51 protein-coding genes and 1 tRNA gene (1 of these 52 only partly in view) are annotated in these 57671 nt (G+C 45.8%); 23 read left to right on the forward strand and 29 right to left on the reverse strand.

Going from position 1 to position 57671, the window contains the following annotated elements; translation table 11 throughout:
- The 8 genes from leuC to ICN46_RS06955 form a co-directional block, all read right to left on the reverse strand.
- Positions 1-507 carry the start of a 3-isopropylmalate dehydratase large subunit gene (leuC, locus tag ICN46_RS06920; protein ID WP_216206420.1) on the reverse strand. Its footprint begins 903 nt before the window's first position, so 507 of the gene's 1410 nt are visible here — the first part of the coding sequence; the start codon lies at positions 505-507; its stop codon lies off the left edge, out of view.
- Positions 508-524: 17 nt separating this feature from the next.
- Positions 525-1838 (reverse strand): citrate synthase, encoded by a 1314-nt coding sequence (gene gltA / locus ICN46_RS06925; protein WP_216206424.1) that lies wholly within the window; start codon positions 1836-1838, stop codon positions 525-527.
- An 83-nt stretch (positions 1839-1921) separates the two neighbouring features.
- A complete protein-coding gene (locus ICN46_RS06930) occupies positions 1922-2191 on the reverse strand; it encodes an FAD assembly factor SdhE (protein WP_216206428.1) in 270 nt (89 codons plus the stop codon).
- A complete protein-coding gene (locus tag ICN46_RS06935) occupies positions 2188-2892 on the reverse strand; it encodes a succinate dehydrogenase iron-sulfur subunit (protein ID WP_216166358.1) in 705 nt (234 codons plus the stop codon). The genes ICN46_RS06930 and ICN46_RS06935 overlap by 4 nt, the downstream gene beginning before the upstream one ends.
- A gap of 17 nt (positions 2893-2909) precedes the next feature.
- On the reverse strand, positions 2910-4688 hold the full coding sequence (sdhA, locus tag ICN46_RS06940; protein WP_216206432.1) for a succinate dehydrogenase flavoprotein subunit: 1779 nt from the start codon (positions 4686-4688) through the stop codon (positions 2910-2912).
- Positions 4689-4692: 4 nt separating this feature from the next.
- Complete coding sequence (gene sdhD, locus ICN46_RS06945) at positions 4693-5058, reverse strand: succinate dehydrogenase, hydrophobic membrane anchor protein (protein ID WP_216206434.1); 366 nt, start codon at positions 5056-5058, stop codon at positions 4693-4695.
- A 23-nt stretch (positions 5059-5081) separates the two neighbouring features.
- Positions 5082-5501 (reverse strand): succinate dehydrogenase, cytochrome b556 subunit, encoded by a 420-nt coding sequence (gene sdhC, locus ICN46_RS06950; protein ID WP_216206437.1) that lies wholly within the window; start codon positions 5499-5501, stop codon positions 5082-5084.
- Positions 5502-5634: 133 nt separating this feature from the next.
- The gene (locus ICN46_RS06955; RefSeq protein ID WP_216206440.1) at positions 5635-6372 is read right to left on the reverse strand and encodes a GntR family transcriptional regulator; all 738 of its coding nucleotides are present in this window, start codon (positions 6370-6372) and stop codon (positions 5635-5637) included.
- A gap of 151 nt (positions 6373-6523) precedes the next feature.
- Between ICN46_RS06955 and ICN46_RS06960 the strand changes: the two genes are divergently transcribed.
- Together ICN46_RS06960 and ICN46_RS06965 are read left to right on the forward strand one after the other, a co-directional pair.
- Positions 6524-7513 (forward strand): malate dehydrogenase, encoded by a 990-nt coding sequence (locus ICN46_RS06960; RefSeq protein ID WP_216206443.1) that lies wholly within the window; start codon positions 6524-6526, stop codon positions 7511-7513.
- Between the two features lie 16 nt (positions 7514-7529).
- Positions 7530-7895 carry a hypothetical protein gene (locus ICN46_RS06965; RefSeq protein WP_216206446.1) on the forward strand — a complete coding sequence of 122 codons (366 nt, stop codon included), beginning with the start codon at positions 7530-7532 and terminating at the stop codon, positions 7893-7895.
- Positions 7896-7972: 77 nt separating this feature from the next.
- Here ICN46_RS06965 and ICN46_RS06970 read toward each other — a convergent pair whose 3' ends face one another.
- Together ICN46_RS06970 and yaaA are read right to left on the reverse strand one after the other, a co-directional pair.
- Positions 7973-9184, reverse strand: coding sequence for a DUF2863 family protein (locus ICN46_RS06970; RefSeq protein WP_216206449.1), 1212 nt, complete (start codon positions 9182-9184; stop codon positions 7973-7975).
- A 2-nt stretch (positions 9185-9186) separates the two neighbouring features.
- Positions 9187-9963, reverse strand: coding sequence for a peroxide stress protein YaaA (gene yaaA / locus ICN46_RS06975; RefSeq protein ID WP_216206453.1), 777 nt, complete (start codon positions 9961-9963; stop codon positions 9187-9189).
- Between the two features lie 68 nt (positions 9964-10031).
- Here yaaA and ICN46_RS06980 point away from each other — a divergent pair, with 68 nt between their 5' ends.
- From ICN46_RS06980 to ICN46_RS07035, 12 genes are all read left to right on the forward strand, one after another.
- Positions 10032-11234 carry a pyridoxal phosphate-dependent aminotransferase gene (locus tag ICN46_RS06980; RefSeq protein WP_216206456.1) on the forward strand — a complete coding sequence of 401 codons (1203 nt, stop codon included), beginning with the start codon at positions 10032-10034 and terminating at the stop codon, positions 11232-11234.
- Between the two features lie 12 nt (positions 11235-11246).
- The gene (locus ICN46_RS06985) at positions 11247-11981 is read left to right on the forward strand and encodes a glutathione binding-like protein (RefSeq protein WP_216206459.1); all 735 of its coding nucleotides are present in this window, start codon (positions 11247-11249) and stop codon (positions 11979-11981) included.
- A gap of 1 nt (position 11982) precedes the next feature.
- A complete protein-coding gene (locus ICN46_RS06990; protein WP_216206462.1) occupies positions 11983-12837 on the forward strand; it encodes a 3-hydroxybutyryl-CoA dehydrogenase in 855 nt (284 codons plus the stop codon).
- Positions 12838-12876: 39 nt separating this feature from the next.
- Positions 12877-13356 carry a DUF3429 domain-containing protein gene (locus ICN46_RS06995; protein WP_370625492.1) on the forward strand — a complete coding sequence of 160 codons (480 nt, stop codon included), beginning with the start codon at positions 12877-12879 and terminating at the stop codon, positions 13354-13356.
- Positions 13357-13369: 13 nt separating this feature from the next.
- Complete coding sequence (locus ICN46_RS07000) at positions 13370-14683, forward strand: replication-associated recombination protein A (protein ID WP_216206465.1); 1314 nt, start codon at positions 13370-13372, stop codon at positions 14681-14683.
- Between the two features lie 56 nt (positions 14684-14739).
- Complete coding sequence (locus ICN46_RS07005) at positions 14740-15315, forward strand: peptidylprolyl isomerase (RefSeq protein ID WP_216206468.1); 576 nt, start codon at positions 14740-14742, stop codon at positions 15313-15315.
- A 30-nt stretch (positions 15316-15345) separates the two neighbouring features.
- Positions 15346-17166 carry a bifunctional chorismate-binding protein/class IV aminotransferase gene (locus ICN46_RS07010; RefSeq protein ID WP_216206471.1) on the forward strand — a complete coding sequence of 607 codons (1821 nt, stop codon included), beginning with the start codon at positions 15346-15348 and terminating at the stop codon, positions 17164-17166.
- Positions 17167-17175: 9 nt separating this feature from the next.
- Positions 17176-17736, forward strand: coding sequence for an NUDIX hydrolase (locus ICN46_RS07015; protein WP_216206473.1), 561 nt, complete (start codon positions 17176-17178; stop codon positions 17734-17736).
- Positions 17737-17748: 12 nt separating this feature from the next.
- Entirely contained in the window at positions 17749-18486 is a 738-nt protein-coding gene (gene aat, locus ICN46_RS07020; protein WP_216206475.1) for a leucyl/phenylalanyl-tRNA--protein transferase, read from the forward strand.
- Positions 18483-19229 (forward strand): arginyltransferase, encoded by a 747-nt coding sequence (locus ICN46_RS07025; protein ID WP_216206479.1) that lies wholly within the window; start codon positions 18483-18485, stop codon positions 19227-19229. Before aat ends, ICN46_RS07025 begins: the two co-directional genes overlap by 4 nt.
- A 9-nt stretch (positions 19230-19238) precedes the next feature.
- The gene (locus ICN46_RS07030; RefSeq protein WP_216206482.1) at positions 19239-20270 is read left to right on the forward strand and encodes a quinone-dependent dihydroorotate dehydrogenase; all 1032 of its coding nucleotides are present in this window, start codon (positions 19239-19241) and stop codon (positions 20268-20270) included.
- An 85-nt stretch (positions 20271-20355) separates the two neighbouring features.
- The gene (locus ICN46_RS07035) at positions 20356-21183 is read left to right on the forward strand and encodes an IclR family transcriptional regulator (RefSeq protein WP_216206485.1); all 828 of its coding nucleotides are present in this window, start codon (positions 20356-20358) and stop codon (positions 21181-21183) included.
- 28 nt (positions 21184-21211) lie between these two features.
- Here ICN46_RS07035 and ICN46_RS07040 read toward each other — a convergent pair whose 3' ends face one another.
- Both ICN46_RS07040 and ICN46_RS07045 read right to left on the reverse strand, forming a co-directional pair.
- Positions 21212-22219, reverse strand: a complete 1008-nt coding sequence (locus tag ICN46_RS07040) for a serine hydrolase (protein WP_216206488.1) — start codon at positions 22217-22219, stop codon at positions 21212-21214.
- 106 nt (positions 22220-22325) lie between these two features.
- Positions 22326-23213, reverse strand: a complete 888-nt coding sequence (locus ICN46_RS07045) for a DMT family transporter (RefSeq protein WP_216206490.1) — start codon at positions 23211-23213, stop codon at positions 22326-22328.
- A 195-nt stretch (positions 23214-23408) separates the two neighbouring features.
- Between ICN46_RS07045 and phaP the strand changes: the two genes are divergently transcribed.
- Positions 23409-23963 (forward strand): phasin family protein, encoded by a 555-nt coding sequence (phaP, locus tag ICN46_RS07050; RefSeq protein ID WP_216206493.1) that lies wholly within the window; start codon positions 23409-23411, stop codon positions 23961-23963.
- Between the two features lie 74 nt (positions 23964-24037).
- Here phaP and lpdA read toward each other — a convergent pair whose 3' ends face one another.
- From lpdA to aceE, 3 genes are read right to left on the reverse strand one after another with little or no spacing between them, the layout of a single operon-like run.
- Positions 24038-25819, reverse strand: coding sequence for a dihydrolipoyl dehydrogenase (lpdA, locus tag ICN46_RS07055; RefSeq protein WP_216206496.1), 1782 nt, complete (start codon positions 25817-25819; stop codon positions 24038-24040).
- Between the two features lie 9 nt (positions 25820-25828).
- Positions 25829-27124: a dihydrolipoyllysine-residue acetyltransferase gene (gene aceF / locus ICN46_RS07060; protein WP_216206499.1), complete on the reverse strand. Its 1296-nt coding sequence runs from the start codon at positions 27122-27124 to the stop codon at positions 25829-25831.
- Between the two features lie 14 nt (positions 27125-27138).
- The gene (gene aceE, locus ICN46_RS07065; RefSeq protein ID WP_216206502.1) at positions 27139-29835 is read right to left on the reverse strand and encodes a pyruvate dehydrogenase (acetyl-transferring), homodimeric type; all 2697 of its coding nucleotides are present in this window, start codon (positions 29833-29835) and stop codon (positions 27139-27141) included.
- 194 nt (positions 29836-30029) lie between these two features.
- Here aceE and ICN46_RS07070 point away from each other — a divergent pair, with 194 nt between their 5' ends.
- The 4 genes from ICN46_RS07070 to ICN46_RS07085 are packed head-to-tail and all read left to right on the forward strand — an operon-like array spanning position 30030 to position 36280.
- Complete coding sequence (locus ICN46_RS07070; RefSeq protein ID WP_216206505.1) at positions 30030-32552, forward strand: PAS domain-containing sensor histidine kinase; 2523 nt, start codon at positions 30030-30032, stop codon at positions 32550-32552.
- Between the two features lie 33 nt (positions 32553-32585).
- A complete protein-coding gene (locus ICN46_RS07075; protein ID WP_216206507.1) occupies positions 32586-33233 on the forward strand; it encodes a response regulator transcription factor in 648 nt (215 codons plus the stop codon).
- Positions 33234-33247: 14 nt separating this feature from the next.
- On the forward strand, positions 33248-34102 hold the full coding sequence (gene folD, locus ICN46_RS07080) for a bifunctional methylenetetrahydrofolate dehydrogenase/methenyltetrahydrofolate cyclohydrolase FolD (RefSeq protein ID WP_216206510.1): 855 nt from the start codon (positions 33248-33250) through the stop codon (positions 34100-34102).
- A gap of 54 nt (positions 34103-34156) precedes the next feature.
- Positions 34157-36280: a M3 family metallopeptidase gene (locus ICN46_RS07085; RefSeq protein WP_216206513.1), complete on the forward strand. Its 2124-nt coding sequence runs from the start codon at positions 34157-34159 to the stop codon at positions 36278-36280.
- Positions 36281-36286: 6 nt separating this feature from the next.
- On the opposite strand, the gene xth is transcribed toward ICN46_RS07085, so the two are convergent.
- The 10 genes from xth to hrpA all read right to left on the reverse strand — a co-directional run bounded on the left by xth (position 36287) and on the right by hrpA (position 50007).
- Entirely contained in the window at positions 36287-37132 is an 846-nt protein-coding gene (gene xth / locus ICN46_RS07090) for an exodeoxyribonuclease III (RefSeq protein ID WP_216206515.1), read from the reverse strand.
- The gene (gene ntrC / locus ICN46_RS07095) at positions 37125-38576 is read right to left on the reverse strand and encodes a nitrogen regulation protein NR(I) (protein WP_216206518.1); all 1452 of its coding nucleotides are present in this window, start codon (positions 38574-38576) and stop codon (positions 37125-37127) included. Before ntrC ends, xth begins: the two co-directional genes overlap by 8 nt.
- Positions 38573-39694 carry a nitrogen regulation protein NR(II) gene (gene glnL, locus ICN46_RS07100; RefSeq protein ID WP_370625494.1) on the reverse strand — a complete coding sequence of 374 codons (1122 nt, stop codon included), beginning with the start codon at positions 39692-39694 and terminating at the stop codon, positions 38573-38575. The genes ntrC and glnL overlap by 4 nt, the downstream gene beginning before the upstream one ends.
- Before the next feature lie 26 nt (positions 39695-39720).
- Positions 39721-41139 carry a type I glutamate--ammonia ligase gene (gene glnA, locus ICN46_RS07105; protein ID WP_216206521.1) on the reverse strand — a complete coding sequence of 473 codons (1419 nt, stop codon included), beginning with the start codon at positions 41137-41139 and terminating at the stop codon, positions 39721-39723.
- Between the two features lie 201 nt (positions 41140-41340).
- Entirely contained in the window at positions 41341-42201 is an 861-nt protein-coding gene (locus ICN46_RS07110; RefSeq protein WP_216206524.1) for a competence/damage-inducible protein A, read from the reverse strand.
- Positions 42194-43063, reverse strand: coding sequence for an EI24 domain-containing protein (locus ICN46_RS07115; protein ID WP_216206526.1), 870 nt, complete (start codon positions 43061-43063; stop codon positions 42194-42196). The genes ICN46_RS07110 and ICN46_RS07115 overlap by 8 nt, the downstream gene beginning before the upstream one ends.
- 31 nt (positions 43064-43094) lie before the next feature.
- Entirely contained in the window at positions 43095-44075 is a 981-nt protein-coding gene (locus tag ICN46_RS07120; RefSeq protein ID WP_216206529.1) for a sterol desaturase family protein, read from the reverse strand.
- Between the two features lie 22 nt (positions 44076-44097).
- Positions 44098-44868 (reverse strand): polysaccharide deacetylase family protein, encoded by a 771-nt coding sequence (locus ICN46_RS07125; protein ID WP_216206532.1) that lies wholly within the window; start codon positions 44866-44868, stop codon positions 44098-44100.
- Positions 44869-45894 (reverse strand): YVTN family beta-propeller repeat protein, encoded by a 1026-nt coding sequence (locus ICN46_RS07130; RefSeq protein ID WP_216206535.1) that lies wholly within the window; start codon positions 45892-45894, stop codon positions 44869-44871.
- A 57-nt stretch (positions 45895-45951) separates the two neighbouring features.
- Entirely contained in the window at positions 45952-50007 is a 4056-nt protein-coding gene (hrpA, locus tag ICN46_RS07135; RefSeq protein WP_370625493.1) for an ATP-dependent RNA helicase HrpA, read from the reverse strand.
- Positions 50008-50024: 17 nt separating this feature from the next.
- Here hrpA and argA point away from each other — a divergent pair, with 17 nt between their 5' ends.
- Positions 50025-51392: an amino-acid N-acetyltransferase gene (gene argA / locus ICN46_RS07140; protein WP_216206538.1), complete on the forward strand. Its 1368-nt coding sequence runs from the start codon at positions 50025-50027 to the stop codon at positions 51390-51392.
- Positions 51393-51454: 62 nt separating this feature from the next.
- Positions 51455-51727 carry an oxidative damage protection protein gene (locus ICN46_RS07145; protein WP_216206541.1) on the forward strand — a complete coding sequence of 91 codons (273 nt, stop codon included), beginning with the start codon at positions 51455-51457 and terminating at the stop codon, positions 51725-51727.
- A gap of 272 nt (positions 51728-51999) precedes the next feature.
- Here ICN46_RS07145 and rpiA read toward each other — a convergent pair whose 3' ends face one another.
- The gene (gene rpiA, locus ICN46_RS07150; protein ID WP_216206649.1) at positions 52000-52686 is read right to left on the reverse strand and encodes a ribose-5-phosphate isomerase RpiA; all 687 of its coding nucleotides are present in this window, start codon (positions 52684-52686) and stop codon (positions 52000-52002) included.
- 97 nt (positions 52687-52783) lie between these two features.
- On the opposite strand from rpiA, the gene tal reads away from it, so the two are divergent.
- Positions 52784-53749, forward strand: coding sequence for a transaldolase (tal, locus tag ICN46_RS07155; protein WP_216206545.1), 966 nt, complete (start codon positions 52784-52786; stop codon positions 53747-53749).
- A gap of 148 nt (positions 53750-53897) precedes the next feature.
- On the opposite strand, the gene ICN46_RS07160 is transcribed toward tal, so the two are convergent.
- Genes ICN46_RS07160 through rnr form a run of 3 tightly spaced genes read right to left on the reverse strand, consistent with a single transcriptional unit; the run spans position 53898 to position 57273 of the window.
- Positions 53898-54083, reverse strand: a complete 186-nt coding sequence (locus tag ICN46_RS07160; RefSeq protein WP_216206547.1) for a YgaP family membrane protein — start codon at positions 54081-54083, stop codon at positions 53898-53900.
- Between the two features lie 33 nt (positions 54084-54116).
- The gene (gene rlmB, locus ICN46_RS07165; protein WP_216206550.1) at positions 54117-54872 is read right to left on the reverse strand and encodes a 23S rRNA (guanosine(2251)-2'-O)-methyltransferase RlmB; all 756 of its coding nucleotides are present in this window, start codon (positions 54870-54872) and stop codon (positions 54117-54119) included.
- A 10-nt stretch (positions 54873-54882) separates the two neighbouring features.
- Positions 54883-57273 carry a ribonuclease R gene (gene rnr, locus ICN46_RS07170; protein WP_216206553.1) on the reverse strand — a complete coding sequence of 797 codons (2391 nt, stop codon included), beginning with the start codon at positions 57271-57273 and terminating at the stop codon, positions 54883-54885.
- A gap of 141 nt (positions 57274-57414) precedes the next feature.
- Between rnr and ICN46_RS07175 the strand changes: the two genes are divergently transcribed.
- Positions 57415-57501, forward strand: a tRNA-Leu gene (locus ICN46_RS07175).
- The last annotated feature ends 170 nt before the right edge of the window (positions 57502-57671 follow it).

A 57671-nucleotide genomic window follows, 5' to 3' on the forward strand; every position in this document is an offset into this window, starting at 1 on the left:
ACGTACCAGCATGTTTTTGCTCTTTTTCATCAGTAAGGTTTGAGTTGCTAATACATGCTCAACCTCGGAAGTGCCGATGCCAAAGGCAAGCGCACCAAATGCGCCATGGGTACTGGTGTGCGAATCACCACAAACTACGGTCATACCAGGCAGTGTTGCGCCCTGCTCTGGTCCAATGACGTGAACAATACCTTGACGGACATCATTCATTTTGTATTGGGTGATCCCAAAAGCATCACAGTTCTGATCCAGGGTATCTACTTGTAACTTAGAAATAGGATCAGTAATACCTTCTGAACGATCCGTTGTCGGCACATTATGATCGGATACCGCTAAATTCGCAGAAATACGCCAGACAGGACGGCCAGCAAGATTAAGGCCTTCAAAAGCTTGGGGGCTGGTTACTTCGTGTAACAGCTGCCGATCGATATAGATCGTCGCCGTGCCATCTTCTTCCGAATAAACAACGTGATCATCCCACAATTTGTCGTAAAGAGTACGGGACATAGAGTTCCTCGTTTGCCTTATTTACGCACAGAAATGTTAGGAACCTTGCGAGTAGTCTCCCCAACAAACAATTGACGTGGGCGACCAATCTTATATTCAGGATCGGTAATCATTTCTTCCCACTGAGCAATCCAACCTACAGTTCTTGCGAGAGCGAAAACACAGGTAAACATCTCTGTTGGAATACCTAAAGCACGTTGCACAATCCCTGAGTAGAAGTCAACGTTTGGATAGAGCTTACGGCTCACGAAGTAATCATCCTCTAGAGCAATTTTTTCCAAGGTCATTGCCAGCTTGAACAATGGGTCGTCTTGAAGACCCAACTCCTCCAAGACTTCATAGCAAGTCTCGCGCATGAGTTTTGCACGGGGGTCAAAATTCTTATATACACGATGGCCAAAGCCCATCAGACGTACGCTAGAGTTTTTATCTTTAACTTGGGCAATGAATTCATGAATCTTATCAACACCACCATTAGCTTGAATCTCATTTAACATCTGCAAGCAAGCTTCGTTAGCACCACCATGAGCTGGGCCCCACAAGCAAGCAATACCTGCCGATATAGCAGCAAAAGGATTGGTACCAGATGAGCCGCATAAGCGCACTGTTGACGTTGATGCATTTTGTTCGTGATCTGCATGTAGAGTAAAAATACGATCCAAGGCACGAACCAGCACTGGATTCACTTTGTACTCTTCACACGGTGTAGCAAACATCATGCGCATAAAGTTTGCCGTGTATGACAATGAGTTATCAGGATAAACAAAAGGCTGACCTACTGAGTATTTATAAGCCATAGCTACCAATGTAGGCATCTTGGCAATCAAGCGAATCTGTGCAACTTCACGCGCTTTTTCATCGCTGTAGTCGATTTCGTCATGATAGAAAGCAGCCATTGCACCAACTAACCCAGTCAGAACAGCCATTGGATGAGCGTCACGGCGGAAGCCACGTAAAAAGAACTGCATTTGCTCATGGATCATTGTGTGATGCATGACCAGGTCTTCAAAATCTTTTTTCTCGGTGGCATTGGGTAACTCACCGTTTAGCAACAAATAACAAACCTCCAAGAAGTCGCAATTGTTTGCTAAGTCCTCAATTGGGTAACCACGGTAGAGGAGCTCACCCTTGTCGCCATCAATATAAGTAATTTTGCTATTGCATGAGGCTGTAGACAAAAAGCCTGAATCGTAGGTGAACTTGCCAGTTTGTCCATAGAGTTTGCGAATGTCGATGACATCTGGGCCGACCGTACCCTTAAAAATAGGCAGGTCAATATCTGGAGTCCCGTCTGAGAACGATAATTTAGCCTTGATATCCGATTCAATCATTTCCGATCCTCTAATCTTTCAAAAATATAAGTAAAACACCAATTCGTCAGGCAACTTTGATTAAGATGCACCAAAATGCTGATTTATTTTTCCCGCAACTGCAACAGCAGACGTTTAAAAGCATCCGTCCTTGCAAAATCTTTCAAACTATCAACACTATCCTTACGACCAATTAATAAGTCCATCAAGTCGTTATCTTCAAGAGATAAAAGTTGACCCAAAACCTTGCCATCTTCTGCGCTTAATTGATTGCCATACCGATCAAAAAAACGCCGCAGAATTAAATCGTTCTCAAGCAAGCCCCTGCGGGCATCGCACTTTAAGCGATATAACTCAGCGTTACCAAGCGTCATACCGCTCTGCGAACCATTAATTCCTTAATCTTACCGATTGCCTTGGTAGGATTTAAATGCTTAGGACAAACGTCAACGCAATTCATAATCGTATGACAGCGGAATAGCCGATAAGGGTCCTCTAAATTATCTAAACGCTGAGCCGTTTCCTCATCGCGACTATCGGCAATAAAGCGATAGGCTTGCAGCAAACCCGCTGGTCCAACAAACTTGTCAGGATTCCACCAGAATGATGGGCATGAGGTGGAGCATGATGCGCACAAAATGCACTCATATAAACCATTTAGCTCCTCACGCTCTTCAGGGCTTTGGAGTCGTTCTTTCTCTGGAGGTGGATTGTCGTTGACCAAGTATGGCTTGATCGACAAATATTGTTTAAAGAATAAAGTCATATCAACAATTAAATCGCGCACGACTGGCAAGCCAGGCAATGGGCGTAATGTGATGACCTTAGGCAATGTCAACATGTTGGTCAAACAAGCCAAACCATTTTTGCCGTTGATGTTCATTGCGTCAGAACCGCAGACACCTTCACGACATGAGCGGCGATAAGTTATGGACTCATCTTGTTTTTTCAGAGAAATCAAGGCATCCAACAACATGCGCTCGCCCGTGAGCTCTAACTCATAGCGTTCCATGCGTGGCGCTGCATCTACATCTGGGTCGTAACGATAAATTTCAAATATACGGATATCACTCATTTTTAATTTCTCTTCGCTTAAAAAGTGCGGTCTTTAGGTGGGAAGGACTCAACCGTCAATGGCTTCAACTGAACTGGCTTGTAATCCAAGCGATTCCCTTCGCTGTACCAAAGGGTGTGCTTCATCCAATTGTCATCATCACGATGCTGGTGGTCATCGTGCGAGTGGGCTCCACGACTTTCTTTACGAGCCGCCGCAGAAACCATCGTTGCATTAGCGGTTTCAACGAGGTTGGCAACCTCCAAAGCTTCGATACGTGCTGTATTGAAAATCTGAGATTTATCCTTAACCCATAAATGCTTTGCGCGCTCCGTTAACTTGGCCATCTGACGTACGCCTTCATCCATCAACTCCTGGTTACGGAATACACCAGCATATTTCTGCATCGTCTTACGAATATCGTTTGCAACATCTTGTGCGTATTCACCTGAAGTAGAGTTATCCAGTTGAGAGACGCGCTCAAGAGTCTGCTCACCAGCATTTGCAGGCAATGGCTTGAATTCTTTATCTTTCAAATTCATGCCAACAATATGATTTCCAGCCGCACGACCGAATACCAAAAGATCAAGTAATGAATTAGTACCTAGACGGTTAGCACCGTGAACAGATACACATGAGCACTCACCAATCGCATACAAGCCATTGATGACCTCGTTATGAACCCCATTGGCTGGAACAACAACTTGACCATTAATGTTGGTAGGAATACCGCCCATTTGATAGTGAATCGTTGGTACGACTGGAATTGGCTCTTTAGTCACGTCAACGTTAGCGAAATTGATACCGATCTCGTATACAGATGGCAAACGCTTCATAATGGTCTCAGCGCCAATATGGGTCAAATCAAGCACAACGTAATCACCATTAGGACCGCAACCGCGACCTTCTTTAATTTCTTGATCCATACAGCGGGATACGAAATCGCGTGGGGCTAAGTCTTTATAAGTTGGCGCATAGCGTTCCATGAAACGCTCGCCATCTTTATTGCGCAAAATACCGCCCTCACCACGACAGCCTTCTGTCAACAATACACCTGCACCAGCTACACCAGTTGGATGGAATTGCCAGAACTCCATATCTTCCAAAGGAATGCCAGCACGTGCTGCTAGACCCATGCCGTCTCCGGTATTAATAAAGGCGTTTGTTGACGCATCCCAAATACGGCCGGCGCCGCCGGTAGCCAGCATCACTACTTTGGCCTCCAGGATATAAATCTCTCCAGTCTCCATTTCTAAAGCAGTCACGCCGACTACATCGCCAGCATCATCACGAATAATGTCTAAAGCCAACCACTCAACAAAGAAATTGGTTTTGGCGCGTACGTTGCGTTGGTACAAGGTATGCAACATCGCATGGCCCGTACGGTCTGCAGCCGCACAGGCACGCTGCACCGCCTTCTCACCATAGTTCGCTGTATGACCACCAAATGGGCGCTGATAAATAGTGCCATCTGGGTTGCGGTCAAATGGCATGCCAAAGTGCTCTAACTCATAAACAACTTTTGGAGCTTCGCGACACATAAACTCAATCACATCCTGGTCGCCTAACCAGTCAGAACCTTTGATAGTGTCATAGAAGTGATAGTGCCAATTGTCTTCGCTCATGTTGCCTAGAGAAGCGCCAATGCCACCCTGCGCCGCCACTGTATGTGAACGCGTTGGAAACACTTTTGTTAACACCGCAACATTCAACCCGGCCTCAGCCAGTTGCAAAGAAGCGCGCATACCTGAACCACCTGCACCAATAATCACCGCATCAAAACGGCGGCGTGGTAATGCTTTTTTAATCGCGGTCATCTAATTACACTTTCCACAAAATTTGTACGGCATATGCCGCACAGGCTACAAGATACAAAACAGTTAAAACTTGGAGCGTTAGGCGAATACTGACTGGCTTGATGTAATCCATCCAGATGTCACGAATACCAATCCATGCGTGATAAAACAAGCTGATGAATGCCAAGAGTGTTAATAATTTCATGAACTGGTTGCTGAATAAACCAGCCCAACCATCATAGGTAGAGCTACCAGTAATGCAATAGTCAACTAGCAACACTATTGTGAAGACCACCATCACAATCGCAGTAACGCGCTGAATGATCCACTCTTTAAGGCCGTAATGAGCGCCAACCACTAAACGCTTTGGTCCGATCTGATAAATAGGCATGAAATTCCTTAATGAATGAGTGCTTAGTACAAGCCGAATAATTTGAGGCCGACCACTGCAGTCAGCGCCACGCCAATACAAAAAACAATAATTGCAGAACGATTTGCTTCAGACTTCTCCACGCCGATTTCTAAATCGAGCAAGAGATAGCGGATGCCAGCACAGAAATGATGCAAGAAACACCAAATCAAGCCCAGACAAATGAGTTTGACTAAAACATTGCCGGTGATCGCTTGAAAATTCTGATAACTCAATTCTGAAGCAAGACTCTGGTCGAATATGTAGAGAATGAATGGCAATAACAAAAATAAAACTGCGCCACTAATGCGATGAAGGATGGAAACTTTTCCAGCCCAAGGCAGACGATATTTAATAAGCTGGGCTAGACCAATGTTTCGGTAAACCGGCTTGCTACTCTTTAATTCCTGATTTTCATCAACCATTTGTAATCTCTATCGTTAGGTGGAGGTTCTTTGGTGCATTGTTGTATCGCAACATATTCTATTGGAAACCGTAGGGGTAGTGTGGATTTTTTGTACTTATAAGGGTCAAAATACTGGTTTTTCCCAATATAGATCAATTCAATTTATTGACGTAACTCTGCTCTGAAGTGTTGTATCTGGCGCACCGAATTTCGACTGGTTTATTGCCATAAGTGAAGGCAACTCGATCAACCAGTAAAAGCGCATGGCCAACCGGAAGCCCCAAGTGATTTGCCAAGTGTTGATCGGCATTAATGGCTTTTATCTGCTCTTCTGCCCTGACCATATGGGTTGAATATTGGCTCTCATAAAATGCATACATTGGACCTGACCAGGCGTTCAGCTTATCAAGTGTTAGGTCATTAAATCTGGCCGCCGAAAGCCAAATCTCTTCAAAAACAATGGGTTTACTCTGAAAGCTCTGAATTCTCTCAATACGAATGACGGGGTCACCTGCCTTTAATTTAAGCATTTGAGCCAAGACGGGGGTTGATTTAAGCGTCTCACAAGCCAAAAAGTGACTGATCAAATGAAGTTTCTGGCTGGCATCGAGCTCAAGCCTCAAAAAGCGGTATTGCCAACCCTCTTCTTGGTATGTAGCCACAAAAGTGCCCTTGCCTTGCCTGCGTACCAACAGATTTTCAGCCGCCAACTCATCAATGGCCTTTCGAACAGTACCCTGACTCACAAGATAACGGGCTGCCAACTCCATTTCACTGGGGATTGGCATGCCAGGCAACCACTCTGAGGCTTGTAAACTAGCCAAAATCATTGCTTTAATTTGTTGGTATAGAGGGCTAAAAGAGGCTACTGGCAACGAAGGAATCGTCAAATTAACTCCAAAGCTAGTTTCAATTGGATAAAATCAAGTTCATCACATGTCTTATAGAAGACATAATTCACAGTGTAAATGGAAAAGCCATCCACTTGAATGGATAATAGAAAAGTTTTCATTAATCAACCTCACTCTGGAGTTATTAGTAATGGCAAAAGCCCCAATGCGTGTCGCCGTCACAGGCGCAGCCGGTCAAATCGGATATTCCCTCTTGTTCCGCATCGCCAATGGCGATCTCTTGGGCAAAGATCAGCCCGTGATTCTTCAATTGCTAGAAATTCCCGATGAGAAGGCCCAAAAAGCATTAGCTGGCGTAATGATGGAGCTAGAAGATTGCGCTTTCCCACTTTTGGCCGGCATGAGTGCGCACTCTGATCCGATGACCGCGTTTAAAGACATTGATGTTGCCCTATTGGTAGGCGCACGTCCAAGAGGACCAGGCATGGAGCGCAAAGATTTACTCTCTGCCAATGCCCAGATCTTTACTGCCCAAGGTAAAGCCTTGAATGCTGTAGCTAAACGGACTGTAAAAGTATTGGTGGTTGGTAATCCTGCGAATACCAATGCTTACATCGCTATGAAATCAGCACCAGATTTACCGGCAAAGAATTTCACAGCTATGTTGCGCCTCGATCACAATCGCGCGCTTTCACAATTAGCTAACAAGCTAAATAAACCGGTTGCTGATATTGAGAAGCTAGTTGTTTGGGGTAACCATAGCCCAACCATGTACCCTGACTATCGCTTTGCAACTATCGAAGGCAAGTCAGTAAAGGACAGCATCAATGACGCCGCTTGGAATAAAGATACATTTATTCCAACCGTTGGCAAGCGTGGTGCAGCCATCATCGAAGCGCGTGGCCTATCTTCAGCTGCCTCTGCAGCGAACGCGGCGATCGACCACATTCGCGACTGGGTTCTAGGCACTAACGGCAAATGGGTAACCATGGGAATACCTTCTAAAGGTGAGTATGGCATTCCAGCTGAGGTGATTTATGGCTATCCAGTGGTTTGCGAAAATGGCGAATACAAAATGATTGAGGGCTTGGAAATTGATGAGTTCTCGCGCGAGCGCATGAATCACACCCTAAATGAGTTACTTGAAGAGCAAGCCGGGGTTAAACATCTACTCTCCTAATAAAGGGCTTTTAATCATGAAGCGCGTACTCATTTCTATCGGTCTATTATTTTCATGCCTAGGCAATCTCTATGCCGCCGAGGAAGTCTCTAGTTGGAGCTGTCAAGATAATCGGCAGTTCAAGACTTCTGGTACAGCAGAAAAAATTCAGCTTGTCTGGGAATCTAAAACTTACGAAATGAAGCGCGAAAATTCATTGCCTGGAAGCTTGCGCTACAAGAATCAATCAACTGGGCATGATCTTGTAGTCTTGCAAAATAAAGCAATGCTCTTCAACATTAGGACCGGCACACGTCTGGCAGACTTCTGTCAAACCGCAGAAATGAAGACAGGCAAAATTCCGCATTTGTTCGCAGAAGCGGAGCCTTTTGTGCAGCAGTGAGTGCAGTATCTGCATAAAAAAGCCGAGAATTCTCGGCTTTTTTATTTTTTAAGATTTCCCAAGTGGGCGAAGAGTCATTAATGAAATAAAGGTTGCTGAGTTGGCGCATCGTCAGGCAACTCCGCATGGACTGCCTCGCCAGAGCGATCTGGGAATAAAGGCGCGCCGCAGTCATCACAGAGCTCAGGATCAAACAACATTGCATGCCGGAAAACATCTTCAACCCCGGCCTCATGTAAAGCATCGCAAATTCTTTTGATGGGACTCTCATCATCCGATACGTCGTTGAGCGCATCATTTGCAACACTCTCGCGATCGTACAGAGGCCAAATGACACCATAAATAATTTCGGATGAACCTTTTACGCTAAAAGAAATCCGATATTCATCGGCCTGTTCTTCGCCAAAGGCACCAACTACGCAAGATAGTCCAGCAGGCATGATGCCCAATGTACTTTCTAAATAATTGACTCCAGCACGAATACTCAATGGTCGAACATGTTTATCGGCTAGACGGCAATTTGTGAAATAAGCCTCAGGCAATAGCAATTCAAACTCACATCCGGGCAGCAAGGATCCTACGGGTTCCTTCATAGAGTTTTGCCAACCAATGAGACTGACGCCACGCTCCTGCCTTATAGGGGGCTCCGCTTGCCAACGAAATAACGGTGAGCCAGTCGGGGCGGCAATCGCCGCAATAATAAAACGCGGGTCAGCCAATACCGCAATCGTCTCAGTCATATCACGCAACTCCAACTTAACTTCACCGCCAGCAACTGCAGCATTAGCCAAAGTCTCAGTCAATACGCGGGTTTGGGTGTGTGAATGGGGCATTTGATCGATGCTGTAAAGCCAAGGAATAATTGCCAAACGGCTATCTGTAGAAGCTATCGAAGTCTGCAATGCAAGCGCTGTTGACTCAATTAATTGTACCGGTAATGGACCCGATGGAATTTGATAGCGAGTATGGGCAACAATAGGCATGGCGAGCAACAAGACATCCCATTGCCGCCCGTCAATCTCGACCGTTAGCGATTCAGCCAAGGTTTCTGCGATGTCAGCAAGAACCTCGAATGCCACTGTATTAATACGAAAGGTCTGGTCAAGCGCAGCATCAATCACATTTTGGTTTTGACTCTTTAGCAATCGCAATAATCTTGCGCTTAAACGCCCTTCCCAGAAACGATCTTCGATCTGACTCCCGGAGGCAGCAAGGGAAATGGCATCAGCTACTAAACGCTCGACTTCCGGGGAGCTTCTTTGCGAAGACTTTGTACGATGAATAGCCATAACTATTTCTTCTCCGCTCGACGAAAAACGGGTTTACCAGGTTTTGAATCTGCAGCGAAGTATTTATAGCCGTCCAGATTAAATCCCTTTAAATCAGCAGGATCGCTTATGCGATTATCAACAACATAACGAGCCATCAGACCACGTGCACGCTTGGCATAAAAAGAAATAATTTTGTATTTACCGTCCTTGGCATCCTGAAACACAGGAGAAATCACATCACAATCCAAATTTTTAGGCTGCAGAACTTTAAAATACTCCTCTGAAGCAAGATTGAGCAATACAGGGTGCTTTTGCCCATCTAGAATCTTCTGCAGGGACTTGGTCACCAAATCCCCCCAAAATGCATACAAATCTTTACCATTCGTATTTTTAAAGGATGTACCCATTTCCAGGCGATATGGCTGCATTAAGTCTAGGGGTCGCAAAGCACCATAGAGACCTGACAATATTCGAATATGGTCCTGGGCAAACTCAAGAGCCTTTGGAGTGAGCGTTTTTACATCGAAGCCATCGTAGACATCACCGTCAAAGGCAAAAATCGCGGGTTTACTGTTCTCCGGGGTGAATTTTTTAGACCAGTCCCGATAACGCCCAACATTTAAGGCTGCAAGCTGGTCCGAAAGGCCCATTAGATTAGCCACTTCCTGAGGTGACAACTTCTTCAGTTCGGCAATCAACTTAGCGGATTCTGAGACAAAATCCGGCATGGTACTGGACTTTACCTTGACAGGCGTTTTGTAGTCGAGAGATTTAGCGGGAGAAAGTACGATCAGCATGGCACAATTTAGAAATGTATTGCTCCCATTCTAGCGATTCCTTAACCTAATTGCCGCAAACCCGCTTAATGACTCAAATACCTTCAGTAAGCCCCACTTTTCCAAGCCGATTGCCCAAGGTAGGTACCACTATATTCACGGTAATGTCCGCATTAGCATCCGAACATAAGGCAATTAACTTGGGGCAAGGATTTCCAGATTTCCCATGTGATCGCGCTTTGATTGAGCATGTAAACCAAGCAATGTTGAATGGCCGTAATCAGTACCCCCAGATGATTGGCATTCCAGAATTACGGCACGGGATTCAGGAGAAGATAAAAAGCTTATATGGTCATAAATACGAACTTGACTCAGAGATCACTATTACAGCAGGTGGTACGCAAGGTATTTTGACCGCTGTACTTTGCTGCGTCTCGCCCGGAGATGAAGTGGTCATCATTGAACCTGCTTACGATTCTTACAGACCAGCTATTGATCTGGCAGGCGGAAAAGCCATAGCAGTTTCCTTAGCAACGATCCGTGACGAACATAACCAAGTGAGCTCCTATGAAATTCCATGGGATCAATTAGAAAAAGTGATCAACCCAAAAACACGTTTGATCATGATCAATACACCACACAACCCCACCGGAATGGTTTGGCAAAGATCGGATTTGGATAAGTTGGCTAGCTTGGTCAAAAACACGAATGCGTTAATTCTCAGCGATGAAGTTTATGAGCACATGGTCTATGACGGCGCCCAACACGAAAGCATAGCTAGACATCCGGAGCTTGTTAATAGAAGCTTTCTGGTTTCTAGTTTTGGTAAAACTTATCACGTCACAGGCTGGAAAGTCGGTTACGTTGCCGCGCCAGCAGCCTTAACGAGAGAATTTCGTAAGGTGCATCAGTTCAATGTATTTACAGTGAATACGCCCATGCAGTTTGGTCTGGCAAAGTATTTGGAAGAAGCAGAACACTACCTCAGCCTCCCCCAGTTTTATCAATCCAAGAGAGATTTTTTTAGGGCTGGCCTAAAAGAGACTGGTTTCAAGCTTCTCCCAGTACCAGGAACATATTTTCAATGTGTTGATTACAGCAAGATTCAATCGCCCCAAAGTAAATTAAACGAAGCTGATTTTTGCGCATGGCTGACAACAGAAATTGGTGTTGCAGCCATTCCTGTCTCTGCTTTTTACGAAACCCCCATTGAGTCAGGAGTGGTTCGCTTTTGCTTTGCCAAACAGGAACATACCTTGACCGACGCTTTACACCGACTAAAGAACCTTTAGAAAGATATCAGCATGACTACCAACAAACCCAAAAAAGATCTTATTGATGTATATAGCTGGCCCACACCAAATGGCCACAAGGTTCACATCATGATGGAAGAATGTGGTTATCGTCTCGGTCGTGACTGGATTGCTCATGCAGTCAATATCGGCGCTGGCGACCAGTTCAAGCCTGATTTTCTAAAGATGAGTCCAAATAATAAAATTCCAGCAATCATGGACCCCAATGGTCCGGATGGTAAACCTATCAGCATATTTGAGTCTGGTGCCATCTTGCTGTACTTAGCAGGCAAAACAGGAAAATTTCTGCCACAAACAACTCGTGCAAAATATGAAGTGCTGCAATGGCTAATGTTCCAAATGGGAGGATTAGGCCCCATGCTTGGGCAAAACCATCATTTCAGAACTTATGCACCTGAGAAAATTGAATACGCAGTAAATCGCTATACCAATGAAGCAAAGCGTTTATATGGGGTACTTGATACGCAATTAAAAGATAATCCCTACATAGCGGGTAAACAATATTCCATCGCTGATATTGCGATCTATCCCTGGACAAGAAATTGGAAAAATCAAGGGGTCGACATCAATGAATATCCGCATTTCAAACAATGGTTTGAAAAGGTTGGTGAACGTCCAGCAGTAAAGCGTGGCGTTGAAATATTAACCGCATTACGAAAGCCCTTGCATGACGATAAAGCAAGAGAGCAGTTATTTGGCTCAACTCAGTACCAAAAAAGGAAATAGCATGACTATTCAATCAGTGGGGGTCATTGGCGCAGGAACAATGGGTAATGGCATCGCACAAGTTTGCGCTGTAGCTGGTCTTGATGTCGTCATGGTGGATGTCAATGATGCTGCGCTTGAGCGGGGCTTATCTCAGATTAGCAAAAGCCTAGATCGACTAGTTAAGAAAGAAACCTTGAGTCTTGAAGGTAAAAATGCGGCGCTTAACAGGATAAAAACGAGCACCTCATATGCGGATTTTAAAATCCTACACCTTGTGATTGAGGCGGCAACTGAAAATCAAGCCATTAAAGAAAAGATCTTGAAACAAGTTGATGAAATTGTTAGCAAAGACACAATCATTGCTACCAATACCTCCTCCCTATCCATTACCAAGCTTGCCGCTCTAGATTCAAATCCTGGACGCTTTATCGGCATGCACTTTTTTAACCCGCCACCATTGATGGCTTTGGTTGAGGTGATAAGAGGCTTACAAACTAGTGATGCGACCCATGCCGCCATTATTGAGATGGCTAAACGCATTGGCAAGGAACCTATCACCGTTAAAAATTCACCGGGATTTGTAGTGAACCGCATTCTGCTGCCGATGATCAATGAGGCCTTTTTTGTATTGCATGAAGGTTTAGCCAGCCCAGAAGATATTGATGCCGGGATGAAGCTAGGCTGCAATCAACCTATTGGCCCACTGGCTCTAGCCGATCTCATTGGCTTAGATACCTGCTTAGCGGTGATGGAGGTCTATTTTGAAAACTTCAGTGACTCCAAATATCGGCCATGCCCACTGCTTCGCGAAATGGTAGCTGCCGGCTATTTAGGCCGCAAGACTGGGCGCGGCGTGTATGACTACGATCAATAATCTTTTATCCAACCCTTACTCAGAAAATACTAACTTCTTGTGAATCATTTATCGCCACTCATCCGCAAACTATCCTACGCTGGACTCATACCTTTTATTGCATTGGCACTTATGGTGCAACTAGCGCCAACACCCATTAATTATCTGAGCGCTGAGTCACTCGCAGGCTACGGCGCCATCATCACATCGTTTATGGGGGCTATACATTGGGGCGCCAATCTACACACATTAGGAAACTCCCTCAGCGAAGACCGCTGGCTTGATAGAAATGCTTGGATTTGGGGTGTAATCCCAGCGATTATTTCCTGGATTGCATTGCATATTTATATTCCCGTTGGGCTGCTAATTCTTGCAGCAACTTTGCTTATTCAACGCAATATTGATCAAAATACATATTCATACTATTTTAATAACGAGGAAGCGCGTGTTGAATTCATGACAATACGCAAGCATCTCACTATGGTTGCTGTTATTTGCCTAATTTGGGCTGCTATCGTCATCCTTTTTATACAGACGTAAGCCTCTACTCGCGATGCCTTCTCTTTTTGATAGCACCCCCTCGCCACCCTTAGCAGAAGCTTTGCGCCCAAAACAAATTGCAGAAGTCATTGGACAAACCCATCTACTGGCAGCGGGAAAGCCCCTAAACCTCGCTTTTGCATCAGGTCAACCCCATTCAATGATTTTATGGGGGCCTCCCGGTGTTGGTAAAACAACTTTGGCGCGCTTATCCGCACAAGCCTTCGATCGTGAGTTCATAGCCATTTCAGCCGTGTTGGCCGGGGTTAAGGAAATTCGGGAGGCGATTAACCATGCGCAGCAAAATATGGCCCAGTATGGACGCCAGACAATTTTGTTTGTTGATGAGATACACCGGTTTAACAAAAGTCAACAAGACGCTTTGCTTCCTCATGTGGAGTCGGGTCTTTTTACCTTTATTGGTGCCACCACCGAAAATCCTTCATTCGAAGTGAACTCCGCATTGCTTTCACGCGCACAAGTATATGTTCTGAAGTCGCTCAGTATGGAAGAGTTGCGACAACTTTTTGAGCGAGCTCATCAGCATGCACTTCCTCGGGTTGAATTTGATGATGACGCAATTAACGCCTTGATCAGCAATGCAGATGGCGATGCGCGTCGCCTCCTAAACTTAGTTGAGCAAATATCCAATGCAGTTGCTGGGGCAAACGTAGCCATCACAAAGGTCGATCAAGCATTTCTTGAAAATGCCATTACAGTTCATGCAAGACGTTTCGATAAAAGCGGCGATTACTTTTATGATCAGATTTCTGCACTCCATAAATCGGTGAGAGGGTCCAATCCAGATGCCTCTCTCTACTGGTTGTGCAGAATGCTAGATGGCGGCGCTGACCCCAGATATCTAGCTCGAAGAATTATTCGCATGGCGTGGGAAGATATTGGGCTTGCTGACCCAAGAGCGATTCAACTAGCAAATGATGCAGCTCAAACTTATGAGCGCCTTGGCTCACCCGAAGGAGAGCTTGCCCTTGGCCAAGCCGTCATTTATCTATCAGTAGCATCAAAGAGTAATGCAAGCTACAAAGCATTTAATGCGGCCCGCGCCTATGTGGCGAATGACCAAAGCAAGCCCGTCCCAAACCACTTACGTAATGCCCCTACTAAGCTCATGAAAGAATTGGGTCATGGTAAGGAATATCGTTATGCCCACGATGAAACACATGGTTATGCGGCAGGCGAGAATTATTTACCAGAGGGTATGACTGAACCACATTGGTATCAGCCAGTTGAACGCGGCTTAGAAACACAAATTGCGGAAAAGATGGCCTTCTTGAGAAAATTAGATCAAGATGCCAAGAAAAAATAATTCATAACTATCCTACTGATTTTTCAATATATTCTCATTTTTACCAAGGAAATAATATGCGCAAATTAATCACAAGCCTTCTCATTGCAACAAGTTGCTTCACTACTAGTCTTGCATTCGCTGGGCCTAAAGTTGAATTCAAAACCAATATGGGCAACTTTACTGTGGAAGTAGATACAGATAAAGCCCCCAAAACGTCTGCCAATTTTCTAAACTATGTCAAAACTGGTTTTTATAATGGCACTATTTTTCATAGAGTCATTGATGGTTTTATGATCCAAGGTGGCGGATTCACTCAAGACTTAAATCAAAAACCAACCGATGCTCCAGTGGCATCGGAGGCACAAAATGGCTTGAAGAACCTGACTTACAGCATTGCTATGGCCCGCACCTCTGACCCAGATTCAGCAACAGCTCAATTTTTCATCAACGTTAAAGATAATCAGGGTTTAGATTATCCCAATGCAATGGGCAATGGCTACACTGTATTTGGTAAGGTGATTTCAGGCAATCAAACCATTGATGCGATTCGTAAGGTGCCGACTATGGTGGCCCCAACACCAAGAATGGGTCGCATGTCAGACGTACCTAGTAAACTTGTCATTATTGAATCAGCCACCATTCTTAAGTAAGCAATCGTTCTGGTCGACCGAGGTTTCTCAATGATTTTGTTAGATGACGCTTACAGTACATCTCACAATGCCTCGAGTCGTCTATACCAAGATCCGCTATATTCCTGGTGCGTTAAGCCAAAGGCCGATGACATCCAAACGCTACTCAATGTAGAGTTGTGTCTAAAAGAAATCTCGCAAGCTCTTGACCGTGGAGAGTTTGTGGTCGCGACTTTTGCATATGAACTAGGTCATGTATTTCAGCAGATTCCAACAAGAAGCACTAGCCATCCCATTATTCAGGCATGGTCTTTTGCTTCCTATCGAGCGCTTTCTAAAGACCAGGTTGATGATTTAATCTCCAATCAACTAACGGCCCTCGATTGCACTGACAACATTGCAGGAATTATGGACCTCAATGAGTCACTCAATAAAGCCCAATTTAATCAGGATATTGAGCGTATCCAAGAATATATTCGTAGTGGCGATACTTATCAAATCAACCATACCTATCGAGTCAAAGGGAAGATCTACGGCGCCCCACTAAAGATATATTCCCAATTGCGCAAACGTCAGCCGGGTCAATTTGGGGCCTACATAGATAACGCCCCCCAATTTTTACTCTCTCAGTCTCCCGAGCTATTCGTGCAGCGCCATGGTGACCTTATTACAGCAAGGCCCATGAAAGGCACTGCCAGTGCCCTAAATTGCTCAGCCAGAGAACTTTCAGAAGATCCTAAAAATCGAGCTGAAAACGTGATGATTGTTGATTTACTGCGCAATGATCTTAGTCGCATTGCAATCCCTGGGTCAGTCAATACGCCAAGCCTCTTTGCAGTTGCACAGCATGGCGATGTTTTGCAGATGACATCGACCGTGCATGCAAAATTGAAGTCAGGCACTACATTTATAGATGTATTAAAGTCTGTTTTTCCATGTGGATCAGTAACTGGCGCACCAAAAAAACGCAGCATGCAGATCATCCAGGGGCTTGAGCCTGAGGATCGCGGGTATTACTGCGGCGCCCTTGGTTGGCTTGACCCTGGTGGCGACTTCGCTTTGAGCGTACCTATTCGCACTATCGAAGTAGAAGAGGACGCTGGCACTAAGGATTCATGTTTTACCTTGGGAGTTGGCGCTGGAATTACGATTGATTCATCGCCTGCTCAAGAGTGGGAAGAGTGTCTTATTAAATCTTCGTTTTTAACCTCACTCCCAAGCGGTGTTGGTTTATTTGAAACAATTCGCGTGAAGAATCGACAATCACAATTACTGAATGCGCATCTCAGCCGACTGCAAAAATCAGCAAAATCATTAGGAATACCGCTTCATGAAGATGAACTTAGAGACATCATTGCCAGAACTTGCATGTCACTTAATTTGGATGAAGAGCACCGCCTACGAGTTGATTTGACTCAAGATGGGAAATTGTCCTGCACTGTAGGAGACATAGATCCACTACCGGAACGTGTAAAACTATATTGGGCAAAAGACCTTTTAAAGGATTCGGGGAATGTAGTAATGCAATCGAACAATCCTTTATTGGGTCATAAAACCACGCATAGAAAACTATATGACGAGGCTTGGAAGGCAGCGGAAATAAGGGGTGGCTTTGATGCTCTCTTTACCAATGAGCGAGGTCATGTGACTGAAGGTGGAAGAGCTAGTATTTTTATCAAAGATAACAAATCTGATAAATGGTTAACGCCCCCACTATCTGCAGGCGTTCTTCCTGGAGTAATGCGCGACAGCATTATTGCAAATCCGCAATGGAATGCCCATGAGGCAAACCTAACTATTAGCGATGTACTCAATGCAAAAGAGATTATGCTAACTAATGCCTTACGGGGCACGATACTGGCATATTTTTAGAAAGTGTTTATGAAGTTTTGCCCCCATTGCGCCTCACCGATCACGATCCGAGTACCGGCAGATGACACGCGCGAGCGTCATGTATGCGACTCTTGTGGCAGCATCCATTACCAAAACCCACGGAATGTGGTTGGCAGTATTCCAGTTTTCCGCGATCAAGTTTTACTTTGTCGCCGCGCCATAGAACCTAGATATGGTTATTGGACCTTGCCGGCTGGATTTATGGAACTTGGTGAAAGTACTGCCGCTGGCGCTGCAAGAGAGACTCTTGAAGAAGCTGGGGCAGTCGTTGAGATTGGAACTTTATACTCACTCCTTAATGTGCCGCATGCAGAACAGGTGCACCTGTTTTATCTAGCAAACATGACCAGCCCACATTTTGAGGCTGGCGAAGAGAGTCTTGAAGTGGCGCTATTTAATGAGCGAGACATCCCTTGGTCGGAATTGGCTTTTCCGACAGTGAAGCAAACACTTGAATGGTTTTTTGCGGATCGGGCTGCAGGGTTACTTCAGGGGTCAATAGAACTCAATGTTCGCGCTCGAGATATTTCTCGTAACGAAAAGATTTAAATCTCAGAAGTCATGCGTCAAATACATTGGCTGGGATTGGGCGAAGCTTTTCCGAACCCCCTTTATACGCCAGATCCAGATCCAAGCGTTCCTGGTCTCATTGCTGTAAGTGAAAAAATTTACCCCGGTCAACTTGCTGCCGCCTATCAACTGGGAATTTTTCCTTGGTACTCAGATAATCAACCAGTGCTTTGGTGGTCACCAGATCCTCGGATGATTTTAAAACCCCATAACTTTAAATGTAGCGACTCACTCAAAAAAACAATACGGCATTTTTGTAATGAACCAAGCTCTCAAGTTCAGGTTGATGCCGACTTTGGTGCAGTTGTTAGAGCATGCGCTACTAGTAAGCGTAAAAATCAGGATGGCACTTGGATCACCCATGAAATTATGGATGCCTATACTCAACTACATGATCAAGGTCATGCACATAGCATTGCCATCTTAGAGCAGAATCAGCTTGTTGGAGGTCTTTATTGCGTCTCTTTTGGTGGCATGGTTTTTGGTGAATCCATGTTTAGCCGTCAAACGAATGCATCAAAACTTGCATTGGCAGCTTTAGTTGCGTGGTGCGGACAGCATCAAGTTGCCATGATTGATTGCCAACAAGAGACTGCGCACCTGAGCTCCCTAGGCGCCACACCCATTTCTAGGCAAGAATTTCTAGAGCAACTGCAGACCTCATTAAATCAAACTAATATAGAGATATGTTGGGATTTTGAAAAAGATATCTTGAAACATTGGCTATGACACAACTCAAAGAACTACCGCTTACTGCCTTGCAGTTTTATGCAACTGCACCCTACCCCTGTAGCTATTTACCGGGAAAAACGGCTCGTTCTCAAGTTGCTACGCCATCACACCTCATTCATGCTGATATCTATGGTGAATTAGTAAATGCAGGCTTTCGTCGGAGCGGCTTATATACCTACCGCCCTTATTGTGACGAATGTAGGGCTTGCATCGCAACAAGAGTATTAGCAGCTCAATTTAAACCTAGCCGCAGCCAACGCCGCGCCTTTAAAAAACATGGCAATCTAGAGGCACATGTTTTGAAATTGGGTTATCAAGAAGAGCATTACCAGCTTTACCAGCGCTATCAAAATGATAGGCACGCTGGCGGAGAAATGGATCATGACGATCAAGATCAGTACATGCAATTTTTATTGCAAAGCCGGGTTAACTCGAGAATTGTTGAATTTAGAGATAGTGCGAATGGCTCTCACCCGGGTAGACTGCGTATGGTCAGCATGATAGATATCCTTGAGCAGGGCATTTCATCGGTTTACACTTTTTTTGATACTCAAGAGAATTCAGCCAGTTATGGCAGTTACAGCATTCTGTGGCAGATCCAGCAAGCTCTTGAACTTAAGCTTGCATACGTATATCTTGGCTACTATATTCAAGATAGCGAAAAGATGTCCTACAAATCCAAATATCGACCTATTGAGGGCTTGGTAAATGACCACTGGCAAGAGATTGCTGAGTCATAATAACTACCCATGATCAACAGCTATTCCTTTTTGCGCCCCTGGCTATTCTGCTTAGACCCCGAACGAGCCCATGAGCTTACCTTGAGTAATTTAGATCGCGCCTATCGTTGGGGGCTACTAGATTGCTTTATCACTCAACCTGCACCTAACCCTCTAACTATATGCGGCATCACCTTCCCAAACCCAATTGGACTAGCTGCTGGCTTAGACAAGGATGGTAAGCATATTGATGCTTTGGGAGCCTTAGGCTTTGGCTTTTTAGAAATTGGTACGGTAACCCCTCGGCCGCAGCCTGGGAACCCCAAGCCAAGAATGTTTCGTTTGCCTGAGGCAGATGCACTGATCAATCGCATGGGTTTTAATAATGATGGCGTAGAGGCATGTGTAGCACGCGTTCGCCGCTCTCAGTATTGGCAAAATGGTGGCATTGTGGGTTTAAATATTGGAAAAAATGCTAGTACCCCCATTGAAAATGCTGCCCAAGACTATGTCCTATCAATGAATGCAGTTTATGAAATTGCCTCGTATATTACAGTCAACATCTCATCCCCAAATACCCAGAATCTTCGCGCATTACAAGGCGAAGAAATGCTGCGCACCCTATTGGGTAGCCTAGATCTCGCCAGAAAAGAACTTAGCAATCGCTATGGTGTTCGCAAGCCGCTCTTTTTAAAGATTGCGCCAGATCTAGACCCGGCGGATATCAATCTTATTGCCGACCTCCTTTTGGAATTTGGCATGGATGGCATTATTGCCACAAACACCACTACAGACCGTGCTGCTGTTGCTAACTTGGAGCATGGGAAAGAAGCTGGTGGCTTATCTGGCGCTCCTGTAAAAGATGCTTCAACTGCTGTGATTAAAACCCTAAAAGCCCGCCTCGGCGAGCAGTTGCCCATTATTGGTGTTGGCGGTATTTTATCTGGCGAGGACGCTCAGGAAAAAATTGCTGCGGGTGCTAACTTGGTCCAACTCTATAGCGGACTAATCTATAAAGGTCCGGCGCTGATTTCAGACTGCGCTAAAGCTCTGCGCGACTAACTTAGTTCAATGTACTGGGTAATATGCCCCAAAATGGGATTTCATAATATGCAATACCGCCCAGATAGTCGCTACAATTGCAAGAATGAACTCGAGCAAATTATTAAAAACTCAAAAAGTACCTGGCGAGGCTGGTAAAACAGCGATTCAGGTACTCGAGCGCATGATGAATTTGCTCGATGCTCTGGCTGAACATGAAGAATCTAGCAGCCTTAAGGTTTTAGCAGAACAAACAGGCCTACACCCCTCTACAGCCCATCGAATCTTAAATGATATGGTGGCTTGTCGAATGGTCGAACGTGGCGATGGGGGCACTTATAGACTTGGTTTGCGACTATTAGAGCTTGGTAATTTAGTCAAAGCCAGACTTTCTGTTCGAGAGGCCGCACAAGTGCCAATGCGTGCACTCCACAAACTTACTGGTGAAACGATTAATCTTTCAGTACGACAGGGAGATGAAATCGTTTATGTCGATCGCGCCTATAGTGAGCGCTCAGGCATGCAAGTTGTAAGAGCGATTGGTGGACGCGCGCCTTTACACCTGACCTCCGTAGGAAAGTTATTCTTAGCTAGTGATGATGCTGGCCAAGTACGTGCCTACGTTACACGAACGGGCTTGTCTGGCCACACAAGAAATAGCATTACTGATTTAACCCGACTAGAAGCCGAACTCAATCAAGTCCGACAGCTTGGTAATGCCAAAGATAATGAAGAGCTTGAGCTTGGCGTAAGTTGCCTTGCCGCCGCGATTTTGGATGACACTGGAAAATTGGTTGCCGGCCTCTCCTTGAGTGCGCCAACGGATCGGATTCATGCGGATTGGTTGCGAGCCTTGCAAGATACGGCGCTACAAATTTCTAAAGGCATGGGATATAAACCCAAAAGTACAGAACCTAGTAGCAGCAAAGACTAATTTCTGATTCTAAATATTAGGATGCACCCTACATCAATCGTCGAATAGGCTTAGGCTCGCCTGGTGGCATGCGCTCATACCAATCGCGCACCCTAACGGCATCAGCAAAACGAGATTGAGTCCCAACCGAGTCCAGGAAAACAAGTAGCAATGGCGTGTTGTTGACCCTAGCCTGCATCACTAAACATCTACCGGCAGCATTGATAAATCCTGTTTTTTGCAATCCAATATCCATATCGCCAGCGCGCACTAAACGATTCGTATTCAGAAACTTCTGCGGGCGATTGCGAATCACCATTGTGAATTCAGGCCAAGTAGAAAATTCACGGATGGATTTGTACTGGTAAGCAGCGCTAAGCATGCGCGTTAAGTCCTCTGCTGAAGCGACATTCTCACTTGTTAATCCGGTCGGGTCCGAAAAGTGGGTGTGATCCATACCAAGTTCTTTGGCCTTATGGTTCATAGCGGCGATAAAACTTGGCAGCCCTCCTGGATAATTTCTCGCCAAAGTATATGCTGCGCGATTTTCAGAATTCATCAAAGCAAGATGCAATGCATCCTCGCGGGTTAATGCGGTGCCCTCCGCTAAACGTGAATGTCGATAGATGCGCGCATCCTCTTCGTTTATGACGAGCGTCTCGTCCATAGGTAACCTGGCATCCAATACCACCATTGCTGTCATTAATTTGGAAATAGATGCAATAGGCAAGCTAACTGAAGGATTTTTTTCGTAATAAATATCCTTAGTGTCTTGGTTCATCACCATCACTACGCTCGACTTTAAACTTAACTCATCGTGCTGACCGCGCAAACCAAGTGCAGTGGCAAACGAAGGTCTTGCATCAACAATTGGGGTAGTCGGACGGGTTACGGTAATGCGTACCGTTTTGGGTTTTTTGGGCGCTTTTGCTACGGATTTACTGCTGACCTTTGCGGCCTTAGGCGCTTTATCCTTGGATGCAGATTGGGCATAAATTGCGGGGCTTGCCATCAATAGACATGTTAAGGCACAGAGCCAAGATTGATTCAAGCGCATCCCCAAAAACCTTCCAAAACTTTTGACATACGGAATGATAATTACTTTCGCGATCAAAGGCAGAATTATTCGCCCCATTTTGATCAATTAAGCCGGTGGACTCCCACTATTCAGCAATGGTTGCCACCGAGTTTGCTTGGCGAGCGTTTACCAAAACCACACCCGTCATGGTCAGGGCAAGCCCAGCCGCCATCATCACATTAAATGGCTCATCAAACAAGAGCCAAGCCATAAGTGCCGTGGTTGGTGGCGTTAGATAAAGTAAGCTGGTTACCTTAGTTGCTGCGCCCTTGCGAATCATCATGAACAAAAGGCTAATCGACCCAATGGATAAGGGAAAAATAGCCCAGAGCAAAGCGCCAATTACAGGAACATTCCAAACCATTACGCCAGACTCAAAGAAATACATACAGGCAAAACAGAGTATTGCGGAAGCCCCAAATTGAATAGATGAACCAGCACGAAGATCAAAAACGGGGCAATATTTTTTTTGATACAAAGTACCAAAGGTGATGGATAGTAAGGCAGCAAAAGCCAAGATATAGCTCAGAATAGGTATATGGGCAAAGCTAATTTTTTCCAAAACAACCAAAGCAACACCCGCAAAACCAAAACCCAATCCTATCCATTGCCTTGGCGAAACCTTTTCTGAAACCCATGCTGCAAACCAGGCGGTAATGATGGGCTGCAAACCAACAATGATGGCAACTAGTCCAGCAGCCATCCCTAGGCGAACTGCAAACCATACACCAAGAAGATAGCCAAACTGTAATAAAAGTCCTGCAATCGCAATGTGGGCTATTTGAGTTCTACTTGGCCAGTCGATTTTCCATACAAGACTTAATGCCGCCATCGCCATAAGAACACCAGCAAAACGCCAAAATAGAAAGGTTGCTGGTTCTACATAAGGCATAGCCATACGCGCAATCACGAACCCAGTACTCCAAATCAGCACAAATATGGGGGCAATACAGGTTTCTAGTTTTAATTGCATAAGTAACTTGCTGAATATATTGAATTTTTTTAACTTTGTAGGTGATTTTAGGCTGTTTCTTGTCTACTAGCCCCTAGTGGCGGGACTTATTTTATATTGCATTGCAACATAATATGGTTATAATATCTAAAGTTGATATTAGATATCTAAAGCCTCATAGTGAGGAACAAACGAGTCCAAGCGAAAGGGATTGAAATGAACTTAACACCAGAACAAATAGCAGCAGCACAAAAAGCGAATTTAGAAACCTTGAGCGGACTCACCAATCAGGCACTTCAAAGTATTGAGAAATTGGTAGAGCTAAATATGCACATTGCCAAACAAAGTCTTGGCGACAGTATGACCAACGCCAAAAAAGCTTTAGAGGTAAAAGATATTCAACAACTTCTCGCCCATCAGGCTGAAGCGGTTCAACCAATGGCTGAAAAGATTATGGCCTACAGTCGTCACTTATATGAGTTAGCACATGAAACGCAAGCTAGCTTCACAAAGTCAGCAGAAAAAGAGTTGCAGGCTGGTCAGAAAAAAATGAATGCTTTAGTTGAAGACTGGACCAAGAATGCCCCCGCAGGCTCTGATGCTGCTGTTCAAGCTATGAAGCAAGCGATTGCCTCAGCTAGCAATGTATTTGAGACTAGTCAGAAGGCTATCAAGCAAGCTGTCGAAGTTGCTCAAAGCAATCTCAGCAGTGCAACCGATACAGTCATGAAGGCTGCAGATACGGCGAGCAAAGCTGCTAAGAAGAAATAACTTCTAATGATTTGCTAGTATTGCATCACAAAAAAGCCCCGACTAATCGGGGCTTTTCTTTTCCTTGAATCAAGCTAAGACTTCTTTTTAACTGGTGGCAAATCGGTGCAGTGTCCGTGCGCAGCTTCAGCGGCAAGACCTACCGACTCCCCTAGTGTTGGATGAGGGTGAATGGTTTTTCCAATATCAACCGCATCCGCGCCCATTTCAATTGCTAGGCAAACTTCACCTATGAGATCGCCGGCATGAGTACCGACAATTCCACCGCCAATGATGCGATGGCTTGCGGCATCGAAAATCAATTTAGTGAAACCCTCATCCCTGCCATTAGCAATCGCCCGCCCACTAGCAGCCCATGGGAACAAACCTTTCTCATAGGCAATCCCTTGCGCCTTACATTGCTCTTCAGTTAATCCAGCCCATGCTACCTCTGGGTCTGTGTAAGCAACTGAAGGAATTTGCTTAGCGTCAAAATAGGACTTTTGACCAGCGGCTGCTTCTGCGGCAACATGTCCCTCATGAACAGCCTTATGTGCCAACATTGGTTGACCAACAAGATCACCGATTGCAAAAATGTTATGGACATTGGTTCGCATCTGCTTATCGACCGGAATAAATCCTCGCTCATCAACTTGCACCCCAGCGGCAGCTGCGTCAATCTTCTTGCCATTTGGTGAGCGCCCTACTGCCACCAGCACTAAATCGTAAGTCTGTGGTTCTGCAGGCGCGTTTTCACCTTCGAATGTCACTTCAATACCATCAGACTTAACCTCAGCTTTAGCAGCACGAGTTTTAAGCATGACCTTTTCAAATCTACCGGCATTGAACTTTTCCCAGACCTTTTCTAAGTCGCGATCTGCACCCGCCATGAGACCATCCAGCATCTCAGCAATATCAATACGTGAGCCAAGAGTGCTGTATACGGTTGCCATCTCTAAGCCAATAATGCCGCCACCAATCACTAGCATCCGTTTAGGTATGCTCTTTAACTGCAAAGCGCCAGTGCTATCAACAATGCGTGGATCTACTGGCAAAAAAGGAAGTTTCACTGGTTGACTTCCGGCCGCAATAATCGCCTTCTGAAAACGAATCACTTCCTTAGATCCCGTGAGATCCTGGCCATCACCACTAGTGAGTTGCACTTCAACGTGATTGGCATCCAAAAAATGTCCTAGTCCACGCACAACTTTTACCTTACGCGCTTTGGCCATACCAGCCAATCCGCCGGTCAACTTAGCGATCACAGATTCTTTGTAGCCACGCAGTTGATCGATCTCAATCTTTGGTGCACCAAAGGTAATGCCATGTTTTGCCATCGTCTTAACTTCATCCATGACAGATGTAGTGTGCAGCAAAGCTTTAGATGGGATGCAACCCACATTTAAGCAGACACCGCCTAAGGCAGCGTAACGCTCTACTAATACGGTATTCATACCCAAGTCAGCGCTGCGAAAAGCTGCGCTATAACCGCCGGGGCCAGCGCCTAAAACTAATAACTCACACTCGTGATCGACTTTACCGCTATATTGCCCTGCAATTGGTGTGGGGGTTGGCGCTACTGCTGGAGTTGAAGTAATGACGGTTGCAGGTGCGGCCTTTGGGGTGACTGTTGCTTCAGCACTAACTTCAACCTCGGCAATCACACTACCTTTACTAACTTTGTCGCCTAATTTAAGAGAAATCGCTGTGACAGTTCCGGCTGTGTCTGCTGGAATTTCCATAGTGGCTTTATCAGACTCGAGCACCAACAAGGGCTGCTCTTTTTGAATGACATCACCAACTTTGATTAATACCTCAATCACTGGAATATCTGAATAGTCACCAATATCTGGTACGAGGATCATCTGTTTTGACATGGATCCCCCTTAGAGAATTGCGCGACGGAAGTCGGACAAGAGTTGAGAAACATAGACATTAAAACGAGTCGCAAGTGCACCATCGATCACCCGATGGTCAGCAGTCAAAGATAATGGGCAAATCAAACGAGGCACGAATTGCTTACCATCCCATACTGGCTTCATTGCAGCCTTACTAACACCTAGGATAGCGACTTCTGGCGCATTCACAATGGGTGCAAAATAAGTTCCACCGATGCCACCCAATGAGGAGATGGTAAAGCTAGCACCCTGCATTTGATCTGGCTTGAGTTTCCCATCGCGTGCAAGTGCAGCCAAATTAGATGTTTCTTTAACAATTTCAAAGATGCCTTTTTTATCGACATCTCGAATCACTGGAACGACAAGACCGGTTGGGGTATCAGCTGCAAAGCCAATATTGAAATATTTCTTCAAAACTAAATCGTCGCCATCGAGCGAGCTATTAAACTCGGGATATTTTTTTAGGGCAGCAACAGCTGCCTTCATGATGAATGCCAGCATGGTGATCTTGATGCCCTGCTTTTCATTCTCCTTATTAGTGAGAACGCGGAAAGCCTCTAAATCAGTAATATCTGCATCCTCGTGATACGTCACCGCAGGAATCATGACCCAGTTACGACCCAAATTAGCAGCAGTCAGCTTCTTGATACGATTGAGTGGTTGACGCTCAATTTCACCAAACTTGGCAAAATCGACTTTTGGCCATGGAATCAGATTCAATCCACCCAAGCTTCCGCCAGAAGCACTACTAGAGTTGCCCCCACCGCTCATAGCGGCTTTTACAAACGCCTGGACATCATCTTGCGTAATGCGACCTTTAGGCCCAGTACCCTTCACTTGCGAAACGATTACCCCAAGTTCGCGTGCGAATTTACGGACAGATGGACTCGCATGACTCACATTGTCATCTGCAGGAGGAGGTGTGATGCTAACCGGCGGTGGAGGTGGAGCCAACTTTATTGGAGGCTCAACCGGAGGAGTTTTTTGTTCAGGCGCTACCGCAACTGCTGGTGTTGGCGCCACTGCGGGCATCGACGCAGAAGCCGCCTCCTCCAGCATGATAACCACCGAACCTTCAGATAGTGAATCACCAATCTTGACCTTCACCTCTTTGACTACGCCAGAGTGGCTAGAAGGCACATCCATGGTTGCTTTATCGGATTCCAACACAACGATTGATTGTTCTTTCTCTACGGTATCGCCGACCTTAACTAAGACCTCAATAACTGGCACATCTTTGTAATCCCCAATATCAGGGACTTTAATTTCGATTAATTGGCTCATATTTCAATCTCTAGTTAAACCGTCATTGGGTTGGGTTTAGTAGCATCAATACCGTACTTCTTGATTGCTTCAGCAAGCTTCTGACGATCAAACTGTCCGGCATCTGCCAATGATCGCAAGGCTGTTAATACTACCCAGCGACGATCGACTTCGAAGAAATCGCGCAACTTCTCACGAGTGTCAGAACGACCAAAACCATCGGTACCAAGCACTTCATATTGACGACCAATATGCTGAATGGCCGGACGAATCTGCTCGGCAAATAAACGCACATAGTCAGTAGCCGCAATCACAGGCCCTGTTGTATCTTTTAGGCATTTTTCCACATGGGACAAGACAGGTGTTGCAGCAGGATTTAAAAGATTGCTACGATGCACAGCAGCCCAATCACGTCCGAGCTCAGTGAAGCTTGGACAACCCCATAAGTCAGACGCAACCCCCCAATCTTTGTGCAACATTTCTGCTGCCTCAATCACTTCACGGAAGATTGTTCCAGAGCCAAGTAATTGCACGCGCAACTTGGCATTGGCATCACCAACGGATGTCAACTTATACATCCCTTTGATAATGTCTTGCTCTGCACCCTTCGGCATTGCTGGATGAGCGTAGTTTTCGTTCATCAAGGTGATGTAGTAGTACACGTCTTCTTGCACCTCTAACATCCGGCGCATACCATCTTGAATCACCACTGCTACCTCAAATGAGAATGTTGGGTCATAACTGATGCAGTTAGGAACAGCAGCACTCCACACTTGACTATGGCCGTCTTCATGCTGCAAACCCTCGCCATTCAAAGTAGTTCTGCCGGCGGTACCACCTAACAAGAAGCCACGACTGCGCATATCGCCCGCAGCCCAAGCTAAGTCCCCAATCCGCTGGAACCCAAACATGGAATAGAAGATATAGAAAGGCAACATGGGAACACCATGCGTAGAGTAAGAGGTAGCTGCTGCGATCCAATCGCACATACCGCCAGCTTCATTAATGCCCTCTTGCAAGATTTGTCCGTGCTTATCCTCTTTGTAGAACATCAATTGATCATGATCTTCTGGTGTATAGAGTTGACCAAGTTGGTTCCAAATACCGAGCTGACGGAACATGCCCTCCATACCAAAAGTCCGAGACTCATCTGGAACGATGGGAACCACTCTCTTGCCTAAGACTTTATCGCGCAAGATGGTATTTAGCAGTCGCACAAACGCCATTGTTGTCGAAATCTCACGACCTTCCGTAGTTGCCTCCAGCATCGGCGCAAATACATCCAAAGCAGGCACAGGTAGACTCTCGGCTTTTGTACGACGCTGCGGCAAATAACCGCCAAGTTCGTGGCGACGAGCTTTCATATACTCAAGCTCTAAGCTACCATCTGCAAATTTAACGAGCGGCATTTCATCAAGTTGCTCGTCTTTGACGGGTATTTCAAAACGATCACGGAAACGACGGACGTCATCAGCGTTCATTTTCTTTGCCTGGTGGGCAATATTCATTGCCTCACCAGAGCCACCCATGCCATAACCTTTAATGGTGTGCGCCAAGATAACGGTAGGCTCATTTTTATGGTTTACAGCTGCATGAAATGCTGCATAGACTTTATGGGGATCATGGCCACCACGATTGAGTTGCCAAATCTCATCATCAGTCCAGTCATTAACTAAGGCTTTTAGCTCTGGGGTGTTAAATACAGTTTCACGAACATAAGCACCATTTTTAGCCTTCATGGTCTGATATTGGCCATCCACAATTTCGCCTAAACGCTGCATCAAGATGCCTTTTTTATCGCGTGCAAATAAAGCATCCCATTGACCACCCCAAACTACTTTGATGACATTCCAACCGGCACCACGGAACTCACTCTCAAGCTCTTGAATAATTTTTCCATTGCCACGTACAGGGCCATCTAGACGCTGTAGGTTGCAGTTGATTACAAATATAAGGTTGTCGAGTTTTTCACGGCCAGCCATACCAATCGCACCCAATGACTCTGGCTCATCTGTTTCGCCATCACCTAAGAAGGCCCAAACTTTTCTGCCTTCTGTCTTAGCAAAACCCCGATCGGCCAAGTAACGCATAAAGCGCGCTTGATAAATAGCCATGATCGGACCAAGACCCATGGATACCGTTGGGAACTGCCAAAAATCTGGCATCAACCAAGGATGCGGGTAGCTGGAAATTCCTTTTCCACCAACTTCTTGACGGAAATTATTGAGCTGCTCTTCGGCCAAGCGACCTAACATGTAAGCACGAGCGTATACACCAGGGGCTGAATGGCCTTGTACAAAAATTAAATCGCCGCCATGTTCTGGCGAAGGTGCATGCCAGAAATGGTTAAAGCCAACGTCATATAAAGTTGCGGCAGACTGAAAAGAAGAAATATGACCACCAACGTTCGTGTCTTTATTGGCACGCAATACCATGGCCATGGCATTCCAGCGTGTGTAGGAGCGAATTCGATGTTCAACGTTTTGATCTCCGGGTAAGCGAGCCTGCTGCTCAACGGGAATGGTATTGATATAAGGAGTCTCGGCATGAAAAGGCTGATTAACGCCATTCACTCGAGCATGAGAAATTTGCTGATCGATTAAATAGGCAGCTCTTTCTGGCCCTTCTGTCTTGATGACACCATCAAGCGCCTGCAACCATTCTTGAGTTTCTGCGGGATCTGCATCTTGCGCACTCGTTTTACCCAATATTTGTTCTGGAACTGCTGCCATAACCTGCCTCCATAAGGAACTTCGGTGTTAATCATTCACTCTATAGGCAATATTCTAGGAAGGTATATGGGTGTAAACAAGGAATTTTTCACATAATGATAATATTTCTCATAATATGATAATTTATTGCAACGCATCTAAATCATTGAAATACCTAAGAAATAGCACTCCATAAGGCAAAATAAAGGCTATTCATGACATACAAGCGCTTTTCAATCTGGCAACTGAGCCCAAGCAAATGGCTCCGACGAATTCGGGGGTTTAGGCTTGTATACACACCGTTGTTAGCAATTGTGATTTTTACAGCGGTAATGGGGATTATTTTAGGCACCCTTCAGTTGCAAGAAAAAACCCAGCAAGAATCTGCCCTATTTCGCGAACTCTCGTTTGCAAAGCAACGAATTCAATTGCGGTTTCTAAACAATACCGAGTTACTTCTTTCTATTAGTAGAGACTTGGCTGCCAATAGCGATCAAGAAAAATTGCGCGCTAGCGCTTTAGACCAACTAGAAAACTTTGTCCTAAATAACCATGAAATTTCTGAAGTCATATGGCTTAATGAAAATAATGCTCGTCAGTGGGCCATGCCACCGTCAGGAAATAAATCAGATTGGTATACAAAAACAGAAAATGGTCCAGCGATAAATCAGGCGCTGAAAAAAACAATTGAATTAAGTAAATTAGCCAACCGCCCCGCATTTAGCCCCTTCATCACCTCAAATCTATCAAATGATGAGCCATTAGCCAAAGAAAGAAAAACGGTTTTTTGGCAAGTCGTACCCATTATCAATGGCGGTGAAATCACTGGTGCTTTAGCTGCTCTCTATACAGCCCAGGGGGTACTTGACGTTATACCTGGTGAACTGAAAAGCCAATATCGCTTCACGCTCTTAACAGATCACGAAACGATCTTAGCCATTTCATCTGACCGAGATACTCCGAAACGGTCCTTTAGCAATCAAACTAGTTTAGACGTCGGCGTTCTCAGCCCCAATTTAGTCCTGCGGATTGATACGTATCCGCCGCCAACAAATTTAACATTCAGAATGTTAATTGGAGTTGTACTTGGGTTAAGCGCCTTCGTGGTTTGGAGTTTATGGTCGGTATTAAAACAAATGCAGGTTCGTCAAGAGGCGGAAGCCAATCTCAGAACTGAAACCAACTTCCGGAGTGCGATGGAGAATTCCACCCCCGTGGGAATTCGCGCTCATGATATGGATAAACGCATCACTTATGTGAATCGAGCCTTCTGCGAAATGACGGGCTGGTCGAGCAAAGAGCTGATTGGTCTTTTGCCACCCTTCCCTTTTTGGCCTGCTGGCAGGAAGGATGAATTAAGCGCCAAGATGAATCGTGCAGTTGAGCTCAATACCGGCCTCCCATTGAAAGGCGGAATCGAAGGCAGCGTACTGCGTCGTGATGGTAGTGAGATTCAAACGAGGACTTTTATCGCACCATTGATTAATGAACGAGGCAATCAAACGGGTTGGGTAACGTCATTAATCGACATCTCAGAGCCAAAGAAAATTCGTGAAGAACTTGCCGCGTCTCAGGAGCGATTTATTACTGTTCTTGAAGGGCTAGATGCTGCTGTTTCAGTTCTGTCGATCCAAACAGGCGAACTGCTGTTTGCAAACCGCTTCTACCGCGAGCGCTTTGGTGATAACCCCAAAGGTCATCTAGATTTAGCGGGTGGTGAATTGGCATTTAAAACTATGCAAACACTTGCCGAGGAATATGGCAATAAGACGCCAGGAATTGCACACTCCTTGCTTTACCAAGAATCCGAATCAGAAGAAGTTCAACTTTTGGAAAATAGTGTTAAATGGTATGAGGTAAGACGTCGCTTCATCCCCTGGGTGGATGGACATTTGGCACAACTTTTGATTGCAACCGACATCACCATGCGCAAAGAAGCTGATGATCTAAATCGCCAACAAGAAGAACGGATGCAGTTTACGAGTCGTCTCACCACCATGGGTGAAATGGCCTCATCACTTGCGCATGAATTGAATCAACCACTTTCAGCCATCTCCAATTACTGCATGGGGGTCGTAAACCGACTCAAAGCACTGGTTGACCCCGAGATTAATAAAGACATATTGCCGGCCCTTGAAAAAGCAGCGGAACAAGCTGTGCGTGCAGGCACAATCATTCAGCGCATCAGGAGTTTTGTTAAACGCAGCGAACCCCAACGTAAATCATGCGCAATTGCCGATATCATTAATGACGCGGTTGGCTTAGTGGAAATTGAAGCGCACCGTCATCGCTTAAATATCACTTCACATGTAGCCGACAACCTGCCTCATGTAGATCTTGATCCAATCTTGATTCTGCAAGTTTTGGTGAATTTACTAAAAAATTCTCTAGATAGCCTCCGAGATGTCTACCCCCTATCATCAAGATGGTCTGCACCCCCTGTCAAAATTTCTGCCGATCTCGATACCAGCACCTTTCCAGCTATGCTCAAAATAGAGGTAACAGATGCTGGTGCAGGCATTGCAGAATCCGTTATCCAGAGGATGTTCGAACCCTTTTTCAGCACTAAACCCGACGGAATGGGTATGGGCTTGAATATTTGCCGCTCCATTATCGAATCTCACCATGGTCGACTTTGGGCTAAAAACCACATGGACCCAGAACATACAAAGCTGGTTGGCTGCACCTTTACAATACTATTACCCCTGGAATCAATAGATTCAAGGGCAATAGTTTAAAAATCGTATCTAGACTTATCCGCGAGATCCTACATGAATATGAGCACAGCGACAAAACCGAACCAAGCCGAAGTAGTCTATGTTGTAGATGACGATGAAGCGGTGCGAGATTCCCTCACATGGCTTCTAGAAAGTAATGGCTATATTGTGCGTTGCCATGCTAGCGCGGAACGCTTTCTTCAATCATTACAAAGTACCGATAAGTCCACTATCTCCTGCGCTATTTTAGATGTGCGCATGCCCGGAATGTCGGGTCTTGAACTACAAGAACGATTACTGAATGATCACCTTCCAATGCCAGTGGCATTTATTACTGGACACGGTGATGTGTCAATGGCGGTATCGACCATGAAAAGGGGTGCTGTTGATTTTATTGAAAAGCCCTTCAAAGAAAATGATCTATGTGGTTTGGTTGATCGAATGCTGGCAAAAGCTCGTATTGATTATGCACAAGCAAGTCAACGCAAGATCACCCAAAGCCTTCTCAGCAAACTCACCGGTCGTGAGCGCCAAGTACTTGAAAGAATTGTTGCAGGTCGACTAAACAAACAAATTGCCGACGATCTTGGCATATCTATCAAAACAGTTGAAGCGCACCGCGCCAATATTATGGAGAAGTTAAGTGTCAATACGGTTGCAGACTTACTACGTCTTGCCTTGTCAGACCCTCAACCGATTTAATCATTTTTCAAGTTATGCCAGCACAACTACTCGACGGTAATACCCTCTCCAAAAAGCTTCGTGCAGAGATAACCGCGCGAGCCGCTATTGTCACTGCAAAGGGTGTACGCCCAGGATTGGCAGTCATTGTTATTGGTGATAATCCAGCTAGTCAGGTGTATGTGCGCAACAAAGTGAAGGCCTGCGAAGATGTTGGCTTTTATTCTGTTTTAGAGCGTTATCCTGCCGAGCTAGGTGAAGATGAATTGCTTGCTCGTATTGCACTGCTAAATGCAGACCCCAAAATTCATGGGATCTTGGTCCAGCTCCCATTACCAGATCATATCGCTACCGAGAGGGTGCTAGAGGCAATTGCTCCTGAAAAGGATGTTGATGGCTTTCATATTGCTAACGCCGGAGCCTTGATGGTTGGTCACCCGGAATTCAAGCCCTGTACCCCTTACGGATGCATGAAGATGCTAGAAAGCATTGACTACCCCATTCGCGGTGCCCGCGCTGTCATTGTTGGTGCCTCTAATATTGTGGGTAAACCAATGGCTATGTTGCTTTTACAAGCAGGTGCGACTGTCACCATCTGCAATAGCAAAACGCGTGACTTAGCCCACCACACCAAAGATGCCGACATTCTAGTGGTAGCCACTGGCAAACCCAAGATGATTAGTGGCGACATGGTTAAAAATGGCTCTGTTGTTATCGATGTAGGCATCAATCGTTTACCCGACGGAAAACTCTGCGGAGATGTTGATTTTGATGCCGCCAAATATATTGCTGGATGGATTACGCCTGTACCCGGCGGCGTTGGTCCAATGACCATCACCATGCTCCTTATGAATACGCTTGAGGCAGCAGAAAAAGCAGTCAAAAAGTAACTCGGCGCTAAGGCTAATTTAGCAATATTTTCTGCATTACAGTAAGCTAGAGGGATGAATATTTCTATCCCATCTCAATTACTTAACAATCCACTCATTACTTTTGGTCGCGGCATTCCTGAGTATGCGCAGATAAAGCCTGAGCATATTGACCCAGCTATTTCTTTTTTGTTAACACAGGCAGAATCCGCAGTTATACACGCAACCGATTCAAGCACTCCATGCACTTGGAATGCGCTTGTGGAGTCGCTAGAAGATGCAACCGAAAGACTGGGAAGATCTTGGGGTGTTATTTCTCACCTCAATAGCGTAGCAGACACCGCTGAGCTCAGGGCTGCCTATGGCGCGATGCTTCCGCAGGTGACCGCATTTTTTTCCCACCTTAGTCAAAACCTTGCACTGTACGAGAAGTTTAAAGCACTCAAAAGTAGTGGTGAATTTACACTCCTCACTAGTGCCCAGAAAAAGGTTATTCAAAACTCTTTACGAGATTTTTATTTAGGTGGCGCAGAATTGTCAGAAGAGGAAAAACCGCGCTTCTCTAAAATTCAAGATGAGCAAGCTATTCTAGGCAAGGCATTCTCCGACCATGTATTGGACGCTACCGATAGTTTTGTTCATCTCATTACAGATCAAACTGAACTTGCCGGTTTGCCAGAGGATGCTATTGCTGCTGCTGCCGATACTGCACAACAGAAAAATTTGCAGGGCTGGGCATTTACCTTGCACTTCCCCTCTTACTACCCTGTCATGCAGTACTCTGAGAATCGCTCCTTGCGTCAATTAATGTATCAAGCCTACGTTACCCGCGCCTCAGAATTGGGACCTCAATTTACTAATGGCAAACTCGAATGGGATAACACCGAGAATATGTTGGCACAACTGCGTCTACGTGATGAAGAGGCTCGCATGTTGGGCTTTGCGAATTACGCAGCATTGAGCATAGCGCCAAAGATGGCTAATACCGTTTCTGAAGTTGACCAATTCTTGGGTGATATTGCCAAAAAATCAAAACCCTTTGCCCAAAAAGATTGGGATGCATTGCAGGAATATACCAAATCCCAATTGCATTTATCCGATGGCATACAGCCCTGGGATATCGCCTACTGCTCAGAAAAACTCAAACAGGACCGCTATTCTTTCTCAGAAAACGAACTCAAGCAATACTTCCCGCTGCCCAAGGTTCTAGAGGGTTTATTTGGCGTGATTCAAACCTTATTTGGCGTCAAGATTAGCGAGACTAACTTACCAACTTGGCACACGGATGTGCAATCGTTCTCCGTTAGTAATGATGATGGTCAAATTATTGCTTATTTTTATTTGGACCCCTATGCTCGCCCCGGTAAACGCGGCGGCGCTTGGATGGACGATGCTAGAGGCAGGCGCGAGCTATCTAATGGAGAAATCCAGATTCCGGTGGCTTACTTGGTATGTAACTTTGCACCCCCCGTCAAGATCGATGGTCAGCTGCAACAACCCACCATTACGCATGATGATGTAATTACGCTCTTTCACGAAAGTGGCCATGGCCTTCATCATCTATTAACTCAAGTCGGGGCCTTAGGTGTTTCTGGTATTAATGGCGTGGAATGGGATGCGGTTGAATTACCAAGTCAATTCATGGAAAACTTCTGCTGGGAATGGGAAGTCTTAGAAAAAATGACGGCTCACGCAGAAACTGGTAAGCCTTTGCCTAAGACCTTGTTTGACAAAATGTTGGCAGCGAAGAACTTCCAAAATGGCCTAGGCACACTACGTCAAATTGTGATGTCATTAACGGATTGGCGATTGCACTCTACTTTTGATGCTGCTAAAGCAGAAGGTGAAACTGTGCTCGAACTCTCTAGAAACACCGCTACAGAATTTAATATCATTCCCCAACCAGAAATCTCTCGTTGGATTAATTCCTTTAGCCATATCTTTGCTGGTGGCTATGCGGCGGGCTACTACAGTTACAAATGGGCTGAAGTGCTTTCTGCGGATGCCTATTCTGCATTTGAAGAAGCGGCAAAGTTGTGCGGTAGCGTACTGGACAGCAAAACTGGCAAACGGTATCGGCAGGAAATCCTGGAAGTCGGTGGCAGTCGACCTGCTGCCGAATCTTTCAAGGCATTTCGGGGTCGCGAACCCAGCATTGATGCTCTACTTCGCCATGGTGGCTTAGTTGAACCAGCCTAATGATTTCTAGGCTTTAATTTCTGCAATGACAGGAGCGTGATCTGATGGTTGCTCCCAGGTGCGTGGTTCTTTATCGATGATGCTGGTATTGCAATTGTCTTTGAGTGCCTCACTCAAGAGAATATGGTCAATGCGCATACCAGCATTGCGCCTGAAACCCATCATCCTGTAATCCCACCAGCTAAATGCCTTAGGAGCTTGTTCGAACATCCGGAAGGAATCTTGAAATCCTAGTTTTAATAAATCCTGAAAAGCCGCCCTCTCTTGAGGCGAAACCAGATTCTGACCTTCCCATGCCTTGGGATCATGCACATCAACATCCTGAGGTGCGATATTGAAATCGCCCAAAAGAGCCAATCGGGGATACTTCTTGATTTCTGAATCAAGCCAAATTTTTAATGCCTCAAGCCAAGATAACTTGTAGATAAACTTTTCACTATCGGGTGACTGCCCGTTCGGAAAATAGGCGGAAACTAACCTAATAGGCTCGATGCCCTTGAAACATACCGTGGCAGCCAAGATGCGCTGTTGCTCATCAAGATGACCCGGAATATTTCTGATGGGCTTTAAAAAAGTGGTTTCTAGATCTGTTGAGATTGGCGCTAAGGCAGCGTGCCTCACAATAATAGCCACACCGTTATAAGTCTTTTGGCCGGCAGCAAGGCTCAAATAGCCGGCCGCCTCAAGCTCTTTATGCGGATATTTATCATCCGTAAGTTTTAACTCTTGGAGACATAGAGCATCAATCGGCTTCTTTGCCTTTTCTTGATCACTTAACCAGCGCAAAACGTGCGGCAAGCGAACTTTTAGAGAGTTCACATTCCATGCCGCTATCCGAACTGAATCAGTCATCTATTCCCAATTCCTGAAGTTTTCGAGTAATGGTATTTCTACCAATTCCTAGGCGTTGTGCTGCCTCCACCCTTCTACCACGAGTTACTTCAAGAGCAGCTTGCAAAACGGCCTTTTCAAACTTAGAACACAGAGCGTCGTAGACATCCTTATCGCCATCTTGCAGCATCTTTGCTGCTAGACGACTTAAGCCACCCTCCCAATCAACAGTTGCAACACGACCTGTAGCGGAGACTGGATTGACAACATCGCCCTGTTGAGGAATGGGTTGAAAACTGGAGCCAGTCAAAATATCTTCAGGAAGATCACCAACACCAATAACATTAGATGGCGTCATCACCGTTAGCCAATGACACAGATTTTCTAATTGGCGCACATTTCCTGGAAAAGGCATTACCCCAATATCTTTTAGCGCTTCATCAGACAACTTCTTCGGCTCAACACCTAGGGATTTGGCGCAGCTCAGCATAAAATGTCTGGCCAATAGCGGTATATCTTCAGCGCGCTCTCGTAACGGAGGCATGCGCAAGCGAATCAGATTTAATCGATGCAATAAATCTTCCCTAAAAAAACCTGCGGCAACACGCGACTCTAAATTTTGATGAGTTGATGCAATGATTCTGACATTGACCTTAATGGGGTCTTGTCCACCAACGCGATAAAAATGACCATCGCTTAATGCTCGTAAAAGACGTGTCTGTAGATCAAAAGGGAGATCACCGATTTCATCCAAAAACAAAGTGCCCCCATCAGCTTGCTCAAAACGCCCTCGGCGAAGTGTTTGCGCTCCAGGAAAAGCGCCACGCTCATGACCAAATAACTCTGACTCCAAGAGATCTTTTGGAACAGCCGCTGTACTCAGTGATACAAATGGACCTCTAGCGCGAGGGCTATGTTTATGCAAAGCCAAACCAACGAGTTCTTTGCCCGTGCCAGATTCACCAGTAATCAAAACGGTGGCATGAGACTGCGCCAGACGGCCAATCGCTCGGAATACTTCTTGCATTGCTGGTGCTTGACCAATAATTTCAGAGGAGTCTTGAATCCAAGACCCAAGCTCCTTGATACCAGACTGGTTGCGATTGCTTTGCTCAATTGCGCGATGGATGAGTTCAATCGCCTTCTCTAGGTCGAATGGCTTGGTAAGGTATTCAAAAGCACCTCCCTGGAATGACGAGACCGCGGAATCCAAGTCTGAATAGGCGGTCATGATAATGACAGGCAGCTGTGGATGACTTTCCTTAACGTGCTGCAGTAACTCTAGGCCATTTCCGCGGGGCATGCGGATATCAGAAATCAGAACTTGTGGCGATTCCTTTTCTAATGCATTAAGAACATCATTGGGGTTTGAAAAACTCTTATGGGGAATATTCTCACGTGTTAGAGCCTTTTCTAAGACCCAACGAATTGACTGATCATCATCGACGATCCAAATTGGTTTCATGATGCTTTCTCCCGCTTACGATATGGAATCTGAATATGAAAATTTGTGCAGCCGGGGCGACTATCACAAGCGATAGACCCCTGATGGTGTTGTACAAAAGTTTGCGCTAGAGTGAGGCCAAGCCCACTACCGCCTTCCCTACCCGATACTAGGGGGAAAAATATGCGCTCTCTAATATTTGCTGGAATGCCGGGCCCGTTATCAATTACGTGCAAATCCATGGCCATCTTATAACGTTGCTTTGCAATCGTCACCGAGCGTGCTACACGAGTCTTTAGCTCAATTTGAGCGGTGCCTTTATCAATCTCATCTGAAAGTGCTTGCGCCGCATTGTGAGCAATATTGAGTACTGCCTGGATTAACTGCTCACGATCACCCAGCACATCGGGAAGGCTGGTGTCGTAATTTCGGATGATCCGTAGACCCTTAGGAAACTCTGCCAAGACCAGACTCCGAACACGCTCTAAGGCCTCGTGTACATTAAAAAGCTCCATATTATGAGCTTTACGATGAGGGGCTAACAAACGATCAACCAAAGTCTGTAAACGATCAGATTCTTTAATAATGACCTGGGTATATTCTTTCAGACCTTTTTCTGGAAGTTCAAACTCTAAAAGTTGTGCAGCCCCCCGAATACCTCCCAAGGGATTTTTAATTTCATGCGCTAAGTTACGCATCAACTCTTTATTTGCTTCAACTTGCTGCGTAACGCGCTCATCACGTTCGCTACGAAGCTGTTGATCGATCGGAAACCATTCAATCATGATCAAATCAGCATCATCAAACATTGCAACCACCACATGCGCAGGGATAGATTCTTGGTGAATGCTTCCCGGCAAAGAATGCAAAGTCATCTCTTGACGCTGTGCCGATGTTTGGCCAAGCTGAACATTTGCAATCATTAAATTTAATGGCGGATTATCGCCAAATAAATCACGCACAGACTGACCCTCAAGTGATTTACGCGACAGATCCAAGGCTGATTCAGCGGCTGGGTTCACATAAACCAAAAGTTGGCTTTTGGCCTCAAATACCACAAGGGCATTAGGCATCTGATCAAGCAATGTCGGAAAAAAAGGAGCAGCCGAAGCTGCTCCCTTGAACGAATTGCGCAACAGTCCTGCGCTCAAGTTCTCTCCTTCGCTTACAGGGAGTAGTACATATCAAATTCGATAGGATGAGTAGTCATACGGAAGCGTGTGACATCCTCCATCTTCAAATTGATATAGGCATCGAGCATCGAGTTAGTAAATACACCACCGCGGGTTAAGAACTCACGATCTTTATCGAGCTCAGACAAGGCCTCTTCCAAGCTTGCACAAACAGTTGGAATCTTTGCATCTTCTTCTGGTGGCAAGTCATACAAATTCTTGTCAGCAGCTTCTCCTGGGTGAATCTTATTCTGAACACCATCTAAACCAGCCATCAACAAGGCAGAGAAAGCCAAGTATGGGTTAGCAAGTGGATCAGGGAAACGTGTCTCAATACGACGGCCCTTAGGATTTGCTACGTGTGGAATGCGAATAGAGGCAGAACGGTTACGCGCAGAATAAGCCAACTTCACTGGAGCCTCAAAACCTGGAACCAAACGCTTATAGGAGTTTGTACCAGGGTTGGTAATCGCATTCAATGCCTTGGCGTGCTTAATGATGCCGCCAATGTAGTAAAGGGCAAACTCTGACAAACCAGCATAGCCATTACCAGCAAAAAGATTCTCGCCATTCTTCCAAACGGATTGGTGAACGTGCATACCCGATCCATTGTCACCAACAACCGGCTTAGGCATGAAGGTTGCAGTTTTTCCATAAGCGTGGGCAACGTTTTGTACCACATACTTTTGCCAGATAGTCCAGTCAGCACGTTGTACTAATGTACTGAACTTGGTACCCAATTCATTTTGACCTTGGCCAGCAACTTCGTGGTGATGAACTTCGACTGGAATACCTAATGATTCAAGAATCAAACACATTTCAGAGCGCATATCCTGAAAAGTATCTACAGGAGCAACTGGGAAGTAGCCACCTTTCTTACCTGGACGATGACCTGTGTTGCCGCCTTCGATTTCAGCACTAGATGACCATGGAGCTTCTTCAGAGTCAATCTTCACGAAGCAACCCTGCATGTCAGAACCCCAACGAACGCCATCAAAAATAAAGAATTCTGGCTCTGGACCAAAGTAAGCGGTATCACCTAGACCAGTGCTCTTTAAATAGGATTCGCAACGCTTCGCAATCGAGCGTGGATCGCGATCATACCCCTGCATATCCGCCGGCTCAACAACATCGCAAGTCATAACCAGAGTGGATTCTTCATAGAATGGGTCAATATAAGCAGCCGTAGGATCAGGCATCAGCAACATATCAGATGCTTCAATACCTTTCCAACCGGCGATAGATGAACCATCAAATGCATGACCGCTTTTAAATTTATCCTCGTCAAAAGCAGAAATAGGTACTGTGGTATGTTGTTCTTTGCCCTTTGTATCTACAAAGCGGAAATCAACGAAAGTACACTCTTTCTCTTTAACTAACTTCATCACATCAGCGACGGTCTTGGTTGTCATGCAACTCTCCTCTATTAACTAAATTTGGAATTCAAAACTTAAGGCATACACCCTTGTTTATTCCAGGCATCAAACATGCCTAATGGATGTATCTAATTTACTGAAGCAAACAAGTGGGATATCTCATTATTGCACTATTTGAGTGCTCAAATACCCCTTCTAAGGCAGAATAAATATTAAAATGCACCAAATTAGTGCTATCTAAGCTGGGTCAAGATCATGAATTTCATAGCCCAATTCGGCTGTACCGGCACGCAAAGCGCTCCACGCACTTTCCAGCAGATTTGCATTGCCCTTGATGCCTAATTCAATGTGACGAACAGCAAATACACCACCTCTAGTTGAGTCCCCAACAGATGGGAGACTAAATACCTTCACACCTGGATAACTAGCCTCAATACGCTCCATTAATGGAGTCAAAACTGACTCAACTCCCTTGGGCACAATAAAGCTCTGCTCAGCCCAATTATCTTGATGGAAAAGCGCTTTGTAGTGAGTATCAAGGCACCAAGCCATCATTGGAGCTGCCATAACTGGAAAGCCTGGTAAAAAATGATGCTCATTAATGCGAAATCCGGGAATTTGGTTATATGGGTTTGGGATGATGTCGCTGCCAAGTGGAAACTCACCCATTTTGAAGCGGTGCTGATTCTCGGGCGTGTTTAAATCAGCCTTTATTGGGTCGCCTTCTGCAGTTGCCTCAATACGTCCAGCAATCAGTTCACGTGCCGTAGGATGCAATTGGGTTTTCGTACCCAAAGCCAAAGCAGCACATTGACGAGTGTGATCATCTGGCGTTGCCCCGATCCCGCCTGTACTAAATACAATATCACCGCTGGCAAAACTGTCTTTTAGTGTTGCAGTAATTTGCTCAGGATCATCAGCAACATATCTTGCCCATGAAAGACTCAAGCCCCGCTCAGTCAAGAGTTCAATGAGTTTGCTTAAATGCTTATCCTGACGACGCCCAGATAAAATTTCATCGCCAATCACGATTAATCCAAAGCGACGTGATGTATCGGCTGGAATATCAACAGCAACCGTTTTTAATGCTTCAACCATGATAAGAAGATCCCGATTCAATAATGCGTGATTCAACTGTCAGTACAGACTCTAGTTCATTACGCCGTAAATCTATTAAAGCGGTTAATAAAAAATGGCTAAACCACAGCGCCGCAAAAACAAAGATTAACGAGTAAATCCAAAGGGCAACAAAACTCACTAGCGGAAATAATACAAGCGCCAGGGCTGAAGTCGCCCAAAAAAAGGTGGGGACAGCGCCAAGCAAGCCTGAGGCTATCCCCATAGACAATAAAGACCATCGATATTTGGCAAGCAACAGGTCGCGCTCTTCTGGGCTGGCATGCTTTGCCAAAACGTCATATGACATTAAGCGCATCGTTAACCACCCCCAGAGTAGTGGAGGCAATACGGCGACCAACGGTGGCATCCACCACACTGGTAGGGTCAGCATTACAAGCGCTAGACAAATCAAAGCTGACCAGAGTGTGTAAAAAAAACTTCCTAGTAAGCCGCCGCCTCGTTTGCAGTCCAAATCTTGATAAGCAGACTGACGCGATACCAGATTAACAATTGTTGGCACTGTTGTAAAAGCAATCAATACCAACAAGCTGATGCAGATTAAGGGAATCAATAGCATGACAAAAAACAAAGGGGCAATCCACGCTCTAGCATTTTCAAAGCCTGCCCAAATCAAGCCATCTTGTATCCAGCTAGTAAACATGGATGTTGTTAAAAAAGTACTCAGCACCTCAAGAGCCGAGGTCCAGGTTAACCAAATTAAGCAACCCCACAGTACCGAAACAATTAAAAATGGGCGCAGACTTAACCACAGCATACGAGGGTGCATGGAGCCGACCAGAGCCAGGCCAAAAGATCTAATCACTTGCTGAAGTCCGTCCATAAAATCCCTTATTTGCGAAGTTAATATCGCTCTACTTGCGTAGTAATTTTTTAATCTCTCTGAGAGAGAGCAATAAGCATTGCCACTGTTGAACAAATATATTATTGGAAATCAATAAGCCCCGCACACCCGTTGGGTAGACCTCTTTGGGGAATATCGCGGTTCTAAATAACATATCCCACCAAGGGAAAAGAATTCCAAAATTGCAACCGCCCAATACCTCAGGCTTGCCAATCGCCTCGTGACCGAAGCCAACCGCATGGTGCAGGCGATGAAACATAGGCGAAATGATGACGTAACGAAAGCCTCCCAGACTCACTCTGATATTGGCATGTTGCCAGCTTTGAATAAATTGACTCACCACTACCAATGCAATAAATTGACCAGGAGAAACACCAAATAACAAGGCAAAGAATGCAAACACTGTAGCCCGCAAAATATCATCAAGAATGTGATTGCGATTATCAGACCATGCGGTCATTACAGTTTGACTGTGATGCAGTGAATGTAGTTGCCACCACCAATGGAATTTGTGGGAGGCGCGATGATAGAGGTAATCCACCAAATCAAGAAAAATCAGATAGATGAAAAAGCTAATAAGCGGAAGTGAGGTGAATGGTGGCCACCATAGCTCGACATTTAGGCGCTCAAATCGAAAGTCATGCAACATTGCATCGACCTGAAAAAAGAATCCTGATAACGCAACGAATATCAAGCCATGAAATATTCCAAGTCGATGAAAGAAGGTGTAAATGACATCAGCCGCACTTGAGGATGAGAATCGCTCTTGCTTTTCTGCGGGTGCAATGCGCTCCCATAGCCTAAGGACAAAGATAATCAACAGAATCTGAATAAAGCCAAATAAAAACCAATCTAAACCATCAAAGGCGTCCTCTGCCCAAGCCATCAGGTTAAATTGATACAAAATGGGTCCAAGAATATGCGAGAATAAAAACTCTTGTGCAAATGCATATGCCGCAGAGATTGGGTCGGTGATTGAGCTGAAATCCATATCCTATTGTGGCTGATTTAACTTACTTTGGCAGAGTTCCAAAACAAAAGCCTCGATTCTTGAGATTCATAATTAACTGTTCGAGAACTGCTGGAGCCCAAGGGTCTTTTCTTGACCAGATCCCCAAATGGGCCATGGCTATATCTCCATCTTGAAGGTGCTTGCTCGCCCTCTCCAGCAAGACTTGATTTGGGTAGACTTTGGAATCTAGCTCATCACCCAAAAATCCCGCATCATTCCAGCCAATATGCTGATATTCACACTGATTTCCCATATTGATCAGGCGCGGCGAAGTCTTGCCTCCCGGCGCTCGCCAGATTTTTTGAATAGGCGATCCAGTCAACTCCTGAAAGCGCAAATCTACCCGGCGAATTTCTTTGCAAAAACTAGCCTCGCTATAAAGCTTTGCAATACCAGCCTTCGGCCCAAATTGAGGCTTCTCGAGCACCTCTTTGTTAGGACCATCTTTAATAAAGTACACATGATCGTAGGTATGACTACCAAAGTGATGACCTTCGTGCAAACGATCTTGCCAAAAAGCCTTCCAAGAATCGTCCAAAGCAAAATCCCCTCGACTGGTTTTTTCATTAGCAAGGAAAAAAGTGGCTTGAACATTTTGCCGCTTGAGAATATCGGCAACAATTTGTGCCGCCGACATATTGCCAGTATCAAAGCTCAAATAAATAGTTTTCTTGCAGGGGCTACTCTGCGCAAATGCAGAGGATGTAATCCCCGCCAAAATAATGGAAGCTACAAGACTTGCAATCTTTTGCGTTAACCGTAAATCAATCATTTATTCCCAAGCAGCCCGTGGCGTAAAGAAAACGCCATGGGGTGATTTTCCAACTGGGATAGTTGCAATGAGCTTCATTGATGGGATGTCGATAACGCCTACCTTTTTAGCAAACCGAAAGGTGACCCACATGGTTTTACCATCAGGTGTTATTTCCATATCATCCGGACCCGATGGTAAGCCGGTAATATCACCCTCTTTTTCCAAGGTCTGCATATTGAGCAAACTGATTGTTGCCGCCACACGATTACTCAAAAAGACATGTTTCTTGTCCCCCAGGGGTCTAAAGTTATGTGCGCCCTTGCCAGTAAATATTCGCTTTACTTCTTTGCGATTTTTCCAATCAATTACTTGAACATTATCTTCACCAGTAATACCAACCAATAAATACTGATCGCCAGGAGTCATCCACAATCCTGCGGGCGTATTACCCGTAGGCATTTTCCAAATTACCGTTTGAGTTGCTAAATCAATAGCAGCCAACTCACTGGAATCCTGCAATGTGATGAATGCAGTTTTGCTATCCGATGTGTAAGCAATATGGCTGGGTGTCTTGGCAAGCTTGATGGATTTAGCAAGCTTTAGATTTGCACCATCGGCCGCGTAAATATCTACACGATCCAAACGATTGCCATTGGCAATGAACCATTTATGATTTGGAGAATAGCCAATTTGATAAGGATCGATGATCTCGGGAATCTTTCCTAAAAGCTCGCCATTGACTGGGTTCATTAACTGAACATCATTACCTGCCGCATTGGCAATCAATAAAGTCTTCTGATCGGGGGTAAGCATGAGGTGGTGTGGCTCTTTACCTACCGGAGTCGTTTTAATAACTTTCCTAGTTTGCATGTCAATCAAGCTGACACTTGCCTCAGCCGAATTAAGCACAATGGCGATTTTAGGTTCAGCTGGGGTAGGTATTGTGGGTGTCTGAGCAAAAATCAGCGGACTGCAAGTAATCAGGGCAAGCAAAGTGCCGAGTGCTAGCTCAGGAAAGCGATAAAGCTGGCGAAATGTATACATACCTTATTGTAAGCAATTCAAGCAGGAATCCAGCGCTTCCAAAATGCAATCCTTGACCTACCGCAAGCTAGCCAGAACCTTTTCGAGACGCTTTAGAGACATTGGCGTTGGTGTTTTGAGCTCTTGGGCATACAAGGCGACTCTAAGCTCTTCCAACTGCCAACGAAAGTCCTGCAGACCTTGATCCTCCGCCATGGCATATGAAGCTAATCCTTTGCTGCCCTGTAGTAGCTTTTGCCATGGGCGGAAAACAGACTCCCAGTCCTTTTGACACTGGGCATCACGACTTGGATTTGTGCGTAACTTGTCAATCCTCATCGCCACTGCTTTTAAGTATCTGGGCAAATGCACTAACTGGGAATACGGAATGTCTGCTATGAACTTAGGGAAAATTAAGCCTGTAATTTGATTTTGAATATCACTATGGGCGGTTGTCGATGCCGCCTTTGCTTGTGGGAGTTTTTTCTGTAAGTCTGCGTAGGCCTGAAGCGCTTGCAGTGCATGGCGAGCAATTTCTTGAGCAATCAATGCTAAACGTGGTTTACCTTCAAGCAGGCGCGATTCAAATTGACTTGCGTTGGTTGGCAAAGGATCCATTAAGAAAGCACGTTCTACTGCCAAGTCTAGGATTTGGTCGATAAGACCCTCAACCGATCCAATGTTGATAAACAGGAGACCTATCTCACGAATATTAGGCAATTGCTTTTGTAAGGCCTTCAAGGTTTCTTTGTTGGCTATGGAAAAGAGGCGGCGCAATCCTTGCCGATGGTGCTTTCTGGCCTCTACTAGATCGTCGAATACCTCTAGGTCGCAGGTTTCGATTCGATCAACCAGCGCTGGATATCCAAACAGGGTTTTGTTGCCCTTTTGTATTTCCAATGTTTCAGGTAACTCTCCAAAATCCCAAGACTTATATCCACCTTGCTCCACTTTACGAACAGCGTCTCCTGGGGATGCTTTTCCTAATACTCTTGCTGGCTTAGCCTCAACGCCAAGCTCGACCTGAGCTGCCTCTTGAGCAATCGCCTGAAAGGCGCTTCTTGCGGTCTCACCATACTCTGCACGCAAGCGAGAAAGATTGCGCTCCACATCCAATTGGCGACCATGCTCATCAATCAATCGATAGTTCATAGATGAATGGGCTGGTAATGCCTCAGGCCTAAAGTCAGTGCGTTTGATTTCTAAACCTTTTTGTTTGCGAATGTCCGCAATGAGGCTATCGAGATAATCACCCACTCCAAAGGCCTGCTCCTCAAGCATGCGCTCTAGAAATAATTTGGCATATTCGGGCAGTGGAACGCAGTGGCGCCGTATTTTTTGCGGCAAAGATTTCAACAGTAACAACGTCTTCTCTTCGCACATGCCCGGTACGAGCCACTCGCATCGTCGACCATCGACCTGATTAAGCAAAGTTAGCGGGACTACCAGGGTCACTCCATCCTTAGGGCTCCCCGGTTCGAAGTGATAGGTCATAATTAATTCTGTGCCACCGACAAGCATTTTTTTAGGATAACGATCTACCGTAATGCCAGCTGCTTCATGGCGCATCAAGTCTGCTTTCGCTAAGCGCAACTGAGAGTCTGGCTTTTCACCATTAAGGTCGGATTTTATTAACCAGGCCTTCATACCCTCGCGACTCAAAATACCCTTAGGTAAGCGTGAGTCATAAAAAGCAAATAGCAACTCATCATCAACCAACACATCAGGCCTACGAGAACGATGTTCTAACGCCTCAATCTCTTTAATAAGTCTGTGGTTATGCCAGAAGAAAGCAAAACTATTGGCGTATTTTTTCTTAGCGTCTGCTTCTGTTTCTCGCTCAAGTGCTGGAGTATCCATGCGCCCAAACATTTCCTCCTGAACCAGCGCCTGCCGAATGAAGAGCTCACGGGCCATTACTGGATCATGCGGCTCGTAACGCACCCGCCTCCCATGATAGATCGGCAATCCATACAAAGTGCCGCGCTCAAAGGCCAGCACCTCACCTTGACGGTTATCCCAAAATGGATCACTTAGGGATTTAATCAGGCGATGTGCAGCCACACGCTCAACCCATTGAGGCTCAATTTTGGCAATGGTGCGCGCATACATTCGATTGGTTTCTTGTAGTTCACCAGCCAATATCCATGCGCCTGCTTTTTTTCCGATGGTCGATCCAGGCCAAATAAAGGGCCGAATGCCTCGAGCACCGATATAACCACCCGTCTTACTGCCGCGCTCTTGTGATTTCTCGTCTTCTTCTTTTTTAGCAACATAACCCAGCAAACCTGTCAGCAGAGACAAGTGAACTTGTTCATAGCTTGCTGCCAAACCATTTTCTTTCCAGCCCTTTTCGCCTAGCATGGTGTGCAATTGACCATGAACATCACGCCATTCTCTTAAACGACGTGGCGATAGGAATTTACTTTTACAAAGAGTTTCTAATTGGCGATTACTGTGCTTGTGCTTTAAAGCATCTTGATACCAATTCCAGAGCTTCACAAAACTCAAAAACTCAGAGCGCTCATCAGCGAACTGCAAATGCGCTTGATCTGCAGCGGCTGCTTGATCAAGTGGCCTCTCGCGTGGATCTTGCGTGGCAAGAGCCGATGCAATTATGGTCACTTCGCGCAAGGCATTTTGATCTTTTGCTGCTAACAATATTCTCCCAATACGAGGATCTAGTGGTAGGTCAGATAGTTGTTTTCCAATACTAGTGAGCTTAAAGTTATGCTGGCTATCCTTGCCATCGATAGATTGATCTAGATCGAATTCAATCGCACCTAACTCGTCTAAAAGTTGAACGCCATCAGCAATCGCGCGGCCCAAAGGCTTATCAATAAATGGGAATTCTGCAATCTTTGGAAGGCGTAATGCACTCATCCTCAATAAAACTGCAGCCAATGAACTGCGTAAGATCTCAGGATCAGTAAATCGTGGGCGGGAAAGGTAATCTTGTTCGCTATAGAGGCGAATACAAATACCATCCGAGACTCGACCGCAGCGTCCGGCTCGCTGATTGGCAGCAGCCTGAGAGATGGGCTCGACCTGAAGCTGTTCCACTTTATTTCTATAGGAGTAGCGCTTAACACGAGCTAAGCCACTATCAATGACATAGCGAATATTGGGAACAGTTAAAGAGGTTTCGGCTACGTTGGTCGATAAGATGATACGCCGTCCATTGCCAGGACTAAATACCCTCTCCTGCTCCGCAATCGATTGACGCGCAAATAGACTTAATACTTCCGGGTGGAAACGTTGCGCCAGTAAATGATCCTTACGTAAGACTTCAGCGCAATCCCGAATCTCCCGCTCTCCAGGCAAGAATACCAACACGTCGCCTGAACCAGTTGCGCCCTCTCGCCATACATTAGCAATTGCCTCAGCAACCGCATCAGGAATTTCCTTAGCTTCTTTCGATGCCTTTTTGCCATCAGTCTTGACTTCGGGCTCCAAAGAGACATAACGTTGCTCCACCGGATACAACCTGCCACTAACCTCAATCACCGGGGCAATCTTGCCATGCATCGTGAAGTGTTCAGCAAAACGCTGAGCATCGATAGTAGCCGAGGTAATGATGAGCTTGAGATCGGGGCGCTTGGGCAGCAGACGCCTGAGATAACCCAAGAGAAAGTCGATATTCAGACTGCGTTCGTGTGCCTCATCAATGATTAGCGTGTCATAGGCGCGCAACTGAGGGTCTCTTTGGGTCTCGGCCAACAAGATGCCGTCAGTCATTAATTTAATGGAGGCACTCGGACCCGTCTTATCCGAGAAGCGCACCTGGTAACCAACATCTTGCCCCATAGGAGTCCCCAGCTCCTGAGCGATCCTTTTAGCAGTCGCGGTCGCAGCGATGCGTCGTGGCTGAGTGTGCCCTATTAACTTGCCACCATTCATAGTACCTCGACCTATATCAAGGCAGATCTTGGGCAATTGAGTCGTTTTACCTGAGCCAGTCTCGCCGCAAACGATCACCACCTGGTGCGACTGCAAGGCATCCTTGATAATTTGACGCTGGCCAGAGACCGGCAATTCTTCCGGAAAGCGGATCTCCAGCTTGCGGCAGGTGTTGGAAGCAGGCACAGGCTTGGCACTCTCTGGGGGTTTTTGTTGGTTTATGGGCTCTTGCACCCTATAATTTTCTCACTATGCCAACAAATGTTCCAAACAACGCTCAAAGTAGCGAAGAATCAAGCTCCAATTTTCCTTTCGTAGGATGGTTGCGCGATGTTGCGCCGTACATTCATAGCTTCCGTGAAAAGACATTTGTCATTGCCTTTGCCGGTGAGTTGGTACAGGAAATTGGCCTTGAGAACCTGATTGAGGATATCGCCATGCTCCATGCGATGGGAATGAGAATTGTGCTCGTGCACGGCATTCGCCCTCAAATCGAAGAACAGCTCATGCTCAGAAAGATTAAGAGCAAGTTTGGCAAAAGCGCCATGCATGCCTACCGTATTACCGATGCTGCCGCCCTTGAATGCGTCAAAGAGGCTGCGGGCGAATTGCGCCTCGATATTGAAGCAGCATTTAGTCGTGGCTTACCGAATACCCCAATGGCAGGATCTCGCATTTCAGTCATCTCGGGAAATTTTATTACGGCAATGCCAGTAGGCGTTGTTGAAGGAATTGATTACATCCACACCGGCCTAGTGCGTAAAGTGGATTCGACCTCGATTAAGCTATCTCTTGATAGCAATAAAATCGTACTACTTTCACCGCTAGGCTTTTCTCCGACAGGTCAGGCTTTTAACTTAGCATTCGAAGATGTTGCAGCCTCTACTGCGGCAGCATTAAAGGCAGATAAATTAATCTTTTTAAGCCCGCATGCCGGCCTAAAAGATGAAGAGGGTGATTACATTACAGAGTTATCGATGCCACAACTCCAAGAGTACGTTGGTCAACATCATCAAGATCTCGACTTGGGCATGAAAAGTTTGCTCAATATATCCAGCAGAGCTATTCGCGCTGGCGTTAGCCGCGTTCACTTCCTGCCATGCAATCAAGATGGTGCTTTACTTGAGGAGCTATTTACTCACGATGGCATCGGCATGATGCTGGCATCTTCAGATATTGAAAACTTACGTGAAGCCAACCAAGATGATGTGGGCGGCATCCTGCAACTGACCATGCCTCTTGAGGAGGAAGGTATTTTGGCGGCTCGTGGCCAAGATGTCATTGAGCGTGATATCCAACGTTTTTCAGTAATTGAACATGACCGCGTCCTGTTTGGTTGTGCTGCCCTCTTCCCGTTTCCCAATGGTGTGGGTGAACTAGCCTGCCTAGCGGTAGACCCAGACGTGCAGGGATCTGGAGATGGTGAGCGCTTATTAAAACGCGTTGAAATGAGAGCCAAACAAGAAGGCATCAAACGCTTGTTTGTTCTAACCACCAGGACCGAGCACTGGTTCTTAAAGCGTGGCTTTAAGAGGGCAACGGTTGATGACCTGCCTGAAGAAAGAAAACAAATCTATAACTGGGATCGCAAATCCATGGTCTTAACTAAAGACCTATAAGATTGCACTCGGAATTCATACTTCTCACCAATAAATAATCAGTACCTAGAAAGGCATTACAGATGGCACGCATGGTTCAATGCATCAAGCTCAATAAAGAAGCCGAAGGTTTAGATTTCGCCCCGCTCCCCGGCGACTTGGGTAAAAAGCTTTGGAATCAAGTTTCCAAAGAGGCATGGGCAGCTTGGCTCAAGCAACAAACGATGTTGATCAATGAGAACCGCTTGAATATGGCTGATCCACGTGCACGCCAATACCTACTCAAGCAAGTTGAAAAGTATTTCTTCGAAGGTGGTGCAGATACAGCTCAAGGGTACGTCCCCACAGCAGAGTGAATGCCGCACTCACACAATTGATCTAACGCAATTAGAGTGGTGCATTCTGAATATATATTTTCAACTTATGTTGACTTAGAGAATTCAGAAGCATAGGATTGAACTGTAGGTTAACAGTTGTAGTGTTGCCCTGCATTGGCGAAAGCCACTTCTGATAAGTGCATCTATGCGCTTATAGGCATCGGAACAAATTACCTTCCGATTGTCTGAGCCATGTTCAGCATGGCAAACAGACCCGATGGGAGATTCATTCCCCCGTCGGGTTTTTTTAATTAGAGGATGAGCCGCACAACTCCGGCAGTATTACTCACCAGCAGAATATTGGCCCTCTCTTTAGCAAACAAGCCAACAGTAATCACGCCCGCAATTTGGTTGATTTGAGACTCCATACTTAAGGGGTTCGAGATGCTTAGACCGGCAACGTCCAAAATCCAGCCACCGTTATCCGTAACAAATGGTTCCTGCGCGCTTTTTGCCAATCTTAATGAAACCTTCCCGCCAAATTTCTCTAGCTCTCTAGTCACAACACCCTGCGCCAAAGGGATAATTTCAACAGGCAAAGCAAAGGCACCCAAAACAGAAACTTGTTTCGAGGAATCGCAGATACAAATAAATTGCTTAGCCATCGAGGCAATGATTTTCTCGCGAGTCAAAGCGCCACCACCACCCTTAATCATGTTACCCAAAGAGTCAATTTCATCTGCACCATCAACATATGCAGGCAAGCCATTTACATCATTTGGATTGAGCACCTTAAAACCATGTTTTAGCAAACGCTCTGTAGTGGCATTAGAGCTTGAGACCGTCCCAGAAAAATGGGCTTTATAGGGCGCCAGAGCATCGATAAAACAATTGACCGTTGAGCCGGTCCCAATACCGAGAACTTGACCCGAGGCAAGCTTGAGTACCTCATCACGAGCTGCCTCTCCCACCATTTTTTTTAATTGATCCTGATTCATGTTGTAGCAGATACCTTTGTCGATTTGGGGCGGATAGATTAATCCATCTATCATATGATAATTGAAGGTAATTTGACTAAAGAGCGCACCACACCCCATGACTAGTACTTCAGCACTAAGCCAACTTAAAACCTTGACCACCGTTGTGGCGGACACGGGTGATTTCGAGCGTATGCGGGAATTCCAGCCTCAGGACGCCACCACTAACCCATCTCTTATTCTAAAAGCATCCCAACAGAGCAACTATCAAGCGCTCGTTGCCTCAGTAAAGCTAGCCAATCCAGACAAGAAGCCTGCCAAACTGGTCGATTACATCTTGGTCGCTTTTGGATTGGAGATTCTCAAGATTGTTCCTGGCCGCGTTTCAACAGAAGTCGATGCCCGCCTGTCCTTTGATACTAACGCAACTATTGCTAAAGCTAAGCACCTCATTGGTTTATATGAATCACATGGAATAGATCGCAAACGTATATTGATTAAACTTGCGGCCACCTGGGAAGGAATTGCAGCTGCAAAGCAATTAGAGTCTGAAGGTATTCATTGCAACATGACACTGCTCTTCTCCTTGGTTCAGGCGGCAGCCTGTGGCGCAGCCAATGCCAAACTAATTTCGCCTTTTGTTGGACGCATTACAGATTGGTATAAAACCAAACTTGCTAATACTTGGAATGATGCAAATAACGGCGGCGGCAATGATCCCGGCGTACTGTCTGTTAAGCGCATCTTTCACTACTATAAGCACTTCGGCATCAAGACCGAAATTATGGGCGCTAGCTTCAGAAATACAAGCCAGATTCTGGAATTGGCCGGCTGTGATTTACTCACAATTAGCCCTGAACTACTTGCTGAACTTCAAGCCAGTAAGCTAGTTGTCAGCCAAAAGCTGAACCCTAGTAATGCATCAAAGGCATTGGCCGATGAAAAGATTGCCGAACTCCAGCTTGATGAATCTAGCTTCCGACTGCAATTAAATAATGATGCGATGGCGACAGAGAAGTTGGCTGAAGGTATACGCAATTTCTGCATCGATACAGAAAAGCTAGAGGCACTACTCGCGAAATAATTGAGATTAAGGCCAGGACTTATTGAGTACCTAAGAACCTGAAGAGGGATATTTTAAATTTACCTCATTGTCGGCACTAAAAAAAGCCGCCCTGCAGGATGGCTTTGCTAACGATTTTTGCATTAAGGCCGTTGGATAGTCTTATTAATTACTTCTTAGTGGTATTGATACCCAAGAGACTATACGCAGGGCAATTGCCGATGATTCCAGTAACAAGGGGAATAATGCCAATCCAACCCCAGCCGCCTACGATCCCATAGCCAGCGAGGCCCATTAAGGTGACGCCAACAGTCATACGCAGCACACGATCTGTATGACCAAGATTGCATTTCATATAAACCCCTTAATTCTTATAAGAATGGCTGGACTACTTTGCGGCTTTAGATGCGCGCTGTCTTAGAGCCTCATACAAACATACGCCACTGGCCACAGAGACATTCAGGCTTTCAACAACACCTTTCATGGGAATGCGTACCAGTTCATCGCAAGTTTCTTTGGTGAGGCGACGCATACCCTCACCCTCTGCGCCCATCACAATCGCGATAGATCCAGTGAGATCAAGGTCATAAATAGATTTGGTGGCCTCATCATCTGTGCCAATTAGCCATACACCAGCCTCTTGCATTTCACGCATACTGCGAACCAGATTGGTAACGGTCAGCACCGGAATCACTTCAGATGCGCCACTCGATACCTTGCTAACGGTGGCATTAATGGAGGCCGAGCGATCCTTTGGAATCACTACAGCGTCAACGCCTGCGCCATCAGCAACCCGCAAACAGGCGCCGAAGTTATGTGGATCAGTAACGCCATCCAGCACCAAAAACAAGGGCTTCTCCTGAGTGCCAGCAACATCCTCAATCACTTCAGTGATAGTTCGAGATACCGTCATTTTTTCAGCCAAAGCAACAACACCTTGATGACGATCATGGCCAGTTAACTTATGCAGTCTTTCAGCATCTGCTGCATGCAAACGTTCACCCAATACCTCTTCAGCTTGCTTCAGAAAATCACCCATCCGGCGATCTCGTCTACCCGAATCAAAATACACTGACTTCAAGCTAGCGGGATCTACGCGCAGCCTAGCTTGTACAGCATGAAAACCGACTAAAATTTGTTTCATTATTTTCTACTTACTTTCGTTTTGCCTTGGTAGTGCGTACTGGTGGTTTATTGCCAGCAGGTTTACCCAATGATCTGCCGGGGTTAGATACCTTTCCGCCGTTTTTGCCGCCTTTGCGTCCAGCCTTACTCTTTGACTGTGATGCCCCTAGGTTGCCCGCTGACTTTGCAGCATTGACATTGACGCCACCATGTTTAGTCGGCGTCTTGCTTGAGGGTCTACTCTTCTTAGAGGCTGAAGTCTTATTTGGTCGCCCTGTATCGCTAGCTAAGATGATCTGCCGCCTAGATCCACCACCCTCAGTACTACTGGCCTTTACAAGGCTGAATTCAATTTTGCGGGCATCCAAATCAACGCGACTAACCAAAACATGCACTCGATCACCCAAGCGATAGCGAATTCCAGTTCGCTCTCCACGCAATTCTTGGCGAGCTTCATCGTATTGGAAATAATCTCCGCCTAGCTCAGTGACGTGAACCATGCCCTCAACAAAAAGGTTTTCAAGCTGAATAAATAAGCCAAAGTTGGCGACGCCAGTAACAGCTCCCGCATACTCTTGACCCAAATGATCTCTCATGTAGTAACACTTAAGCCATGCCTCTACATCACGAGATGCCTCATCTGCGCGTCGCTCATTTGACGAGCAATGAACCCCCAATTGACCCCAAATAGGTAGTGCAGCATTTGTCCCTTTAGGTAATTTAGTGCCTTTTGATGCGGCATCCTTCGAGTCGCTATGGGATTTCTTGGCATTGACTGCATTTTCCCGACCCTTACCCTTACGCGGCAGTGTCAGGTTCAGAGGCACTAATGGAGGCAATACCGGTACATAAGGCTTCTTCGCCAAGATCGACTTAATGACTCGGTGCGTTAGCAAATCGGGATAACGTCGAATTGGGCTGGTGAAGTGCGAATACGCAGGGTATGCTAAGCCAAAATGTCCTTCGTTATCCGGCTGATACATCGCCTGCTGCATTGAGCGCAACACAACCGACTGCAACATATTGGCATCTGGTCGTTCTTTGATTTCACGCATGAGTTTTGCATAATCTTTTGGCTTGGGCTTCTCACCACCACCTAAAGATAAGCCGGATGTCCGTAATACCTGACGCAATGTCACCAACTTCTCCTCAGATGGTTCGCCATGGACGCGATAAAGGCTCAGATATTTATTTTTATCAATAAAGTCTGCTGCACAAACGTTAGCCGTCAACATGCACTCTTCAATCAGGCGATGGGCGTCATTACGAATACGTGGCTCAATACGCAGAATCTTTCCAAGCTCATTACTGATAATCTGCGTCTCAGTAGTTTCAAACTCAATAGCGCCGCGCTTATGACGTGCCTCAAGCAAGATGTTGTACAGAGAATATAGATTACCCAATAAAGGCCTGAATTCAGCAAAGCGCGCTGCTTCAGGACCCTTACTATTAGAGAGCACCTCCCAAACTGCATCATAAGTAAAACGCTGGGCCGAATGCATCACTGCTGGATAAAACTGGTAGGCCAAAACAACCCCGCTACTATCAACAACCGAGTCGCAAACCATGCACAAGCGATCGACCCCGGGGTTGAGCGAGCACAAGCCATTGGAGATCTTCTCCGGCAACATCGGAATTACCCGTCTTGGAAAATACACGGATGTTGCGCGCAATAAGCCTTCGTCATCCAAAGGATGGCCTGGCTTCACATAATGCGAGACATCGGCAATCGCCACAATCAGGCGCCATGCTTTTGATTTGCCATACATCACTGGCTCGCAATAAACTGCATCGTCAAAGTCGCGTGCATCCGCACCATCAATAGTGACTAGCGGTACGTCACGCAAATCTACGCGGCCCTCAAGGTCAGACTGCTGAACAGAGTCTGGAAGTGCCGCAGCCTCTTTCATGGCTGCGGCTGAAAACTCATGGGGAACGCCATACTTGCGCACGGCAATCTCAATTTCCATCCCAGGATCATCAATCTCGCCCAAGACTTCCACTACTCTGCCAACGGCCTGGCGGTAGCTATCTGGATAGTCGATGATCTCTACACTGACTACCTGACCCAATTTAGCGTTACCGTGGCCTTTGGGTGGTATCAAAATATCGTGGCCAATACGCATATCCTCTGGCGCAACGATGAGTACACCGTTCTCATTGAGAAGCCTTCCAATGACTACCTTATTGGCATGCAAAACAACTTCAACGATCTGCCCTTCGGGACGTCCGCGACGATCTGTCCCCAAAACCCGGACATTAACCCTATCTCCGTGCATAACACGTGACATTTCCTTTTCAGACAGGAAAATATCTTCTCCGCCATCATCAGGGATGACGAAGCCAAAACCATCTCGGTGACCCTGCACTGTACCTAAGCGGTCAGCCTCACGAGGCATCAAGTCTTTTGCTTTACGCATTTAAATCCTTTGGCAATTCATGCCTTCTATCTATTTTGTTATTTATTAAGGCTACTGTATCAAACCACTAAGTCTGATGGGAAAAAGCCTGATTGAGGTTGGAAAAGTATTTGGACGCCCTAAGCCCTATAATGGATGCTTGCCCAGATGGCGAAATTGGTAGACGCACCAGCTTCAGGTGCTGGCGATCGTAAGGTTGTGGAGGTTCGAGTCCTCTTCTGGGCACCAAACAATACTAATAAGCGCCCAGCGCCTGTTGATACAAGGACATTATAAAGACTTTCAGTCCTTTATATATAAAATCATATAAGAGCTATATGGGGGCCTTTTCACCAAAAACAAGCGCCGATATAAATCAGAGATCAGGCGGGAGGTAATCCCTACCCGACCATGACAAA

This window comes from Polynucleobacter sp. Latsch14-2, assembly GCF_018881925.1.
Lineage (GTDB): Bacteria > Pseudomonadota > Gammaproteobacteria > Burkholderiales > Burkholderiaceae > Polynucleobacter.

Bases quoted from the DNA above. Each gene is read 5' to 3' on its own strand.
- ICN46_RS07075 (WP_216206507.1), top strand. From the start codon at position 32,586: ATGAATATGAGCACAGCGACAAAACCGAACCAAGCCGAAGTAGTCTAT.
- ICN46_RS07130 (WP_216206535.1), bottom strand. From the start codon at position 45,894: ATGTATACATTTCGCCAGCTTTATCGCTTTCCTGAGCTAGCACTCGGC.
- gltA (WP_216206424.1), bottom strand. From the start codon at position 1,838: ATGATTGAATCGGATATCAAGGCTAAATTATCGTTCTCAGACGGGACT.
- aceE (WP_216206502.1), bottom strand. From the start codon at position 29,835: ATGGCAGCAGTTCCAGAACAAATATTGGGTAAAACGAGTGCGCAAGAT.
- ICN46_RS07000 (WP_216206465.1), top strand. From the start codon at position 13,370: ATGCCTTCTCTTTTTGATAGCACCCCCTCGCCACCCTTAGCAGAAGCT.
- rnr (WP_216206553.1), bottom strand. From the start codon at position 57,273: ATGCGTAAAGCAAAAGACTTGATGCCTCGTGAGGCTGACCGCTTAGGT.
- ICN46_RS07005 (WP_216206468.1), top strand. From the start codon at position 14,740: ATGCGCAAATTAATCACAAGCCTTCTCATTGCAACAAGTTGCTTCACT.
- ICN46_RS06970 (WP_216206449.1), bottom strand. From the start codon at position 9,184: ATGGCTATTCATCGTACAAAGTCTTCGCAAAGAAGCTCCCCGGAAGTC.
- ICN46_RS07030 (WP_216206482.1), top strand. From the start codon at position 19,239: ATGATCAACAGCTATTCCTTTTTGCGCCCCTGGCTATTCTGCTTAGAC.
- ICN46_RS07115 (WP_216206526.1), bottom strand. From the start codon at position 43,063: ATGGACGGACTTCAGCAAGTGATTAGATCTTTTGGCCTGGCTCTGGTC.
- aat (WP_216206475.1), top strand. From the start codon at position 17,749: ATGCGTCAAATACATTGGCTGGGATTGGGCGAAGCTTTTCCGAACCCC.
- ICN46_RS07010 (WP_216206471.1), top strand. From the start codon at position 15,346: ATGATTTTGTTAGATGACGCTTACAGTACATCTCACAATGCCTCGAGT.
- ICN46_RS07110 (WP_216206524.1), bottom strand. From the start codon at position 42,201: ATGGTTGAAGCATTAAAAACGGTTGCTGTTGATATTCCAGCCGATACA.
- ICN46_RS06935 (WP_216166358.1), bottom strand. From the start codon at position 2,892: ATGAGTGATATCCGTATATTTGAAATTTATCGTTACGACCCAGATGTA.
- sdhD (WP_216206434.1), bottom strand. From the start codon at position 5,058: ATGCCTATTTATCAGATCGGACCAAAGCGTTTAGTGGTTGGCGCTCAT.
- ICN46_RS07025 (WP_216206479.1), top strand. From the start codon at position 18,483: ATGACACAACTCAAAGAACTACCGCTTACTGCCTTGCAGTTTTATGCA.
- ICN46_RS07120 (WP_216206529.1), bottom strand. From the start codon at position 44,075: ATGGATTTCAGCTCAATCACCGACCCAATCTCTGCGGCATATGCATTT.
- rlmB (WP_216206550.1), bottom strand. From the start codon at position 54,872: ATGAAACAAATTTTAGTCGGTTTTCATGCTGTACAAGCTAGGCTGCGC.
- sdhC (WP_216206437.1), bottom strand. From the start codon at position 5,501: ATGGTTGATGAAAATCAGGAATTAAAGAGTAGCAAGCCGGTTTACCGA.
- ICN46_RS07160 (WP_216206547.1), bottom strand. From the start codon at position 54,083: ATGAAATGCAATCTTGGTCATACAGATCGTGTGCTGCGTATGACTGTT.
- ICN46_RS07125 (WP_216206532.1), bottom strand. From the start codon at position 44,868: ATGATTGATTTACGGTTAACGCAAAAGATTGCAAGTCTTGTAGCTTCC.
- folD (WP_216206510.1), top strand. From the start codon at position 33,248: ATGCCAGCACAACTACTCGACGGTAATACCCTCTCCAAAAAGCTTCGT.
- ICN46_RS07035 (WP_216206485.1), top strand. From the start codon at position 20,356: ATGAACTCGAGCAAATTATTAAAAACTCAAAAAGTACCTGGCGAGGCT.
- ICN46_RS06965 (WP_216206446.1), top strand. From the start codon at position 7,530: ATGAAGCGCGTACTCATTTCTATCGGTCTATTATTTTCATGCCTAGGC.
- ICN46_RS07070 (WP_216206505.1), top strand. From the start codon at position 30,030: ATGACATACAAGCGCTTTTCAATCTGGCAACTGAGCCCAAGCAAATGG.
- argA (WP_216206538.1), top strand. From the start codon at position 50,025: ATGCCAACAAATGTTCCAAACAACGCTCAAAGTAGCGAAGAATCAAGC.
- ICN46_RS07145 (WP_216206541.1), top strand. From the start codon at position 51,455: ATGGCACGCATGGTTCAATGCATCAAGCTCAATAAAGAAGCCGAAGGT.
- ICN46_RS06985 (WP_216206459.1), top strand. From the start codon at position 11,247: ATGACTACCAACAAACCCAAAAAAGATCTTATTGATGTATATAGCTGG.
- rpiA (WP_216206649.1), bottom strand. From the start codon at position 52,686: ATGAATCAGGATCAATTAAAAAAAATGGTGGGAGAGGCAGCTCGTGAT.
- ntrC (WP_216206518.1), bottom strand. From the start codon at position 38,576: ATGAAACCAATTTGGATCGTCGATGATGATCAGTCAATTCGTTGGGTC.
- ICN46_RS06980 (WP_216206456.1), top strand. From the start codon at position 10,032: ATGACTCAAATACCTTCAGTAAGCCCCACTTTTCCAAGCCGATTGCCC.
- tal (WP_216206545.1), top strand. From the start codon at position 52,784: ATGACTAGTACTTCAGCACTAAGCCAACTTAAAACCTTGACCACCGTT.
- sdhA (WP_216206432.1), bottom strand. From the start codon at position 4,688: ATGACCGCGATTAAAAAAGCATTACCACGCCGCCGTTTTGATGCGGTG.
- ICN46_RS06990 (WP_216206462.1), top strand. From the start codon at position 11,983: ATGACTATTCAATCAGTGGGGGTCATTGGCGCAGGAACAATGGGTAAT.
- ICN46_RS07015 (WP_216206473.1), top strand. From the start codon at position 17,176: ATGAAGTTTTGCCCCCATTGCGCCTCACCGATCACGATCCGAGTACCG.
- ICN46_RS06960 (WP_216206443.1), top strand. From the start codon at position 6,524: ATGGCAAAAGCCCCAATGCGTGTCGCCGTCACAGGCGCAGCCGGTCAA.
- aceF (WP_216206499.1), bottom strand. From the start codon at position 27,124: ATGAGCCAATTAATCGAAATTAAAGTCCCTGATATTGGGGATTACAAA.
- ICN46_RS07085 (WP_216206513.1), top strand. From the start codon at position 34,157: ATGAATATTTCTATCCCATCTCAATTACTTAACAATCCACTCATTACT.
- lpdA (WP_216206496.1), bottom strand. From the start codon at position 25,819: ATGTCAAAACAGATGATCCTCGTACCAGATATTGGTGACTATTCAGAT.
- phaP (WP_216206493.1), top strand. From the start codon at position 23,409: ATGAACTTAACACCAGAACAAATAGCAGCAGCACAAAAAGCGAATTTA.
- xth (WP_216206515.1), bottom strand. From the start codon at position 37,132: ATGACTGATTCAGTTCGGATAGCGGCATGGAATGTGAACTCTCTAAAA.
- ICN46_RS07045 (WP_216206490.1), bottom strand. From the start codon at position 23,213: ATGCAATTAAAACTAGAAACCTGTATTGCCCCCATATTTGTGCTGATT.
- yaaA (WP_216206453.1), bottom strand. From the start codon at position 9,963: ATGCTGATCGTACTTTCTCCCGCTAAATCTCTCGACTACAAAACGCCT.
- ICN46_RS07040 (WP_216206488.1), bottom strand. From the start codon at position 22,219: ATGCGCTTGAATCAATCTTGGCTCTGTGCCTTAACATGTCTATTGATG.
- glnA (WP_216206521.1), bottom strand. From the start codon at position 41,139: ATGACAACCAAGACCGTCGCTGATGTGATGAAGTTAGTTAAAGAGAAA.
- ICN46_RS06930 (WP_216206428.1), bottom strand. From the start codon at position 2,191: ATGACGCTTGGTAACGCTGAGTTATATCGCTTAAAGTGCGATGCCCGC.